General features: G+C 67.7%; 40 protein-coding genes and 1 pseudogene. 14 read left to right on the forward strand and 27 right to left on the reverse strand.

The window, feature by feature from the left end:
- Nucleotides 1-135: 135 nt before the first annotated feature.
- Both ISS20_RS08185 and ISS20_RS08190 read right to left on the reverse strand, forming a co-directional pair.
- Nucleotides 136-360 (reverse strand): annotated as a pseudogene (locus ISS20_RS08185) (DDE-type integrase/transposase/recombinase); the annotation flags it as partial.
- Between the two features lie 86 nt (nt 361-446).
- A complete protein-coding gene (locus ISS20_RS08190) occupies nt 447-1,388 on the reverse strand; it encodes a LysR family transcriptional regulator (RefSeq protein WP_026436943.1) in 942 nt (313 codons plus the stop codon).
- A gap of 106 nt (nt 1,389-1,494) precedes the next feature.
- Here ISS20_RS08190 and ISS20_RS08195 point away from each other — a divergent pair, with 106 nt between their 5' ends.
- Genes ISS20_RS08195 through fba form a run of 12 tightly spaced genes read left to right on the forward strand, consistent with a single transcriptional unit; the run spans nt 1,495 to nt 14,139 of the window.
- A complete protein-coding gene (locus ISS20_RS08195; protein ID WP_026436944.1) occupies nt 1,495-2,964 on the forward strand; it encodes a form I ribulose bisphosphate carboxylase large subunit in 1,470 nt (489 codons plus the stop codon).
- A gap of 28 nt (nt 2,965-2,992) precedes the next feature.
- Nucleotides 2,993-3,439 carry a ribulose bisphosphate carboxylase small subunit gene (locus ISS20_RS08200; protein ID WP_026436945.1) on the forward strand — a complete coding sequence of 149 codons (447 nt, stop codon included), beginning with the start codon at nt 2,993-2,995 and terminating at the stop codon, nt 3,437-3,439.
- A 14-nt stretch (nt 3,440-3,453) separates the two neighbouring features.
- Entirely contained in the window at nt 3,454-4,440 is a 987-nt protein-coding gene (gene cbbX / locus ISS20_RS08205; RefSeq protein ID WP_081679689.1) for a CbbX protein, read from the forward strand.
- On the forward strand, nt 4,433-5,203 hold the full coding sequence (locus ISS20_RS08210; protein WP_108498030.1) for an HAD-IA family hydrolase: 771 nt from the start codon (nt 4,433-4,435) through the stop codon (nt 5,201-5,203). The genes cbbX and ISS20_RS08210 overlap by 8 nt, the downstream gene beginning before the upstream one ends.
- Nucleotides 5,204-5,245: 42 nt before the next feature.
- Nucleotides 5,246-6,007, forward strand: a complete 762-nt coding sequence (gene rpe, locus ISS20_RS08215) for a ribulose-phosphate 3-epimerase (protein ID WP_051248945.1) — start codon at nt 5,246-5,248, stop codon at nt 6,005-6,007.
- A complete protein-coding gene (locus ISS20_RS08220; protein ID WP_026436948.1) occupies nt 5,998-7,083 on the forward strand; it encodes a class 1 fructose-bisphosphatase in 1,086 nt (361 codons plus the stop codon). Before rpe ends, ISS20_RS08220 begins: the two co-directional genes overlap by 10 nt.
- A 57-nt stretch (nt 7,084-7,140) precedes the next feature.
- Entirely contained in the window at nt 7,141-8,019 is an 879-nt protein-coding gene (locus tag ISS20_RS08225) for a phosphoribulokinase (protein ID WP_026436949.1), read from the forward strand.
- The gene (tkt, locus tag ISS20_RS08230; RefSeq protein WP_273625345.1) at nt 8,016-10,094 is read left to right on the forward strand and encodes a transketolase; all 2,079 of its coding nucleotides are present in this window, start codon (nt 8,016-8,018) and stop codon (nt 10,092-10,094) included. Before ISS20_RS08225 ends, tkt begins: the two co-directional genes overlap by 4 nt.
- Nucleotides 10,091-10,771 carry an HAD-IA family hydrolase gene (locus tag ISS20_RS08235; protein ID WP_108498947.1) on the forward strand — a complete coding sequence of 227 codons (681 nt, stop codon included), beginning with the start codon at nt 10,091-10,093 and terminating at the stop codon, nt 10,769-10,771. The genes tkt and ISS20_RS08235 overlap by 4 nt, the downstream gene beginning before the upstream one ends.
- A gap of 18 nt (nt 10,772-10,789) precedes the next feature.
- Nucleotides 10,790-11,806, forward strand: coding sequence for a type I glyceraldehyde-3-phosphate dehydrogenase (gene gap / locus ISS20_RS08240; protein WP_108498946.1), 1,017 nt, complete (start codon nt 10,790-10,792; stop codon nt 11,804-11,806).
- Nucleotides 11,803-13,065: a phosphoglycerate kinase gene (locus ISS20_RS08245; protein ID WP_026436952.1), complete on the forward strand. Its 1,263-nt coding sequence runs from the start codon at nt 11,803-11,805 to the stop codon at nt 13,063-13,065. The genes gap and ISS20_RS08245 overlap by 4 nt, the downstream gene beginning before the upstream one ends.
- Nucleotides 13,066-13,101: 36 nt before the next feature.
- A complete protein-coding gene (gene fba, locus ISS20_RS08250; RefSeq protein ID WP_026436953.1) occupies nt 13,102-14,139 on the forward strand; it encodes a class II fructose-bisphosphate aldolase in 1,038 nt (345 codons plus the stop codon).
- Here fba and ISS20_RS08255 read toward each other — a convergent pair.
- The 24 genes from ISS20_RS08255 to ISS20_RS08370 all read right to left on the reverse strand — a co-directional run bounded on the left by ISS20_RS08255 (nt 14,130) and on the right by ISS20_RS08370 (nt 35,898).
- Nucleotides 14,130-15,488, reverse strand: a complete 1,359-nt coding sequence (locus tag ISS20_RS08255; RefSeq protein WP_051248948.1) for an ATP-binding protein — start codon at nt 15,486-15,488, stop codon at nt 14,130-14,132. The two genes, fba and ISS20_RS08255, sit on opposite strands and share 10 nt — an antisense overlap.
- A gap of 2 nt (nt 15,489-15,490) precedes the next feature.
- Nucleotides 15,491-16,948 carry a nickel-dependent hydrogenase large subunit gene (locus tag ISS20_RS08260; RefSeq protein WP_026436955.1) on the reverse strand — a complete coding sequence of 486 codons (1,458 nt, stop codon included), beginning with the start codon at nt 16,946-16,948 and terminating at the stop codon, nt 15,491-15,493.
- On the reverse strand, nt 16,945-18,030 hold the full coding sequence (locus ISS20_RS08265; protein WP_182119114.1) for a HupU protein: 1,086 nt from the start codon (nt 18,028-18,030) through the stop codon (nt 16,945-16,947). The genes ISS20_RS08260 and ISS20_RS08265 overlap by 4 nt, the downstream gene beginning before the upstream one ends.
- A 1-nt stretch (nt 18,031) precedes the next feature.
- Complete coding sequence (locus tag ISS20_RS08270; RefSeq protein ID WP_026436957.1) at nt 18,032-19,486, reverse strand: sigma-54 dependent transcriptional regulator; 1,455 nt, start codon at nt 19,484-19,486, stop codon at nt 18,032-18,034.
- On the reverse strand, nt 19,483-21,219 hold the full coding sequence (locus ISS20_RS08275; protein WP_273625343.1) for an enoyl-CoA hydratase-related protein: 1,737 nt from the start codon (nt 21,217-21,219) through the stop codon (nt 19,483-19,485). The genes ISS20_RS08270 and ISS20_RS08275 overlap by 4 nt, the downstream gene beginning before the upstream one ends.
- Entirely contained in the window at nt 21,216-21,695 is a 480-nt protein-coding gene (locus ISS20_RS08280) for a hypothetical protein (protein WP_291435515.1), read from the reverse strand. Before ISS20_RS08280 ends, ISS20_RS08275 begins: the two co-directional genes overlap by 4 nt.
- A 112-nt stretch (nt 21,696-21,807) precedes the next feature.
- On the reverse strand, nt 21,808-22,920 hold the full coding sequence (hypE, locus tag ISS20_RS08285; RefSeq protein WP_051248951.1) for a hydrogenase expression/formation protein HypE: 1,113 nt from the start codon (nt 22,918-22,920) through the stop codon (nt 21,808-21,810).
- A complete protein-coding gene (gene hypD, locus ISS20_RS08290) occupies nt 22,917-24,074 on the reverse strand; it encodes a hydrogenase formation protein HypD (RefSeq protein ID WP_026436961.1) in 1,158 nt (385 codons plus the stop codon). Before hypD ends, hypE begins: the two co-directional genes overlap by 4 nt.
- The gene (locus ISS20_RS08295; protein WP_026436962.1) at nt 24,071-24,319 is read right to left on the reverse strand and encodes a HypC/HybG/HupF family hydrogenase formation chaperone; all 249 of its coding nucleotides are present in this window, start codon (nt 24,317-24,319) and stop codon (nt 24,071-24,073) included. The genes hypD and ISS20_RS08295 overlap by 4 nt, the downstream gene beginning before the upstream one ends.
- Nucleotides 24,310-25,491 carry a hypothetical protein gene (locus ISS20_RS08300; RefSeq protein ID WP_026436963.1) on the reverse strand — a complete coding sequence of 394 codons (1,182 nt, stop codon included), beginning with the start codon at nt 25,489-25,491 and terminating at the stop codon, nt 24,310-24,312. The genes ISS20_RS08295 and ISS20_RS08300 overlap by 10 nt, the downstream gene beginning before the upstream one ends.
- A 10-nt stretch (nt 25,492-25,501) precedes the next feature.
- Nucleotides 25,502-26,488: a hydrogenase nickel incorporation protein HypB gene (hypB, locus tag ISS20_RS08305; RefSeq protein WP_026436964.1), complete on the reverse strand. Its 987-nt coding sequence runs from the start codon at nt 26,486-26,488 to the stop codon at nt 25,502-25,504.
- A gap of 32 nt (nt 26,489-26,520) precedes the next feature.
- On the reverse strand, nt 26,521-26,868 hold the full coding sequence (locus tag ISS20_RS08310) for a hydrogenase maturation nickel metallochaperone HypA (protein ID WP_026436965.1): 348 nt from the start codon (nt 26,866-26,868) through the stop codon (nt 26,521-26,523).
- Nucleotides 26,861-28,009, reverse strand: a complete 1,149-nt coding sequence (locus ISS20_RS08315; RefSeq protein ID WP_291435521.1) for a hypothetical protein — start codon at nt 28,007-28,009, stop codon at nt 26,861-26,863. The genes ISS20_RS08310 and ISS20_RS08315 overlap by 8 nt, the downstream gene beginning before the upstream one ends.
- Before the next feature lie 11 nt (nt 28,010-28,020).
- A complete protein-coding gene (gene hybE, locus ISS20_RS08320; RefSeq protein WP_051248958.1) occupies nt 28,021-28,512 on the reverse strand; it encodes a [NiFe]-hydrogenase assembly chaperone HybE in 492 nt (163 codons plus the stop codon).
- A complete protein-coding gene (locus tag ISS20_RS08325; RefSeq protein WP_108497740.1) occupies nt 28,509-28,736 on the reverse strand; it encodes a rubredoxin in 228 nt (75 codons plus the stop codon). The genes hybE and ISS20_RS08325 overlap by 4 nt, the downstream gene beginning before the upstream one ends.
- Nucleotides 28,733-29,620, reverse strand: a complete 888-nt coding sequence (locus ISS20_RS08330) for a hydrogenase expression/formation protein (protein ID WP_026436968.1) — start codon at nt 29,618-29,620, stop codon at nt 28,733-28,735. Before ISS20_RS08330 ends, ISS20_RS08325 begins: the two co-directional genes overlap by 4 nt.
- Before the next feature lie 37 nt (nt 29,621-29,657).
- A complete protein-coding gene (locus ISS20_RS08335) occupies nt 29,658-30,155 on the reverse strand; it encodes a hydrogenase (RefSeq protein WP_026436969.1) in 498 nt (165 codons plus the stop codon).
- A 16-nt stretch (nt 30,156-30,171) separates the two neighbouring features.
- Nucleotides 30,172-30,474: a HypC/HybG/HupF family hydrogenase formation chaperone gene (locus ISS20_RS08340; protein ID WP_026436970.1), complete on the reverse strand. Its 303-nt coding sequence runs from the start codon at nt 30,472-30,474 to the stop codon at nt 30,172-30,174.
- A gap of 1 nt (nt 30,475) precedes the next feature.
- A complete protein-coding gene (locus ISS20_RS08345) occupies nt 30,476-31,144 on the reverse strand; it encodes a HyaD/HybD family hydrogenase maturation endopeptidase (protein ID WP_108497741.1) in 669 nt (222 codons plus the stop codon).
- 19 nt (nt 31,145-31,163) lie between these two features.
- Nucleotides 31,164-31,505 carry a HigA family addiction module antitoxin gene (locus tag ISS20_RS08350; RefSeq protein ID WP_233250309.1) on the reverse strand — a complete coding sequence of 114 codons (342 nt, stop codon included), beginning with the start codon at nt 31,503-31,505 and terminating at the stop codon, nt 31,164-31,166.
- 1 nt (nt 31,506) lies between these two features.
- Nucleotides 31,507-32,244: a Ni/Fe-hydrogenase, b-type cytochrome subunit gene (gene cybH / locus ISS20_RS08355; protein WP_026436973.1), complete on the reverse strand. Its 738-nt coding sequence runs from the start codon at nt 32,242-32,244 to the stop codon at nt 31,507-31,509.
- Between the two features lie 27 nt (nt 32,245-32,271).
- Nucleotides 32,272-32,877: a HupE/UreJ family protein gene (locus ISS20_RS08360; protein ID WP_108497742.1), complete on the reverse strand. Its 606-nt coding sequence runs from the start codon at nt 32,875-32,877 to the stop codon at nt 32,272-32,274.
- 31 nt (nt 32,878-32,908) lie between these two features.
- Nucleotides 32,909-34,768 carry a nickel-dependent hydrogenase large subunit gene (locus ISS20_RS08365; protein ID WP_026436975.1) on the reverse strand — a complete coding sequence of 620 codons (1,860 nt, stop codon included), beginning with the start codon at nt 34,766-34,768 and terminating at the stop codon, nt 32,909-32,911.
- A gap of 29 nt (nt 34,769-34,797) precedes the next feature.
- Nucleotides 34,798-35,898, reverse strand: coding sequence for a hydrogenase small subunit (locus tag ISS20_RS08370; RefSeq protein ID WP_026436976.1), 1,101 nt, complete (start codon nt 35,896-35,898; stop codon nt 34,798-34,800).
- A gap of 309 nt (nt 35,899-36,207) precedes the next feature.
- Here ISS20_RS08370 and ISS20_RS08375 point away from each other — a divergent pair, with 309 nt between their 5' ends.
- Both ISS20_RS08375 and ISS20_RS08380 read left to right on the forward strand, forming a co-directional pair.
- A complete protein-coding gene (locus ISS20_RS08375) occupies nt 36,208-36,678 on the forward strand; it encodes an MBL fold metallo-hydrolase RNA specificity domain-containing protein (protein ID WP_366827863.1) in 471 nt (156 codons plus the stop codon).
- Nucleotides 36,679-37,198: 520 nt separating this feature from the next.
- Nucleotides 37,199-40,441, forward strand: a complete 3,243-nt coding sequence (locus ISS20_RS08380; protein WP_108497432.1) for an adenylate/guanylate cyclase domain-containing protein — start codon at nt 37,199-37,201, stop codon at nt 40,439-40,441.
- 21 nt (nt 40,442-40,462) lie between these two features.
- On the opposite strand, the gene ISS20_RS08385 is transcribed toward ISS20_RS08380, so the two are convergent.
- The gene (locus tag ISS20_RS08385) at nt 40,463-41,065 is read right to left on the reverse strand and encodes a Crp/Fnr family transcriptional regulator (protein WP_108497433.1); all 603 of its coding nucleotides are present in this window, start codon (nt 41,063-41,065) and stop codon (nt 40,463-40,465) included.
- Nucleotides 41,066-41,281: the final 216 nt, after the last annotated feature.

The following is a 41,281-nucleotide window of genomic DNA, read 5'->3' on the forward strand; positions in this document are numbered from 1 at the left end:
AAAAGTGGGAGGCCACCATACCCGTTTACAAAGCGAACAGGAAAGTCAATGAAATCAACGGTCTACCCAGACCACCCCCGCGCCAGTGCTAGCTTTGCGTACCGTCACTTATTGCACTGAAAACGAGGAGACCCCGATCCTCGATAGCCAGCCAGGCCAACGATAGTGGGCTCCACGATCAGAATGGACGACTGGCCGGTCGTTGGTATCGACCACCGTTTCAATGGCTGCATCGAGCATCGTGTTGACGAGTTCAGCGTCAGGGCGCGTCCCGATGGTCCAGCTGACGACCAAGCCATCGAAGCAGTCGATGATGGGCGACAGGTACACCTTGCCGGCCGGGATCTGGAACTCGGTGATGACGCGACTGCAGCGTTCGGCGAATCACCGATGACCTGATCACGGCTTGGGAGCTCTATCTGTTCTGCAGTGCGGTCGACGACGTTTCAGCCCGCATTCATCCCAGAGAACGATGCAGGGAAGTTCTCTGCCAGGTAGCTCTCACCCCGCTCCAACACGAAGTAGCGAAAGGCCTCGGCAGCTGGAGACAGCAGCTTGGACAAGGTGTGCACTACGTTCCAGGCGCGCACCACCGGAGCACCTTCCACGTCCAGCACCGTCAGCAGCCGGCTGTTCAGCTCCAGCCCCACGGTATGCAGCGACAAGAAGCTCAGACCCATGCCGGCCATCACGGCCTGTTTGATGGTCTCGTTGCTGGCCATTTCCATGATCACGCGCAACTCGACGTGCTCGCTGAGCAAAAACTTCTCCAGCGCGGCGCGTGTGCCGGAACCCTGCTCACGCACGATGAAGTCGTATTCCTTGAGCAGAGCTGCGGGCATCTGGGCCGCCAGCGCCAGCGGGTGATCGACCGGTGCCACGAACACGTGCGGGTGCGCAGCAAACGGCTCGGCGCGCGTGGCCAGTTCCTTGGGCGGGCGGCCCATGATGGCGATGTCCACCTCGTTGGCGTGCAGCATCTTCACCAGTTGTTCGCGGTTGCTCACTGCCAGACGCAGGTCGATGTTGCCGTGCTCGCGCCGGAACTCAGCCAAGAGATGCGGCAGAAAGTATTTCGCCGTGCTCACCATGCCGATCACCAGAGTGCCGGTCTCCAGTTTCTGTAGTCGGGCCGCGGCGTCTTCTGCATCCTTGAGCGTGGCCAGCATCTTGCGCGCATAAACCAGCATGTACTCGCCCACGGTGGTCAGCGCCACCTTGCGGCCGTTGCGCTCGAACAGGGGCATGCCCACGTGCCCTTCCAGCTCCTTGATCTGCATCGTCACCGCCGGCGGGGTGAGGTGCAGCACCTGCGCCGCCCGCGCAAAGCTGAGGTGGCGCGCCACCTCGCTGAACACGCGCAATTGCCGGAAGGTGGCGTTCTTCATTAAGTAAAACCTTAATCGAAATTCAAGAAATCGTGAATTTACTTTATTTACACCCAAATTTAAAGTCCGCTCCACCCCAGACAAACCTCACTTTTTGGAGCAACACATGAGCAACGCCCCCGTAGGTTCCACCGAGATCAAGGACGCCAAAAAGCGCTACAGCGCAGGCGTGCTCAAGTACAAGCAAATGGGCTACTGGATGCCCGATTACGTGCCCAAGGACACGGACACGTTGTGCCTGTTCCGCATCACCCCGCAGGACGGGGTGGACCCCGAAGAAGCCGCCGCCGCTGTGGCCGGCGAATCGAGCACCGCCACCTGGACGGTGGTGTGGACCGACCGACTGACCGCCTGCGACAGCTACCGCGCCAAGGCCTACAAGGTGCAGCCGGTGCCCAACCGCCCGGGCGAGTACTTTGCCTGGGTGGCCTACGACCTGATCCTGTTCGAAGAAGGCTCCATCGCCAACATGACGGCGAGCCTGATTGGCAACGTGTTCAGCTTCAAGCCGCTGAAGGCCGCCCGCCTGGAAGACATCCGCATCCCGGTGGCTTACGTGAAAACCTTCAAAGGCCCGCCGACCGGCCTGGTGGTCGAGCGCGAACGGCTGGACAAGTTCGGCCGCCCGCTGCTGGGCGCCACCACCAAGCCCAAGCTGGGCCTCTCGGGCCGCAACTACGGCCGCGTGGTGTACGAAGGCCTCAAGGGCGGGCTCGATTTCATGAAGGACGACGAGAACATCAACTCGCAGCCTTTCATGCATTGGCGCGACCGCTTCCTCTTCGTGATGGACGCGGTGAACAAGGCCAGCGCCGAGACCGGTGAAGTGAAAGGCAGCTACCTGAACGTAACCGCCGCCACGATGGAAGACATGTACGAGCGCGCCGAGTTCGCGAAAGAACTGGGCTCGGTCATCGTGATGGTGGATCTGGTCATTGGCTACACCGCCATCCAGAGCATGGCGAACTGGTGCCGCAAGCACGACATGATTATGCACATGCACCGTGCGGGCCATGGCACCTACACGCGGCAGAAGAACCACGGCGTGAGTTTCCGCGTGATCGCCAAGTGGCTGCGCCTGGCGGGCTGCGACCACCTGCACACCGGCACCGCGGTCGGCAAGCTCGAAGGCGACCCGCTCACGGTGCAGGGCTACTACAACGTCTGTCGCGACAGCTACACCAAGACCGATCTGCCACGTGGCCTCTATTTCGACCAGGACTGGGCCGACCTGAAGAAGGTCATGCCCGTGGCTTCGGGCGGCATCCACGCCGGCCAGATGCACCAGCTGATCGACCTCTTCGGCGACGACGTGGTGCTGCAGTTTGGCGGCGGCACCATCGGCCACCCCATGGGCATCCAGGCCGGCGCGGTGGCCAACCGCGTCGCGCTGGAATGCATGGTGAAAGCGCGCAACGAGGGCCGCAACCTGCTGGAGGAAGGCCCGACCATCCTGAAGCAGGCCGCGCAGCACTGCAGCCCGCTCAAGGCCGCGCTCGATACCTGGGGCGAGATCAGCTTCAACTACCAGAGCACCGATTCCAGTGACTACGTGGCTACGCCCGCGATGGCCTGACCCGCTCCAACACAGAGGACCGCACACCATGATGACCAACCCCACCGGCCGCCTCACACAAGGCCAGTTCAGTTTCCTGCCCGAGCTCACCGACGCGGAGATCACCGCGCAGATCGAGTACGGCCTCAAGCGTGGCTACGCCTGGAGCGTGGAATACACCGACGACCCGCATCCGCGCAACACCTACTGGGCCATGTACGGCCACCCGATGTTCGACCTGCAGGACGCTGCCGGCGTGCTGCAGGAAGTGCAGGCTTGCCGCAAAGCATTCCCGCGCCACTACATCCGCATGATGGCCTTCGACTCGACGCGCAACGTCGAGACCATCGTGATGAGTTTCATCGTCAACCGACCCCCCACCGAACCCGGCTTCATGCTGGAGCGACAGGAAGTGAACGGCCGCAGCCTGCGCTACACCACGCGCGGCTACGGCGCGGTGCGCCCTGAAGGCGAGCGTTACCAAGACGCAACCTGAAAGCACGGGCCGCCATGTCGTACCTCATTCCTGGCAGCACGCCGCCACCACTCGATGCCGCCGTGACCACCGCGGCCGCATCGGTGGAGGGCCCGGCACCGGCCCACACCCCGGCAAAGGCACCGCGCTCGGTGGGCGCGGTGCTGGCCAGCACGCAGGTGGAGGCCGTGCTGCAGGAACTGGACGATGAGCTTGTGGGCCTGGCGCCAGTAAAGGCCCGGGTGCGCGACATCGCGGCGCTGCTGGTCATTGACAAACTCCGCACCGGCCTGGGTCTGCCTTCGCAGCCGCCCAGCCTGCACATGTGCTTCTCGGGCAACCCCGGCACCGGCAAAACCACGGTGGCACTGCGCATGGCGCAGATCCTTCACCGGCTGGGCTATGTGCGCAAGGGCCACATGGTGGCCGTGACGCGCGACGATCTGGTGGGCCAGTACATCGGCCACACCGCGCCGAAGACGCGCGAGGTTTTGAAGAAGGCCATGGGCGGCGTGCTCTTCATCGACGAGGCGTACTACCTCTACCGCCCCGAGAACGAACGCGACTACGGGCAGGAGGCGATCGAGATCCTGCTGCAGGTGATGGAGAACCACCGCGACGACCTCGTGGTGATCCTGGCCGGCTACGAGGACAGGATGAACACCTTCTTTCAGTCCAACCCCGGCATGCGCTCGCGCATTGCGCACCACCTCACCTTTCCCGACTACAGCGCCGGCGAGCTGATGCAGATCTCGCGCAGGATGCTCGCCGAGCAGAATCACCGCTTCAGCCCGGAAGCCGCCGAGGCCTTCGGACGTTACCTCGGCCTGCGGCTGGAGCAACCCCATTTCGCCAATGCGCGCAGCGTGCGCAACGCGCTCGACCGTGCACGCCTGAGACAGGCCAGCCGTCTGTTTTCGCAGCCTGACCACGAGCTCAGCGCGGAAGAACTCACCACGCTGCAGGCGAGCGACATCCTTGGCAGCCGCCTCTTCGGCGCCGAAGGAGCAACCCATGCTTGAGGCCCTCATCTTCGACGTCGACGGCACCCTGGCCGACACCGAAGAAGCCCACCGCACCGCCTTCAACGACGCCTTTGCCGAAGTGCGCCTGGACTGGCATTGGGACGAGACCACCTACATCCGCCTGTTGCAGGTCTCTGGCGGCAAGGAACGCATCGCACACCACTGGCACATGGTCGAACCCGAGATCGCCAGCGGCGCCGCGGCGCGAACCACCATCGACCGCGTGCATGCCATCAAGACGCGCCTCTACGAAAGCCGCGTGAGCGGCGGCCAGCTGCCGCTGCGCCCAGGCGTGTTGCGCCTCATGCGCGAGGCGCTCGCTGCCGGCCTTCGCCTGGCCATCGCCACCACCACCACACCAGCCAACATCGATGCCTTGCTGCGCACCCCACTCGGGCCGGATTGGCGGCGCCACTTCGCGGCCATCGGTGATGCGGCCACCGCCGCACGCAAGAAGCCCGACCCGCTGGTGTACCAGCAGGTCTTGTCCACCCTGGGCCTGCCGGCGCAGGCCTGCCTGGCCTTCGAGGACTCGGCCAACGGCCTGCGCGCGGCCACCGCCGCCAGCCTTCAGACCCTGGTCACACCCACCGTGCACACCACCGGCCAGCGTTTTGACGACGCCCTGCTGGTGTTGCCGCACCTGGGCGATCTCGCACAACCCTTGCCCCAGGGTGTCGCTGGCATGGACCAGCGCTGGGTCACGGTGGACGCCCTGCGCCGCTGGCACGCCGGCAGCACCCTGTTCGAGTCGGCCTGATCGGTCGCGTCCATTTCCCCCACACAACAGAGTCGCCCCACGATGTCCCGAGCGAACCCGCCCCTCCTGCCACCCTCCCCCGTTCGGCTGGCACCCTCCATCCTGTCAGCCGACTTCGCCCGCCTGGGCGAAGAAGTGCGCGCCATCGAAGCGGCGGGCGCGGACTTCGTGCACTTCGACGTGATGGACAACCACTACGTGCCCAACCTCACCATCGGCCCGCTGGTGTGCGAGGCGATCCGCCCGCATGTGCAGATTCCGATCGACGTGCACCTGATGGTGGAGCCCGTGGACGCGCTGGTGCCGCTGTTCGCCAAGGCGGGTGCGAGCTGCATCACCTTCCACCCCGATGCCTCGCGCCACGTGGACCGCACGCTGCAACTGATCCGCTCGCACGGCTGCAAGGCAGGGCTGGTGTTCAATCCCGCCACGCCGCTGGCCTGGATGGACCACGTGATGGACAAGCTGGACATGGTGCTGCTCATGAGCGTGAACCCGGGCTTCGGCGGCCAGGCGTTCATACCTGCCACGCTGCACAAGCTGCGCGAGGCGCGCCGCCGCATCGACGCGCACACCACCGCCGGTGGCCAGCCCATCTGGCTGGAGGTGGACGGTGGCGTGAAGCTGGACAACATCGGCCAGATCGTGCAGGCCGGCGCCGACATCTGCGTGGCCGGCAGCGCGGTCTTCGGCGCGCCCGACGCGGGCGGCGGCTACTACGGCGTCATGGGCGCGCTGCGCAAAGCCGCAGATTCAACCGATCGTCATTCCAGCAACCCCACGCGGAGCACACCATGCCATTGACCGGCCGCAAGACCCTCACCCAGTACCTGATCGAAGAACGCCGCCGCTTCCCCCAAGCCAGCGGCGACTTCAACGCGCTCATTCTTGACGTGGCCATGGCCTGCAAGGCCATCGCGCGCGCGGTGGCATTCGGCGCGCTGGGCGACGTGCTGGGCAACCACGCGGCCGAGACCGGGGGCTCGGTCAACGTGCAGGGTGAAACACAGAAGAAGCTGGACGTGCTGAGCAACGAGTACTTTTTGCGCATCACCGAATGGGGCGGCCACCTAGCGGGTATGGCGTCGGAAGAGATGGACGCGCCGTACCAGATTCCCCGGACCTACCCGCGCGGCAAGTACCTCCTGGTGTTCGACCCGCTCGACGGCTCCAGCAACATCGACGTGAATGTGTCGGTGGGCAGCATCTTCTCGGTGCTGCGCGCGCCGGCAGCCGAAGACCGCGAGGTGACCGAGTCCGACTTCCTGCAACCCGGCACGCAGCAGGTGGCCGCCGGCTACGCACTCTACGGCCCCACCACCATGCTGGTGATCACGGTGGGCAATGGCGTGGCCGGCTTCACGCTCGACCCCAACCTGGGCGAATTCATCCTCACCCATCCCGATCTCACCGTACCCGCCGACACGCAGGAATTCGCGATCAACGCGTCCAACAGCCGCTTCTGGGAAGCGCCGGTGAAGCGGTACGTGGACGAATGCCTGGCCGGCAAGACCGGCCCGCGCGCCAAGGACTTCAACATGCGCTGGATCGCCAGCATGGTGGCCGAGGCGCATCGCATTCTCATGCGCGGCGGCGTGTTCCTCTACCCGCGCGACACGAAGGACGCATCGAAGCCCGGCCGCCTGCGCCTGTTGTACGAGGCCAACCCCATCGGTTTCATCATGGAACAGGCCGGCGGGCGCGCCAGCACCGGGCGCGTTCCCATGCTCGGTGTGCAGCCCGAGGGCCTGCACCAGCGCATCGGCCTGGTGTTCGGTTCGAAGGACGAGGTGGAGCGCATCGAGCGCTACCACGCCGAACCCGTCCGCAAAGACCTGGACAACCCCCTGTTCCACGAACGCAGCCTGTTCCGCGTCTGAGCGGTCGGCCTCCACGCTTGCATTCGCACCGATTCTTCAACTTCACGGGACGTCACCATGTCTGAGCGCCACCCCATCATCGCCATCACCGGCTCGTCGGGCGCGGGAACCACTTCGGTCACCCGCACCTTCGAGAACATCTTCCGCCGCGAAGGCGTCAGCGCCGCCATCATCGAAGGCGACAGCTTCCACCGCCACGACCGCAAGGAGATGAAGCAGCGCCAGGCAGAGGCCGAGCGCGCCGGCAACGGCCACTTCAGCCACTTCGGCCCGGAGAACAACCTCTTCCCCGAACTCGAAGCGCTGTTCGCCGCCTATGGCCGCAGCGGCACCGGCATGTCGCGCAAGTACCTGCACGATCCCGACGAGGCCGCCCCCTACCGGCAGGAGCCCGGCACCTTCACCCCATGGGAAGAACTGCCTACCGGCACAGACCTGCTGTTCTACGAAGGTCTGCACGGCGCAGTGATCACGCCCGACGTGAACATCGCCCAACACCCCGACCTGCTCATCGGCGTCGTGCCGGTGATTAACCTGGAGTGGATCCAGAAGCTCTGGCGCGACAAGTCCAAGCGCGGCTACAGCACCGAGGCGGTGACCGACACCATCCTGCGCCGCATGCCCGACTACGTGAACTACATCTGCCCGCAGTTCGCGCACACGCACGTCAACTTCCAGCGCGTACCGTGCGTGGACACGTCCAACCCCTTCATTGCGCGCGAGATTCCCGCGCCGGACGAAAGCTTCGTCGTGATCCGCTTCGCCAAACCCAAGGGCATCGATTTCCAGTACCTGCTGAGCATGGTGCACGACTCGTTCATGTCGCGCGCCAACACCATCGTGGTGCCCGGCGGCAAGATGGAGCTGGCGATGCAGCTCATTTTTACGCCCTTCATCTGGCGGATGATGGAGCGCAAGCAGAGGGCCTTCGCATGAGCACCGCCCGCAAACCACCCAATCTCGATCTTGCGCGCCGCATGGCGAACGCCATCCGCATGCTGGCGGTGGACGCGGTAGAGGCCGCGAACTCGGGCCACCCGGGCGCACCCATGGGCATGGCCGACATCGCCGAGGTGCTGTGGAACCGCCACCTGCGCCACAACCCCGCCAACCCCGCCTGGCACGACCGAGACCGCTTCGTGCTCTCCAACGGCCACGGTTCCATGCTGCTGTACGCGCTGCTGCACCTCACGGGCTACGACCTGTCGATGGACGACCTGCGCCAGTTCCGCCGCCTGCACAGCAAGACCGCCGGCCACCCTGAAGTGGGCGTGACACCGGGTGTGGAAACGACCACCGGACCGCTGGGCCAGGGCCTGGCCAACGCGGTCGGCATGGCGCTGGCCGAGAAGCTGCTCGCGCACCAGTTCAACCGCCCCGGCCACGACATCGTGGACCACCACACCTACGTGTTCCTGGGTGACGGCTGTCTCATGGAAGGCATTAGCCACGAGGTGTGTTCGCTCGCAGGAACGCTCCGCCTGTCCAAGTTGATCGCGCTGTACGACGACAACGGAATTTCCATCGATGGCCATGTGCAGGGCTGGTTCACCGACGACACACCGCGCCGCTTCGCTGCCTACGGCTGGCACGTGGTCACAGTGGACGGTCACGACCCCAGCCTGATCCACGCCGCGCTGCAGCGCGCACGCAGCGCGGCCGCGCAGGCCGAGGGAAAGCCCACGCTGATCTGCTGCAAGACCGTGATCGGCAAGGGCGCGCCCAACAAGCAGGGCAGCCACGACGTGCACGGCGCCGCCCTGGGCGCCGCCGAGGTTCAGGCCACGCGCGAGGCGCTGGGCTGGAGCGCCGCGCCCTTCGAGATTCCGGCCGACATCGCTGCCGCATGGAACGCCACCGAGCGCGGGTGTGCGCTGGAAACGCAATGGCTGGCGCGTCTCGCCGCCTACCGCCAGGCCTTCCCGGTCGAAGCCGCCGAGTTCGAACGCCGCATGGCCGGCGACCTGCCCGAGGCCTTCGTGAACGAGATTCCCGCGCTGGTGGCGGCGCTCGGCCAGTGCACCGATGCGGTGGCCACCCGCAAGGCCAGCCAGCTCGCGCTCGATGCCATGGCACCGAAGCTGTCTGAAATCTTCGGCGGCAGCGCCGACCTCACCAGCTCCAACCTCACCAACTTCAAGGGCTGCGTCACCGCCGGGCCAAACAAGGCTGGCCGCTTCAGTGGTGGCAACCACCTGAGCTACGGCGTGCGCGAGTTCGGCATGGCCGCCATCATGAACGGCATGGCACTGCACGGTGGTTTCATTCCCTACGGCGGCACCTTCCTCGCGTTCAGCGACTACAGCCGCAACGCGGTGCGCATGGCCGCGCTGATGAAGCTGCAGGTGGTGCATGTGTTCACGCACGACAGCATCGGCCTGGGCGAAGACGGTCCGACCCATCAGCCGGTGGAGCATGTGCCCAGCTTGCGCATCATCCCGGGGTTGGACGTGTGGCGGCCCGCCGATGCGCTGGAAACGGCCGTGGCCTGGTCCCATGCGCTGCTGCGGCGCGACGGTCCCACCGCGCTCGCGCTCTCGCGTCAGAACCTGCCGCAGCTGGGCGATGCGTCGCGCGCAGCGGACATCCGGCGCGGGGGCTACGTGCTCTCGGACATGGACGGTGCTCAGGCGGTGATCGTCGCCACCGGTTCCGAAACGGCGCTCGCCATGCAGGCACAGACCGCGCTCGCGGCCGAAGGCATCGCCACACGCGTGGTCTCCATGCCCTGCACCAACCTGTTCGACCGGCAGGACGCCGCCTGGCAGGACGCGGTGCTGCCGCCCGCGCTGCCCGCTATCGCGGTGGAGGCCGCGCACCCCGATTTCTGGCGCAAGTACGTCGGCCGCACCGGGCGCGTGGTGGGCATGGCGAGCTTCGGCGAATCGGCACCCGCGAAAGACCTGTACGCACACTTCGGCATCACCGCCGCGCGCGTGGCCGACGAGGTGCGCGCACTGGTGCACCCACGCCCGCGTGTGCGCGCCGGCATCGAAGCGGTGACGGCATGAGCGCGAACGTCCAGGCTTTCGACTTGGCAATGTTCGACCTCGACGGCACCCTGGTCGCCACCGCCGGCGAGATTGGCGACGCCGTCAACGACACGCTGGTGCGCTTCGAGCTGCCAGCGGTCTCGCAGGTGCAGGTGGAGCGCTGGATCGGCCACGGCACGCGCGAGCTGCTGATCCAGGCACTGGCATCGGCCAGCGACACCACCGCCGAGGTGATCCGGTCCAGCAGCTCACTGAGCTTGATCGCTGCCGAATTCGATCGCCACTACCAACGCCGTTGCGGCACGCGCAGCCAGCTCTACCCCCAGGTGCGCGACACCCTGTTGGCCCTGCGCGAGCGCGGCGTCAAGCTCGCCGTCGTGACCAACAAGGAAAGCCGCTACACCGCCACCGTGCTCGATGCACACCGCCTCGCACCGCTGTTCGACCGCGTGATCAGCGGCGACACCCTGCCCACCAAGAAGCCCGACCCCGCTGGCATCCACAGTTGCCTCACGCAGTTCGGCGCGGCCGCAGAACGCGCGCTGTTCGTGGGCGACTCCTCCATCGACGTGGCCACCGCGCGCAACGCCGGCGTGCGCGTGTGGGCGCTGCCCTATGGCTACAACATGGGTGAGCCCATCACCGCCAGCCGACCCGATCGCGTCATTCCCGACATTTCTCTCCTGCTGAACTGAATTTCTTTCGAACATTCCATGACACAGAAAGCCCCCATCAAGATCGGCATCAACGGCTTCGGCCGCATCGGCCGCAACGTGCTGCGCAGCGCGATCCAGAACTTCCAGGACATCGAAGTGGTGGCCATCAACGACCTGCTGGAGCCGGAGTACCTGGCGTACATGCTGCAGTACGACAGCGTGCACGGCCGCTTCAAGGGCGACGTGAAGGTTGAAGGCAACACCCTGATCGTCAACGGCAAGAAGATCCGCCTGACGCAGGAGCGCGACCCGGCCAACCTGAAATGGGCCGACGTTGGTGCGGAGGTCGTCATCGAATCCACCGGCCTGTTCCTGGACAAGGCCACCGCGCAGAAGCATCTGGATGCGGGCGCGAAGAAGGTCATCCTGTCGGCCCCGAGCAAGGACGACACCCCGATGTTCGTCTTCGGCGTGAACGACAAGACCTACAAGGGCGAGGCCATCATCTCCAACGCCAGCTGCACCACCAACTGCCTGGCGCCCATTGCCAAGGTGCTCAACGACAAGTGGGGCATCAAGCGCGGTCTGATGACCACGGTGCACGCGGCCACGGCCACGCAGAAGACGGTGGACGGCCCGAGCAACAAGGACTGGCGCGGCGGTCGCGGCATCCTGGAAAACATCATCCCTTCCAGCACCGGTGCGGCCAAGGCCGTGGGCGTGGTGATCCCCGAGCTGAACAAGAAGCTCACGGGCATGTCCTTCCGCGTGCCGACCTCCGACGTGTCGGTGGTCGACCTGACGGTGGAACTCAACAGCGAAGCCAGCTACGACGAGATCAAGGCCGAGATGAAGGCCCAGTCCGAAGGCGCGCTCAAGGGCGTGCTGGGCTACACGGAAGACAAGGTGGTCGCCACCGATTTCCGCGGCGATACCCGCACCTCGATCTTCGACGCCGAAGCCGGCATCGCGCTGGACAAGACCTTCATCAAGGTGGTGAGCTGGTACGACAACGAGTGGGGCTACTCCAACAAGTGCCTGGAAATGGTGCGCGTCGTGGGCTACGCGAAATGAAGCCTCTGCGATTCAGCGATGTGTGTGCAACCGGCTTCGCGCGCGGCAAGCGGGTCTTCATCCGTGCCGACCTCAACGTGCCTCTATCGCCCCCCATGCTTCGCTGCCCCCCCGAGGGGGGAGCAACCGCCTTGGGGCGGCCCGGCGGCGGCTGGGACGACAGCGGCCGCATCACGGAAGACACGCGCATCCGCGCTAGCATCCCGGCCATCCAGATGGCGCTGGACGCCGGCGCGGCGGTCATGGTCACGAGCCACCTGGGCCGGCCCACCGAAGGGGCGTTCAAGCCCGAGGACTCGCTCGCCCCCGTGGCCGCACGCCTGGGCGAGCTCATGGACCGCCCGGTGCGCCTCGTGGCCAACTGGATCGACGGCGACTTCTCGGTCGCCCCCGGCGAGGTCGTGCTGCTGGAGAACTGCCGCCTCAACGTGGGCGAGAAGAAGAACAGCCCCGAACTCGCGAAGAAACTCGGCGCGCTGTGCGACATCTTCGTGCACGACGCCTTCGGCACCGCCCACCGGGCCGAAGGCACCACCTACGGCATCGCCGAGACCGCGCCCATCGCCTCCGCCGGCCCGCTGCTGGCGGCCGAGATGGACGCCATCGCCAAGGCGCTGGCCGCGCCGAAGCGCCCACTGGTCGCCATCGTGGCCGGCAGCAAGGTCAGCACCAAGCTCACCATCCTCAAGAGCCTGGCGAACAACGTGGACAACCTGATCGTCGGTGGCGGCATCGCCAACACCTTCATGCTGGCCGCCGGCCTGAAGATCGGCAAGAGCCTGGCCGAAGCCGACCTGGTGGACCAGGCCAAGGCGGTAATCGAGGCGATGAAGGCGCGTGGTGCCGAGGTACCGATCCCGACCGACGTGATGACCGCCAAGGCTTTCAGTGCCGATGCGCCGGCCACGGTCAAGAAGGCCACCGACGTGGCCGACGACGACCTGATCCTGGACATCGGCCCCGAGACCGCGGCCAAGCTGGCGGCACAGCTCAAGCAGGCCGGCACCATCGTCTGGAACGGCCCGGTGGGCGTGTTCGAGTTCGCCGCGTTCGAAGGTGGCACCAAGGCGATTGCGCAGGCTATTGCCGACAGCAGCGCCTTCAGCATCGCCGGTGGTGGCGACACGCTGGCCGCGATTGCCAAGTACGGCATCGAGAAGGACGTGGGCTACATCTCCACCGGCGGCGGCGCTTTCCTCGAAGTGCTCGAAGGCAAGACGCTGCCGGCGTTCGAAATCCTCGAACGCCGTTCGTCCTGATGCCCCCTTTTCTTTTTCAATCCACAGGAGATTCCCATGGCGCTCGTTTCCCTCCGACAGGTGCTCGATCACGCAGCCGAACATGGCTACGGCGTGCCCGCCTTCAACGTCAACAACCTTGAACAGATCCTCGCCATCATGGAAGCCGCGCAGGAGACCGACAGCCCGGTGATCCTGCAGGCCTCGGCCGGCGCGCGCAAGTACGCGGGCGAGGCCTACCTGCGCCACATGGTGCTGGCGGCGGTGGAGGCCCACCCCGACCTGCCCGTGGTGCTGCACCAGGACCACGGCGCCACGCCGGCGGTGTGCATGCAGTCGATCCGCTCCGGCTTCACCAGCGTGATGATGGACGGCTCGCTGCGCGAGGACGGCAAGACGCCGGCCACCTACGACTACAACCTCGCGGTGACACGCCGCGTCTGCGACATGGCGCATGCCGTGGGCGTGTCGGTGGAGGGTGAACTCGGTTGCCTGGGTTCGCTGGAAACCGGCGAGGCGGGTGAAGAAGACGGCGTGGGCGCGGTGGGCAAACTTACGCACGACATGATGCTGACCGATCCCGACCAGGCCGAGGACTTCGTGCGCCGCACCGGCGTGGACGCACTGGCGATCGCCATCGGCACCAGTCACGGCGCCTACAAGTTCACGCGCCAGCCCACCGGCGACATTCTCGCCATCGACCGCATTGCAGCCATCCACGCCAAGGTGCCGAACACGCATTTGGTGATGCACGGCAGCTCCAGCGTGCCGCAGGAGTGGCTGGCCATCATCCGCGAGCACGGTGGCGACATCAAGGAAACCTACGGCGTGCCGGTGGAAGAGATCCGGCGTGGCATCCAGAACGGCGTGCGCAAGGTGAACATCGACACCGATATCCGCCTGGCCATGACCGGCGCCATGCGCCAGACCTTCGCGAAGGAACGCAGCGAGTTCGATCCGCGCAAGGCGCTGCTGGCCGCCAAGAAGGCCGCGCGCGGCGTGTGCCGAGAACGCTTCGAAGCGTTTGGCAGCGCGGGACAGGCAGGAAAGATGAAACCCGTGCCGCTGGACGCAATGGCCGACAGCTACGCCTGAGGTGCCAGCGGCAGCTCCAGCACAAACTCGGCACCGCCACGCTCGGCATCGGATTCCGCGTTGCGGGCGCTCAGCCGTCCGCCGTGCTGCTCCACGATGCCGTAGCTGATCGACAGGCCCAGGCCCGTGCCCTTGCCCACCGGTTTGGTGGTGAAGAAGGGATCGAAGATGCGCAGCAGGTGCTCGGGCGGAATGCCCGGGCCGTTGTCGCGCAGCACCACGCGTGCCATGCCATCGGCCTGGTCGATGCTCACCCAGATGCGCGGTGCCGCGTGCTGGCCCACGGCGTCAAAGCCGTTCTGCAGCAGGTTCATCATCACCTGCTGCAACTGGCCGGCGCTGCCCATCACGGTGCAGGGTGCGCCGCCGGCCCATTGCACATCGATGGGCGTCGAAAGCCCCTTCTGCACCCAGTGCACGGCGCGCTCGATCACGTCCACCAGGTTGACCGGTTTGCGCTCCTCTGAATCCATCGCCGAGAAGCGTTTGAGGCCATGCACGATGTCGGCTGTGCGCTGCGCGCCTTCCAGCGTGCCCTCAATCAGCGAGGGCAGATCGGCCAGCAGGTGCTCGATTCGCAGCTTGCGTCGCATCTCATCCAGCACGGCCGGCGGCTCGTGAGCATGCATCGCAGCGAGGTAGGTGCGCAGTCGGTCGCTGTACTTGCTGAGCGCGTGCACGTTGCCCAGCACGAAGCTGATCGGGTTGTTGAGCTCGTGTGCCACGCCAGCTACCAGCTGGCCGAGCGAGGCCATCTTCTCGGAGTGCAGCAGCTGCTGCTGCGTGCGCTTCAAGGCCTCGTGCGCGGCGCGCATCTCGTGGTACGCGCGCTTGAGCTCGGCCGTCGGACGACCCACCCACACCGTGCCGACGCGACGGCCCCGCTCGCCGATGCGCGGTGTGCAGTTCGCATCCACCGAGACGGCCTGGCCTTGCCGGTCCAGCAGGTTGAGTTCGATGCCCTCGCCTGCACGCGGTGCGTCGGCCTTTTCCATCGCCGCACGCGCCAGCTCCTGGCTCTGAGCGTCGGCCAGCAGGCCGTAGAGCGGCGTGCCGCGCAGCTGCTCCTCGGGGCGCCCGGTCAGCTCGCAGAGCGCGGCGTTGGCCTGCTCGATCACGCCGCTGTCGTCGCAGACCACCAGCACGTCGGACATGGAGGTGAGCACGCTGAAGATGAACTGTTGCGACTGCTCCAGCTCGGCGTTCTTCTTCTCAAGTTCGACCTCATCGTCGATCAGCCGGGTGTAGACCTCGTCCATCTTCTGGATGACGTCCATCCAGGTGGATTCGTCCACACCATCCATCGGGCCGGTGGGAAGCGGCAGACTGGGCGGGCGCGGCTTGTTCATCGTCAGTGGACGGTGCAGACCATGCACGGGTCGAACGAGCGAACGATGTGCTGCACAGCCACCGGTGTCTTCTCGCCTTCGCGCACCGGCGCGTTCACCAGCGCCTGTTCGAGTGCGCCCGGTATGCCGGCGGCGTCTCGTGGCGAGAAGTTCCAGCTGGTGGGCGCCACGATCTGGTAGTTGGCGATGCGCCCGTTCCTCAGGACCACCCAGTGCCCCAGGCTGCCGCGCGCGGCTTCCGACAGGCCGACGCCACTGCCCTCGTCGGGCAACTCGGACGGCACGCAGAAAGGCTCTGTCGGGCGCAGAGCGCCGAGCCAGTCTTCCATCATGGGGACCACGCGCGCGAGCTCCAGAACACGCGCGAGCACGCGGGTATAGACGTTACCGCCACAGCGCACCACCGCATCGCGCACTAGGGGGTGGCCGGCGGCGAGCTGGCGCGCGATGGCACCGGTCTCGATCACTTCGCCACCAAGACGCGGCGCCTTGTTCCAGGTGTAGCCGCGCGCCTTGTCGGGGTCGGGCCGGGTCTGGCCCTGCAGCGGGTGCAACGGGCCGCTGCCGTCGGCCAGCCACGCGTGTGTGGCGTCTTCGGTGATGGCGCTGGCGTCCACCGCGTCGAGCCGCGCCATATCGGCGCGCCACACGCCACCGGGCAGAGCCCAGCCTCCATCGGGCTGGGCATAGGCGCCGTAGCTCAGGTAGCGACCCGGCCCGGGGCCGAGCGTGTGCAACTGCAGCTCCCGCACCAGCGTGAGGAAGAAACGGAGGTCGCCGCTCAGCGGAGCTTGTGCGTGCCAAGTCCACAGCGCGTCTTCGCTGTCGATGCTGTTGATGGCTTCCAGTGGCGCGGCAAACAGCTGGCGTTCCAGGAATGAGCGGAACTCGCGCACACGCGAGAGCAGCCGCACGCGCTCGGCGGCGTCGATGGGGCGCGTGCTGCCACCGGGTTCGATGGACTGCGTGTGCGGCCACTTGCCACCCAGCGTGCCCAGCAAAGTGAACCAGCGCTGGCGCGCCGCGGTGGCCGCGCGCACCTGCTCACCGCGGTTAGGCGCAAAACGGCGCACCGCCTCGGCATGCCAGCCGTGGCCGGCGTACACCGGGCGCGCAAAGTCGGGCATGAAGAACAGGTAGAAGTGCGTGAGGTGGTCGGCCAGGTTCTCGGTCGCCAGGATCACGTTGCTCGCGTGCTGCCCGTTGGCCGGCATGGCGATGCCACCCAGGTGCGCCAGCGCGCGCGCCGAAGCCACCGACTGCGACACCGAGCAGATGCCACAGATGCGTGGCACGTACACCAGCGCATCGTGCGGCGCCTTGCCCTGCAGGATCTGCTCGAAGCCGCGGTACATGGTGGCGTTGACCTGCGCCGAGGCCACGCGGTCGCCCTGCACGTCGAGCTGGACTTCCAGATCGCCTTCGACGCGGTTGAAGGGGCCAACGAGCAGACGTGTCATTTCAAGCGCGTCTTCCGCACAGCCGGCTTGACGACGAGGTGGTCGGCCACCGCGTTGTGCTTCACGCGCTTCGGCGTGGCGCTCTTGGAGAGCGACGCCAGCGCCACGAACCAGGCCTTGGGCATGTCGGTGGGCAGGCCGATGGGAATGCCGGCGAGCTTGGGCGTTTCGTGGAACGGGTGGCCGGGTTCCTGGAAGCCCGGTTCGGTACAGGCGATGCAGGCATAGCCGCCGCGGGTGCACGAGCCTTCGCCGTTCCACAGCCGCGTGTTGCAGTCGGCGTGCACCTGCGTGCCCTTGCAACCCATGTGTTCCATCATGCAGCCGAGGTCGGACGGCTTCTCTGCACTCGCCTTGAACTCGTAGTACTCGTTGCGCGTGCAGCCGTGGTGCACCAGCTGGTCGGCGTAGAAGCGCGGGCGGTTGAGCGGGTCGAGGTCGTCTGCGCCGAAGCTGTCGGCGGCCAGCGCCATCAGTGTGTCGATCACCCAGCTCGGGTGCGTCGGGCATCCGGCCACATTGATCACTGGCAGGCCACTGGCCGAGCGGAAAGCCGCGCCGAGCAGGCCACCCGCTTCGTCGTCTTCGTATTGCAGACCGCACGCGTCGGTGGGGTTGTCGCCACCGGCGGTTATGCCGCCCCAGGCCGCGCAGCTGCCCACGGCCACCACGTGTTTCGCGCGCGCGCTGAGCCGGCGCACCCAGTCGATCATCGGCAGCTGCGTGCCGGCCAGCATGTGAAAACGGCCGGTGCCGTTCGGGCCGCGCAGCAGCGAACCTTCTACGCACAGCGCGTCCAGCCGCGTGCGGCCGTCGAGCACCGCGTCGAGCAGGTCCAGCAGTTCGTCGCCGCTCTCCATCGACAGCGAGGGATGCCAGAGCAGGTGGATGCCTGCGTCGCGCAGGTGGCCCTGAAAGTCGGTCGTGTCCGCGCACAGCAGCGACATGCTGCAGCCGCCGCACCCACCGCTCTGAAGCCAAAGAACGTTCAAGCCCCCACGCTCCACCGCTGCGCGGGTCGCTGCCCCCCGAGGGGGCTGATCCGGCTTGGGGCGGCCCGGCGCCGTATCGTTCAGTGCCATGTCACTTCTCCAGTCCCAGGCGTTGCATCTTGCCGCGCAGGCCCACGCGCGAGAGGCCGAGTTCCTGCGCCACGCGGGTCTTGTTCCAGCGGTGGCGCTGCAGGGTCTCGCGCAGCACCATCGCCTCGATCACGTCCAGCCGCTCGGCCAGCGTGCCGCTGGTGGGCAGGGCGGCCTGCAGGTCTTCGCCGCCCTTGCCGTGGCCTTGCAGCACGCGCGCCGAGAACGACGCGGCTTCCAGCTCGCGCCCGTCCTGCAGCGCGAGCGCGCGCGCGATCTCGTTGCGCAGCTCGCGGATGTTGCCGGGCCAGGGGTAGGCGAGCAGGCAGGCCAGCGTGGCGTCGGGCAGCGAGGCGCCGGGGTGGCCCAGCTCGTTTGCCACGTCCTGCACCAGCTGGTGCGCGATGGGCGCGATGTCGGCCGCGCGCTCGCGCAGCGGCGGCACGGTGAGCGTGACGCCCGCCAGCCGGTAGTACAGGTCTTCGCGGAACAGGCCGTCGCGCACGCGCTGCTCCAGGTCGCGGTGGGTGGCGGCGATCACGCGCACGTCCACCGGCATCGGGCGCGCGCCGCCCACGGGCCGCACCTCGCCTTCCTGCAGCACGCGCAGCAGCTTCACCTGGAACGCGGGCGAGGTCTCGCCGATCTCGTCGAGGAACACGGTGCCGCCGTGCGCGCGCTGGAACAGGCCGGGGTGGTCTTCGTAGGCGCCGGTGAAGGCGCCGCGCTTGTGGCCGAACAGTTCGGACTCGAGCAGCGTGTCGGGAATGGCCGCGCAGTTCTCCACCACGAAGGGGCCGGTCAGGCGCGGCGAGGCGTAGTGCACCGCGCGCGCCAGCAATTCCTTGCCGGTGCCCGACTCGCCGAGCACGAGCACCGCGATGTCGTAGCGCGCCACGCGCTGCGACATCGCGCACACGGCGTCCAGCGGGCTGCCCGGCGCGCGCACGATGCGGTCGAAACCGAAGCTGGCGCGCGCGCGGTCGATCTGCGTGGCGGTGCGCTGGCGCAGCACGCCGGTGCTGGTGCGCAGCTCCAGGTCGAGCCGGCTGGTCTGGCGCTGCAGCGACTGCGCCTCCACCGCGTTGCGCACCGAGTCCAGCAGGTGGTCGGGCGCCCAGGGCTTGAGGATGTACTGGTAGATGCCGGCCTCGTTGATGCCGGCAATGATGTCCTCGCTGTCGGTGTAGCCCGAGATCACGATGCGCACCGCCTCGGGCCAGCGCTCGCGCACTTCCTTGAGGAAGGCCACGCCGGTGATGCCCGGCATGCGCTGGTCGCACAGGATCACACTCACCGGCTGGCGCTCCAGCAGGCCGCGCGCCTCGTCGGCGCTGCTGGCGGTGAACACGGTGAAGTCCTCGTCCAGCGTGCGGCGCATCGCGTCCTGCGAGCGCACCTCGTCGTCCACCACCAGCACGGTGGGCAGGGCGTCGATGGGCAATGGCGCGTTCATCGGTGCAAGGCCAGGTGGCGCGGCGTCCAGGCGTGCGGCACCTTGTGCACGAAGTGGTGGCGCGCGACGTGGTAGCTGGGATCGAAGCCGTAGAAATTGCGGTGCATGCGCGCGAGTTCCTGTTCGCGGTGGTGGGCCAGCGGGCGAAGGTTTTCATCGCGCTCGCGGGTGGCCTGGCGGGCCGCCAGCCTCTGCGGCAGATTGTAGGAGGCCGCGAGCGCCAGCGCGCGTTCCAGGCAGCGCGTTTCGAAGCCCTCGCGTGCCCCATCGTCGCAGTGGTCGATCAGGCCCATCGCCGCGGCCTCGCGCGCCAGCAGCGGCAGGCGCTGCGCCATCAGCGCCTTCGCGCCGGCCTCACTCAGGCGGCGCGGCAGCAGGTAGGTCCAGTACTCGGAGCCGTAGAGGTTGCCCATATTCTTGTAGTGCGGGTTGAGCACCACGCCACCGTGCGCCCACACCTCGTCCGCCGCCAGCGCCAGGAAGGCACCGCCCGCGCCCGCGTTGCCGCGCAGCACGCTCACGGTGAGGCGGTCCGGCGTCTCGATCACGGCGAGCGCCGCGTCGTTCATCGCCTGGATGTGGCGCCACGAGGCGTCGGCCGCGCTGTCGCCGGGCCGGTGCGCGGCCGCCTCGATGGCGTTGAGGTCGATGCCGTTGCTGAAGAAGTCTTCACCCCCCAGCAGCATGAGCACGCGCACCGGCCGCTCTCGCAGTTCGAGCAGCGCGTCGCGCAGGCGCTCGCAGCGCGCGATGGACATCGCACCGTTGTGGAAGTCGAAGCGCAGGCAACCCACGCGCGCGCCGTCGGGGCCGTGTTCGGTGTAGCGCAGCTCGCTCCACTCGTCGTCGGCGCGTTGCAGCGGCACGGGCAGGCGGGGCAGGGCGAGGGCCTCGGTGGCGAAGGCGTCGGCCGCGGCCTGCTTGAAGCCGGGTGCGCCGTCGGCCACGCGGCGCGCCTGGCCGATCCACACGCCGCCATCGCGCGTGCGGCGCAGCAGCGCGCCATCGCGCACCGCCAGCACCTCACCCGGCGCGGCGTGCGCGAAAGCCGCCATCGTGGCGGCAGAAGCGGCGTGGCCGTCGCCCAGGTGGCAGGCGTGGCCCCAGAGCGCATCGAGCACGCCGGGCTGGCCGTCGGCGCAGCGCAGCCGCGCCAGCACCTCGGCGGTGCCGTGCCGCGCCCAGTCGATGGCGCGGTCGGCCTGCCGCATCGCGGGCCGCCATTGCGCGGGTGGTGGTGCATCGCCATGGCGCTCGCCGTTCCCGAAACGCTGCACGGCGGCGAGCGTGGCCTGCAGCGCGGCCTGCGTGACCTCGCGGCGGTACAGGCTGCCCTTGCTAGCTTCGCGCATGGCAAACGCCGCGTGCGCCCACACCGGGCCGGCGTCGAAATCGGCGTTGGCCTGCAGCACCGTCACGCCCCATGTGCGCTCGCCGCGCAGCACCGCCCAGTCCAGCGCGCTCGGCCCCTGGTCGCCCGGTGGGCCGGGGTGCACCACCAGGCAGGTGAGCGCCTGCCACACGCTGGCCGGTATGCGGCGCTTGAGAAAGGGCGCGAGCAGCAGGTCGGGCCGGAACAGCGCCACGGCCTCTTCGGTCACGCGGTCGTTGATGTCGAGTTCCACGCTCACCGTGTGGCCGCGCGCGCGCAGCTCGGCGAACAGGCGCTGCGTGAGGCTGTTGAAGCTGTGGCACAGCAACAGGATGCGCAGGCCGCCGGGTGCTGCGCTCATGTGGGTGGCCGCAGGCCCTGCAGCTCGCGCGCGGCGTGCTTGCGGCCCATGTGGGCCGAGAGCCGCGTTTCGATGTGGTCCAGCGCGGTGTTGAACGAAGTCACCGTGCGCGCGGCGCGCAGGGGCTGCACCACCTCGGGCGTGTCCACGCCGAAATGCGCCGCCAGCCGCGCCAGGGCCTGGCGGCACAGCGCTTCGTGCACCGGCGCCGGCAGCTCGCGTTCCAGCTCGGTTGGGGGCGAAGGCGGCGGTGGTGACGGTGCGGCCGGCGGTGCCACCGGTTCGATCAGCCCCAGCGCCAGCAGCGCCTGCATGTGTTCGCGCACCTGCGGCACACCGCGCTCGGCCAGCGCGCGCACCGTGTCGCTGCCGTTCACCATGATCAGCACCGAGCGCATGGCGGCCGGCACGCGCTCCGAGCGCTGCACGATCTCGGCCCGTCCGCGCGCGGTTTTCTGGAACACCTGAGAAGACACCATCAACTCCTTCCGGCGCGAAGTGCTTTCATCCAGAGACAACGAGGGTCCGGCTTCGCCGGCCCAAGTTGTCGCCCCCTCGGGGGGAGGCGCCGAAGGCGACGCAGGGGGGTCAACATATCCTGGGAAGCTGTTCACCGCTGAGCCAGTCGACCACGCGCCGCCCGCCGAAACGCGTGGCCATCTGCACGAAGTGGTGCGGGTCGGTGGTGACCTCGCCGATGCGCGCGGCCTCGGCGCCCAGTGGATGGGCGCGCATGGCGGCCAGCACCGCGTCGGCCGCCTCGGGCGCACACACCGCGACCAGCTTGCCTTCGTTGGCCACGTACAGCGGGTCCAGGCCGAGCAGTTCGCAGGCCGCGTCCACCTGGGCGCGCACCGGAATGGCGGCCTCCTGCAGCAGCATGCCCACGCCGGACTGGCGCGCGATCTCGTTCAGCGTGGTGGCCAGCCCGCCGCGCGTGGGGTCGCGCAGCACGCGCACCGCGCCCGGCGCGGCGTGCAGCATGGCGGCCACCAGCGTGTGCAGCGCGGCGGTGTCGCTTTCAATGGTGGTCTCGAACGCGAGCGACTCGCGCTGCGAGAGCACCGCCACGCCGTGGTCGCCGATGGTGCCGGAGAGCAGCAGCACGTCGCCCGCGCGCGCGTTGCGCCCGGCGATGTCCACGCCCGGCGGCACCACGCCGATGCCGGTGGTGCTGATGAACACGCCGTCGCCCTTGCCCTTCTCCACCACCTTGGTGTCGCCGGTGACGATGGGCACGCCGGCGGCGCGCGCGGCCGCCGCCATGGAACGCACGATGCGCTGCAGCTCGGCCAGCGGAAAACCTTCTTCCAGGATGAAGCTCGCGCTCAGCCACAGCGGCGTGGCGCCGGACATGGCCACGTCGTTCACCGTGCCGTGCACCGACAGGCAACCCACGTCGCCGCCGGGAAAGAACAGCGGCGAGACCACGTGGCCGTCGGTGGCCATCACCAGCCGGCCCTGGCCGTTTGGGAACGCGGGCAGCGGCAGGCGCGCGCCGTCGTCGCCCTGGCGCAGGTAAGGGTTGTCGAAGGCGGCGAGGAACAGTTCCTCGATCAGCTGCGCCGCCGCCTTGCCGCCCGCGCCGTGGCCCATGTCCACGCGGCCGTGTTTGATGTCGAGCGGTCGGGTGTAGTTCTTCTTCACCGGCTTCGGCGCCGGGGCCTCGCCGCTGGCGGTCTGGTCGATGTCGGCTCTCATGGTGTGGCCTCCTCGGTGGCGGCCACGACCGGAATGTCGCGGAAGCGCCCGTAGGTGTAGTGCGCCGCGCAGGCGCCTTCGCTCGACACCATGCACGAGCCCACCGGGTTCTCGGGCGTGCACACGGTGCCGAAGATCTTGCAGTCGGTCGGCCGCTTCACGCCGCGCAGGATCGCGCCGCACTCGCAGGCCTTGTTGTCGGCCACCGGCTTGTAGTCGAGCGCAAAGCGGCGCTCGGCGTCGAAGGCCGCGTAGGCCTCGCGAATCTTCAGCGCGCTGTACGGCACCTCGCCCAGGCCGCGCCATTCGAAGCTGGGCCGCAGCTCGAACACCTCGGACACCACGGCCTGCGCCTTCAGGTTGCCTTCGGAGGTGACGGCGCGGCGGAACTGGTTCTCCACCTGCGCGCGGCCTTCGTTGACCTGGCGCACCAGCATCAGGATGGCCTGCATCACATCCAGCGGTTCGAACCCCGCGATGACGACCGGCTTGCGGTATTCCCCGGCGAAGTGTTCGTAGGGGCCGGAGCCGATCACGATGCTCACGTGCGCGGGGCCGACGAAGCCGTCGATGGGCACGGTGCCGTACTGGCGCACCTCGGGCGATTCGAGGATGTGCGTGATGGCCGAGGGCGTGAGCACGTGGCAGCACAGCACGCTGAAGTTGGTCAGGCCTTCGCGCTTCGCGAGCTGCAGCGTGAGGGCGGTGGGTGGCGTGGTGGTCTCGAAACCGATGGCGAAGAACACCACCTCGCGCTGCGGGTTCTGCCGCGCGATGGTGAGCGCGTCGGCGGCGGAATACACCATGCGGATGTCGCCGCCGCGCGCCTTCGCGCGGATCAATGAAAGGCTTTCCGAAGCCGGCACGCGCATGGTGTCGCCATAGGTGCAGACGATGGCGCCCTGCGCGAGCGCGAGGCCGATGGCCTGGTCGATGCGGCCGATGGGCAGCACGCACACCGGGCAGCCGGGGCCATGCACCATCTTCACGTTGGGCGGCAGCAGCTCCATCACGCCGTAGCGCGAGATCGCGTGCGTGTGGCCGCCGCAGAACTCCATGAAGCTGTAGGTGCGCGCCGGGTCGGCCTCGGCGGCGATGCGCGCGCCGATCTGCTGGGCGAGTTCGCCGTCGCGGAATTCGTCGATGTATTTCATTTGATCGTCTCCACCACCACGTCTTCATTCAGCTGCGCCATCTCCGCGAACATCGCGAGCGTGCGCTCGGCCTCTTCGGGGTCGATGGTGCCGATGGCGTGGCCCACGTGCACGATCACGTAGTCGCCCACCTGCACGTCGGCGACCAGGGCGATGGAGATCTCCTTGCGGATGCCACCGAGGTCGACCACGGCCTGGTCGTCGGGTCGCAGCTCCACCAGCCGCGCGGGTATGGCTAGGCACATGGTTGGGATTCCTTTTCGTGGGTGTCGTTGTGGTGTGCGGTGCCGGCTTCGAGCTGGCGCGCCGCGACCCAGGCCTGGCCGAGGGCGAGACCGGCATCGCCACAGCCGCTGGAGCCTGGCAGGTGCACCGCGAGGCCGGCGGCGCGCAGGCGTTCGCTCACGCGCTCGCGCAGCACACGGTTGAAGAAGCAGCCGCCACCCAGGCACACGGTGCGTGTGCCGTGTGCGCGCGCGGCCTGTGTGGCCCAGTGCGCCAGCGCGTCGGCCAGCGCGAGGTGAAAGCCCGCCGCCGCTTCGTCCACGCGCTCCGCGGGCACGTCGAGCAGGCGCGCGAACAGACCGCGAAGGTCCAGGCGGTGCTGGCCATCGGGCAGGGTGTCGGTGAGCAGGTCCACCAGCGCGTCGGCCAGCGGCTCGGGGCCCGCGTGGTGCGCAAGCCAGCGGCTGGCCGCCGCTTCCAGCGCGATCGCGGCCTCGGCCTCGTCGGTCTGGCGCACGCTCAGGCCCAGCGCGGCGGCGGCGGCGTCGAACCAGCGGCCGGTGCTGCTGGTGAGCGGGCTGTTCAGGCGGCGGTCCAGCATCTGCCGCACACCGCTCGCCGTGGCCTCGCCCACCGCTGGGGCGAAGCGCGGCACGATCTCGTCGCCGCGCTCCAGCGCGTGCAGCGCGCTCGCGGCCATGCGCCAGGGCTCGCGCGCAGCGCGGTCGCCGCCGGGCAGCGCGAGCGGGTGCAGGTGGCCCAGGCGCCGCAGCCGCGCGCCGTCCACCAGCAACAGTTCGCCGCCCCAGGCTTCGCCGTCGTCCCCGAGGCCCACGCCGTCCAGCGCGAGACCGATCACCGGGCCTTCGATTCCCTGTTCAGCCACCACCGCCGCGATGTGCGCGTGGTGGTGCTGCACGCCGATGACGGGCACGCCCAGCGCGTCCGCGAGTTCCACGGCGAAGCGGGTGCTGAAGAAATCGGGGTGCAGGTCGTGCGCCACCGCCTGCACCGGCTGGCCGTGCCGGCCCAGCAGCGCGCTCGCCGAGGCTTCCAGTGCGGCGCAGGCCACCGGGTCGCTCAGGTCGCCGTGCACTGGCGACCAGTGGGCCTGCCCGCGCGCGTCGAGCAGGCACGCGGCGTTCTTCAGCCAGGCGCCGCAGGCGAGCACGGAAGGGGCGGTGCGTTCCATGATGCTGGTGTCAGCCCGCGGTGGTGGCGCTCAGGGCCTCGCGTGTGCGGGCGAGTTCGGCCTCGAGCTGGCGCACGCGCTCGCGCAGCGCGGTTTCGCTGCCGTGGGTTTCGTCGTGGTGGTGATGGTGGTGGTCGTGGCCCATGCGGTGGTCCAGCCAGTGCAGCCATGCGTCCATGCCCTCACCCGTGGTGGCCGAGAGCTGGATCACCTCGATGCCCGGGTTCACGCGCCGCGCGAGTTCGATGCAGCGCGCCACGTCGAAGCGCACGTGCTGCAGCAGGTCGATCTTGTTGAGCACCATGAGCGAGGCGGCGGCGAACATGTCCGGATACTTCAGCGGCTTGTCCTCGCCCTCGGTCACCGACAGGATCGCCACCTTCGCGGCCTCGCCCAGGTCCCACACGGCGGGGCACACCAGGTTGCCCACGTTCTCGATGAACAACAGGCTGTGCGCGTGAGGGTGGTGGTGGCCGTGGTCATGACCGTGGTCGTGCGTGTGCAGGCGCGCGAAGGCCTCGGACACCATGGGCGCGTCGAGGTGGCAGCCCTTGCCGGTGTTGACCTGGATCGCCGGTGCGCCGGTGGCGCGGATGCGGTCGGCGTCGAAGCTGGTCTGCTGGTCGCCTTCGATCACCGACACCGCCAGGCCCGGCGCGTGCGCCTTCAGCGCTTCGATGGTGGCGCACAGCAGCGTGGTCTTGCCCGAGCCCGGGCTCGAGACGAGGTTGAGCGCTGTGACGCCGTGCGACTCGAAGTGCGCGCGGTTCTGCGCGGCCACGCGGTTGTTCGCGCCGAGGATGTCGGTCTCCAGCTTGATCGCGCGCGCCTGGCTCATGCCCGGCACCGACACGCGGGCCGAGCCCGCGCCGAAGTGCAGGTCGCCGTTGGCCGGGTTCACCTGCACCGGCGCTTCCGTGGCCGGGGCGTGGTGGTGCTGGTGTGAGGGGTGTGGGTGCGTGGCACCGCTGTCACTGCATCCGCATACGACGCACATGTCGAGTCTCCTGTTCTGTCTCGTGAGGCATTTCAATCATCGGCCACTTGCATGTCGAGCACGCGCAATTCGCTGCCGCCGGTCGGTTGCAGGTGGAAGCTGCCGCAGGCCGGGCAGGCGTCGCCGCGCTGCGCCAGGGCCACAGTCGTCGAGCAGCCCAGGCACCAGGCCTGGCCGGCCGGTTCGTCGATCTCGATGCGCGCGCCGTCCAGCAGCGTGCCGGGCGCCAGCGCCTCCAGCGCGAAGCGCAGCGCGCGCACGTCCACGCCCGCGAGCTGGCCGGCTTCGAGGCGCAGCGCCAGCAGGCGCGTGAAGCCTTCGCGCGCGGCGGTCTCTTCCACCAGCTGGAGCACGCCGCCGGCCAGGCTGGCTTCATGCATGGCCGGCCTCCTGTGCCTGGGCGCGGGGCAACGCGCGGTGTTCGATGGCGAACGGCACGCAGGGGTCGAACGCGGCCACCAGCAGGTTCACGCGCCGCGCGAGCGCGGCTTCGGGCAGGGCGGGGTCGAGCCGGGCCACGTGCCGGGCCACCTCGCCCTGCGGGTGGAAATTCCATTCGGTGGGCGCGACCACGCGGCAGGCCAGCACGCGCTGGGACACCGGGTCCACCTCCACCTGGTGCACCAGCAGGCCGCGCGCCATCTCCACCCAGGCCAGACCCCGGTTCGGCCCGGTGGAAAGCCCGCCCCAGTGCAGCCAGGCGTCGCCACCGTCGAGCGCAAGGCGCGACAGCTCTGCCAGGCGGCAGCCCAGCAGCGCCCAGGGTGACAGCGGTGTGTCGTCGGCCGCGCCGGCCAGGCGCGTCCACGGGCCGGTGTGGGCGCAGGCGCCGTGCCACTGCGGGCGCAGCGCGAACTGCGGCTTGAGCGCGAGCGTGGCGCCCAGCATGCGCAGGCCGGGCGGCTCGGCGTGCGGGCGCAGCGCGTGGTCGGGCGACAGCGGCGCGAAACCGTCGGCGCTGCTGCGCGCGCCGGCCACCAGCGCGGGCATCCAGTGGTGAGTGTGGCGGCGGCTCCAGGTGTGCAGCCAGTCGGGGCCGCCGGCCTGCCAGGCCGCGAGCCAGTCGGCGGCGGGCATCTGCAGCAGCGTGTGTTGCAGCCACTCGCGCAGCGGCGGCCAGGGTTCGGGCAGGGCCTGCGTGGGCGAAGGCCAGTGGCGCAGCGCGGACAGCGCGCTGGCGGCGTGTGCGCTGCGCGCGGCGCCATCGGCCAGCAGGCGCGGCCAGTCCAGGCCGATGCGGCGCACGTGCTCCATCGCGGTCTCGCGGCGCAACTGTTCGGCCACGCGCTCCTGTGGCGGCAACAGGCCGGGCGCGGCGGCGTCGATGGCGAGCTGGCTGCACAGGCGGTGCGCTTGGCTGCAGAGGTTGAACAGGCTGCCCATGAGGCCGGGCAGGCGCGCCGCCGGCACGCCATGGCCCATGCGCGCGGCCCAGTCCTGGCGTGTGCTCATCAAACCGAGTGGCGGCGGCGCACCGGGGGTGATGCGCAGCGCGCCCGCGAGCTGCTGCAGGCCGGGCATGGCCGCTGCGCTCATGCGCGCACCCCCGCACCCCGACCGAGAAAGAACGCCCGGCGCGCCGGCACGGGTTCAACCGGCACCGGCGTGGCCACCGGCGCGGGTCGGGCCAACGCCAGCGCTTCCTGCGCGGTCTCGCGCGCCAGCGCCTGGGTGGTGAATTCGCCCATGGGTGAGAACAGCGCGCAGGTCTCGTGGTAGCCGATGGCGGGGTCGTGCGCGCCGATGAAATCGAAACGCTCGCTGCCGAAGTTGCGCACGAAGCTGCGGCCCACCTGGTTGCCGTGCGGCAGCGGTGGCGCGGGCAGGCGCACCAGGCTCATGAACCACGGCGTGATCAGCACGCCCTCGGCCACCGGCTCTTCGGCGTCCGCGCCCCATTCGAAGCCCACCGCTTCCACGCACAGCGCCGCGTTCAGCAAGGGAATGCCCTGCATGCGCTCGACCTGCACCCGGCGGTAGAAATCCACCAGGGTCTGCACGCGGGTTTGCAAGGCGGCGTTCATAGAAGCAACAGAAACTGATCGGGTTCGCAATCGCAGTTCGGGCAGCGCCAGTGCGAGGGCAGATCGGCGAAGGGCGTGCCGGCGGGAATCTGCCATTGCGGGTCGCCCGTGGCGGGGTCGTACACCCACCAGCAGATCTTGCATTCCAGGCGCGAGTCCGGCCGCAGCACCTCGCGGTTGCCGAGGTAGGAGCCCTCGAAGCCTTCGAAGTGTTCCACGCTCAACTCCCTTCCAGCCAGGCCATCACCTCGCGCAGCCGGTCGTGCGAGTCGCGCAGGTCTTCGGGTGCGGCCATCGCCACCTCGGGCATGTCCACCACCTCCACCGTGTTGAGGATGACCTTGTCCATGGAGTTGTAGTACACCACGCGCCAGCAGTTCGGCAAGCGCGTGTTGGAGATGCGGCAGTTGCCGTAACCGCGCGACAGCATCAGCACGCGGCCGGTGCCGAGCTGGTGGTCCAGAAAGCCGATGTCTTCCGGCGACACCGGCAGCAGCGTGAGGTTGACCACGTGCGGCACCTGGCCGGGCCGCCACTGCGCCACCTGGTCGCGGATCTCGTCCACCAGCAGTGGCGCGTTCTGCACGTTGGGCGGCAGCTCGCCGCGCCACACGGGCTGTTCGGCCCACACATCCTCGGCGGCGATGGCGGCGAACAGCGAAGGCACCGGGCCGACCTCGATCGCGTCGTCCACCGGCACCAGCACGGGTTCGTCTGCGCCCTCGCCGCGCCGCCAGGTCATGAGCCGCCAGACGCCGGCGAATACCGATTCCTGCACGCGCACTTCCAGATTGCCTGCGCTCAGCTGCACGATGGCACTGGCCTCGCCCTCGCCCATCACCTGGTTGATGACCTGGAAGTCGCGCGGGGCCAGCCGGCCCAGCGGCACCATGCCCGGCGCGCCGCCATTGGCGCCGCGCTCGAGCAGCGCCAGCACCTGCTGCAGCGCGTTGCGCGCCTGGTCCAGGCCCGCGAGTTCCTCGGGCTCGGGCAGCATCGGCGGGCGGTAGGTGTCCATGTCTTTCGGCATGGGCATGTAGTCGAGCGAATCGTCCTCGGTGTGCGTGCCGGGGCCCAGGGCCACGAGGGGAATGGGGAATTCTTTCATGGGGTGTGTCCTTGCAAGGTGCGGGAAGGCGTGGCGTTCAGTGGCAACCGCCGGCGTCGCTGGAAGAAGCGGTCTTGCTCACCACCGGAATGCCGATGGTGGGCGGGCGTGAGGGCGGCATGCGCAGCGCGGCGTCCACGCCCTGCAGGTACACGTCCCAGTCCTGCATGCCGGCGATGGCGGTCACGTACTGGCCGCCGCGGAAGAAGAGGAGCGAAGGCCAGCGCTGCGAGCCGTAGCGGCGCGCCACCGCGTCTTCGCTGTCGCGCGGCACGGCGGCCACTTCGAAGCGCTGGGGGAACACCTTCATCAGCTCGGGCAGCACGGCGGCCACGTCCTGCCCTTCGGGGAAGCGCACCGCGTCGCCTGCGAGCAGCAGCACGCGGTCGCCGGGCAGCGCGGCCCAGTCGGCCACGCTGGTTTCGTCCACCAGCGCGGCGCCGAAGTCGCGCACCAGGCGCATCACCAGCGGCGCGGCGGGGTCGGTGCTGGGCGGGGTGACGGCCAGCGGGCGGAAAGCGGTTTCGATGGTCATGAAGGTCTCCAGAAAATCAAGGGCCAGCAAGCTGGCGGAGTTGTTCGGCGCTCATGCGCGAAGGCAGCTCGAAGCCGGCATCGCCACTCAATACATCGCCCTGCATGGCGCCCAGCACCAGATCCAGCGTGGCGTTGACTTCGCTGGCGCGAGCGGCGTCGATGCACTCGCGCGCGTCACTCAGAAACACCAGCAGCCAGTCGCCCGGCGCCACGTCACCCACCAGTGCGGTGTTGACGCGGCGGCGTTCACCGCGCCCTTCGCACACCGCATGGCCCGGCTCGACAGCGGTCACTTGCATGGGAATGCCGATGCACATGTCAGGCCGCCTCTTTGGGGAAGAAGCGATCATCGCCTTCGCGGCAGGCCGCTTCCGGCGCGGGGCGCTGCGTTTCGTAGGCCGCGAGCGCAAGCTCGTCCATGGTTACGGTCTCGCGGCTGCTCAACGGCGCCAAGCGCGGCGCGGGCTGGCCGCCCCAGCGCGCGATCTCGGCCACGCCGAGCAACAGCGCTTCTTCCATCGCGGCCTTCACCACCGGGCGCAGGCTGCCGCCGTAGTCTTCCAGCTCCTGCGGCTGGCAACCGATCAGCAGCACGCGCGACGGGTACTTGCCCGTGAGCTGCGCGAGCGACAGCACTTCCTGGAAGCCGGTCTGGTGCAGGCTCATCTTCTTCGCGCCCATGAAGCGCGGCACCGCGTCGTCGCGCACCAGCTTCAGCGTGCCGGGCGCCAGGCCGTAGTCGATGGCGTCGAAGATCAGCAGCGCGTCCGCTTCCTGCACGTGCTGGATCAGGTACAGGCCCTGCGTGCCACCGTCCACCAGCGACACATGCGGCGCGAACGCGTGGCGCTGCTGCAGCGCTTCCACGCAGCGCACGCCAAAGCCCTCGTCGGCCCACAGCAGGTTGCCGATGCCGAGCACGCAGATGGAAGTGGGCAGCGTGTCACCACCGGGGTGACAGGTCGTTTGGGGCGAGGTGGGGCGCATGGCTGGGCTCACTGGGAGATCAGAAGGATGAGGAAGGGGAAGAGGCGGAACGCAGCCGCTTCCAGGCGTGGAAGCTGTCCCAGGCGGCCTGCTGCGTCAGCCAGAACGCGGCGTCGACGCGGAACACGCGCGCGCAGCGGATGGCGGTGTCGGGCGACATGGCACGCTGGCCGTGCACCAGCTCGTGGAGCCGGCGGCGCGACATGCCGAGCAGCCGCGCGGCTTCGCTCTGGTTCAGCGAGAGCGGCAACAGGCAGGTGCGCGCCAGCAAGCGGCCTGGGTGCGTGGGCACGCGCAGCGGCACTCCCACCGGTGGTTGCACCGGTGCCGCCCTGAACCTGGAGCGGGCTGCGCGGCTCACGTCATTCCTTGAACGTGCGGTGGCCGGAAATCATCGTGCTCACAATGCTCTGCCGGCCCATGATGTCTTCGCGGATGGCGGCGTAGATGTGCAGGATGACGAACAACACCACGCCCCACATGCCCATGCGGTGCCAGGTGTGCACGTCCTGACTCTGACCAAACAGCGGGATCACCCATCCAAACATCCGCTCCTGCCACGAGCCCATCTGCGAGCCCTCGCCGTACAACGCGAAGCCGGTCACGACCATGAAGATCGACAGCATCAGGTAGAAGAAGAACATGGCAAAGCGCGCCAGCGGGTTGTGGCCCACGTACTGGTTCGGCTTCGGGATGAGAAACAGGTACCAGCGCAACATGTTGAACACCTCGAGCCAGTACGCCTTCTGGAACACCGGCACCCAGAACAGTTCCTTGGCGTGGTGGTTGCCCACGAGCGCCCAGTAGGCGCGCCCCACCAGCCCCACGGCCATGATGTAGCCAGCCGCAAAGTGCGCGAAGCGGATGTAGCCCATGAGGTAGTTCGCGCTGGCCTCGCCCGGCATGGTAGGCAGCGGCACACCGATGAAATAGCCGGTGACGCACAGCACCGTGATGGCGAGCGCATTGATCCAGTGCCAGAGGCGCACCGGCACTTCGTACACATAGACCGAGCGGATCGTCTGGCCCTGCTGCAGTTCCAGCGCATCGCGCTCGGCACCCGTGGCGTGGTGAGGCGTGTGTTGGTGTGTGGCGGACATGGTGATGACCTCCTGGAATGAGTGGACTCAGGCCGCAAGCTGCCCGAAGAGATACAGGCCCGCCGCGCTCAGCAGCGCGCCCAGCCCACCGAGCACCACGCCGCTGCGCTCGGCCAGCCAGCGCTTGATACCCATGCCCATGCCCACGCCACCCCCATGCAGCAGCGCCGTGGTGATCAGGAAGCCCGCCGCGTAGCCGGCAAAGCCGCTCTCGGGCGTTTCGGAACCGTGCGCCAGGCCATGCAGCGAAGCGGCCGCTGCGATCAGCCCGAGGCCAATGGCAGGCGTCACGGTGGCGCGGCGCGCGAGCAGCAGCATTGCGCCGAACATCACCACCGAGAGCGACACGCCGTGCTCCAGGTAGGGCACGGTGAAGCCGAGCATGCCCAGCGTGGCGCTGGCGATGAGCACGAGCAGGAACACAACCGGGCCCTGCCAGGCTTTACCAGCCGGCAGCGCCGAGACCGACCACACGCCCACGGCCACCATGGCCAGAAGATGGTCTGCGCCGAAGGGATGCACCAGGCCCTCATAAAGACTGCTGGTGCCATGGCCGGTGTGGGCCTGCGAGGTGCTGGCCAGGCCGGCGAGCAGTGCGGCGGCGATCAGGCCGCGCGTTGTTTTTGCGTTCATGGGAGTCTCCTCGTTGTTCTGGGGTGGATGTTCACCGCACCGTGACGCGGCTCATTTCTTGCCCGTCTTCGCTCATCACGTGCGTGGAGCAGGCCAGGCAGGGGTCGAAACTGTGCAGCGTGCGCAGAATTTCCAGCGGCTGCTCAGGGTTGACCATTGGCGTATTCATCAACGAGGCCTCGAAGGCACCGATCTGCCCCTTGTGATCGCGCGGCGAGCCGTTCCAGGTGGTGGGCACCACGCACTGGTAGTTTTCGATCTTGCCGTCCTTGATGCGGATCCAGTGGCCCAGCATGCCGCGCGGTGCAGCCACCGTGCCCACGCCCTTGGCCTCCTTCGGCCAGGTCTTCGGGTCCCACTTCTCGATGTTGGCGGTGCTACTGTCGCCGCCCTTGATGTTGTCGACCATCTGCTTGAAGTCGTCCATCATCATTTCAGCGGCGTACTGGCTTTCCAGTGCGCGCGCCAGCGTGCGGCCAATGGTGGTCGGCAGGAGCTGCTTGGCGGTGTACCTGGTCTCGGGCAGGCCCAGCGCCTTCGGAATGCCGCTATTGATGGCCGCCGCCGCCTCGTCCACCTGCTGCTTCACGCGCTGGCAATACTTGTTGCCTTGCGTGGCGTGCGCATAACCCAGGATGTAGCGCGACAGCGGGCCCACTTCCACCGCGTGGCCGCGCCAGCGAGGCGACTTGATCCACGAGTATTTGGCCGATTCGTCGAGCTGCTCGATCTTCGTGCGCGTGCCCTTGAAGTTCGGCCCCTCGGGGTTGTAGTTTGCCTCGGTCACGCCGTCCCATGGGTGCAGACCCTTGGTCTCGTCGCCGTACTTGTACCAACTGTGCGTCACGAACTCCTGCACCTGCTCGGGATCGCGCGGGTCGATCTCGTGAATCTTGTTCCAGTCGCCATCCAGAATCACGCCGCCCGGCAACTGGTGCGTGCTGTGGTCGTAAGGCACCTTCTCGTACGTACCGTAATCGGCCACGTTGGTGGCCGACAGGCCGCCACCGTACAGCCAGCCCGCCTGCTTGTAGATGGTGCCGATGGCCAGCACGTCTGGCACGTAGACGTTGTTGTTGAAGTCGATCATTTCCTGGATGCGGGCCTGCACGAAATTCAGCCGCTCCATGTTGATCGGGGCCCCCGCAGCGCCGTCGCCGTCGATGTTGATCGCGCACGGCACGCCGCCCACCAGGTAGTTGGGGTGTGGGTTCTTGCCGCCGAAGATGGTGTGCACCTTCACCCATTCCTTCTGCAGGTCCAGTGCCTCCAGGTAGTGTGTCACCGCCATCAGGTTCGCCTCGGGCGGCAAAACATACGCCTTTGAACCCCAGTAGCCATTGGCGAACGGGCCGAGCTGGCCGCTCTCCACGAACTTCTTCAAACGGTTCTGCACATCACGGAAATAGCCGGGCGACGACATCGGATGCGACGGCGACACCATGTGCTGCAGGTCGCTCGTCTTCTTCGGGTCCGCCTTCAGGCACGAGATCACGTCCACCCAGTCGAGTGCGTGCAGGTGGTAGAAGTGCACCGCGTGGTCGTGCACCTGCAGCGTCTTGGCCATCATCTCGCGGATGAGGTGGGCGTTCAGCGGAATGCGGATGTCCAGCGCGTCTTCCACCGCGCGCACCGACGCGAGCGCGTGGCAACCGGTGCAGACACCACAGATGCGCTCGACGAACGCCCAGGCGTCGCGCGGGTCGCGGCCTTTCAAAATCACCTCCAGACCGCGCCACATGGTGCCGGTGGAGACCGCATTGCGGATCACGTTGTTGCTGTCGAGGTTCACCTCGCAGCGCATGTGGCCTTCGATCCGCGTCACCGGGTCGACGACGATGCGCCGACCGGTGTTGTCCATGCGGAAGCCTTGAGTTTCGTAAGCACCCATTTTTTTCCTCGTTCTCGTCGTGGGGTCAGTCAGTGGTCGGCGGGTGTGCGCTTGTCTTCCGGCTTGCTGGCGTTGTTGTTGTCGCGCACGCGCTTGGCCACCGAAATCGCCGCATGCGCGGCCACTGCCGCACCAACCACACCGGCCGCCGTGCCACCGATCTGGTCGGCGTTGGCCTCGATGCCGAAGGCATGGATGTCGGTCAGGCGGTCGTAGAACGAGCCCTTGTCCCAGAAGCCGTCTTCCGAACAGCCGATGCAGCCGTGACCGGCCTTGATCGGGAAGCTCGTTCCCTCGTTCCACTGCACAGTGGAGCAGGCGTTGTAGGTGGTGGGTCCCTTGCAACCGACCTTGTAGAGGCAATAACCCTTGCGCGCGGAATCGTCGTCCCAGGCCTCGACGAACTGGCCGGCATCGAAGTGCGGGCGGCGGTAGCACTTGTCATGGATGCGCTGGCTGTAGAACATCTTCGGGCGACCCTGGCGGTCGAGCTCGGGCACGCGGTCGAAGGTGAGCATGTAGGTGATCACGCCCGTCATCACCTCGGGAATGGGCGGGCAGCCCGGCACCTTGATGATGGGCTTGTCGGTGATGACCTTGTGGATGGGCGTGGCCTGCGTCGGATTGGGCTTCGCCGCCTGCACGCAACCCCAGGACGCGCAAGAGCCCCAGGCGATGATGGCCTTGGCGTCCTTAGCGACGTGCTTGAGCTTCTCCACGAAGGGCTTGCCGGACTGGATGCAGAACATGCCGTCTTCGTTGAGCGGCGGGTTGCCTTCCACGGCCAGGATGTACTGGCCCTTGTACTTGGTCATGATCTCTTCGAGGATCGCCTCGGCCTGGTGGCCTGCGGCGGCCATCAGTGTGTCGTCGTAATCAAGCGAGATCATGGACAGCACAACGTCCTTGGCCAGCGGATGGGCGCTGCGGATGAAGCTCTCGGTGCAGCAGGTGCATTCCAGGCCATGCAACCAAAGCACCGGTGTGCGCGGCTTGTTCTCCATGGCGTGCGCGATCTGCGGTACGAAGGACGGCGCCAAGCCCAGCGAAGTGGCCGTGAGCGAGCAGTATTTGAGAAAGCTGCGGCGCGAAATGCCTTTGCGGCGCATGACCTCGTAGAAGGTTTCCATGGCGAATGTCTCCAGGTACTTGTGGTGAGCACCACGCTGTCCTGTCCGCATCGGGATGGAGAGACAACGCGGCACGCTTATGGGCGGGGGCGAGTCTTCATTGCAAATCGCGCGCCAGTGCATGCGCCTCGCGGGAATACCCTGGGAGGCCCACGTAAGTCCTTGTTTTATTTGGCCTTCAACTACGCCCAATGCGAGTCTTTAGATCGTCTCGGCTTTCGACTGAGAGATAAAATTCCACAGCCGCCATCAAAGTGAAATGTTACCTTCCAGAACTGGGCCAACTGCATCGAGCGCTACCGATACCTCGTGACACTATTCAAGAAGCTTCCATTGGCGCAGAACGTCAACGACTACGAGGCTCCCGACGCCATCCAACCCTTTCCCAAGGTGATCGTCTCCGCAAGTGGCATGGCCACTGGCGGACGAGTGCTCCATCACATCGCCGCCTTTGGGCCAGTTCACCGCAACACCATCCTGTTCTCTGGCTTCCAGGCGGCGGGCACGCGAGGTCGCACGTTGCTCCAAGGCGCGCGCGAGGTGAAGATTCACGGTCAATGGGTCTCGGTGCGGGCAGAGGTTGCGGAGCTGCCCATGCTGTCTGCGCATGCCGATAGCAATGAATTGCTGCGTTGGCTCGGCGGTTTTCGGCGCGCGCCTCGGCGTATCTTCATAGTGCATGGAGTGCCGGACGCCGCAGACGCGCTGCGCGTGCGCATTAAACGGGGAGTGGGCTGGGATGCGGTGGTGTCCCGACAAGATCAAGTGTTCAGTTTGTAATGGATGGCTTAGAGCGCAAAAGCCAGACCTTGCTAAGAAACTCTTTGGCGAGGGCCCAGACAAAGCGAGGAACCTGACGTCCTTACTGACCGTACGGGACCGGATGCGTTTCAGGCCCTTGAGGGCACGACCCAGGCTGCCGGCCTCAACGTGTCTGCGACGCGGGAGGGGTCGTCATCAGCATGTAGCACCGTTTTTTTCTAGATACTCTAATCGCCGGATGCTCAAGAAGCTTTTTTTGAACTACTCACTCAGGGCAGAAAAGCCGTAGATGAGACGTGGTGGTATTTTTGGTGGTATCTTCGAAAAACAAATCAAGAAAATCGAGAATCCACGCGGCCTACAGCCCGTCATGTGAACGACGCCCTCCCGCCAATTGACAGCCGTCGAGGTCAGCCGACAGCAGCCGACACAGCAAAGCCCTTGAATCCCAAGGGCTTTTTTGTTGGTGCCCTTGCCAGTCTCAGGGCGCTTTACGAACCCCGCCCACGACCATAGACTGGTCCGCCGGAGGTGGCCCATGTCACTCGATGTCTCGTCCTGGTTGCAGTCGCTCGGGCTGGGCGAATACGCGCAGGCTTTCGCCAGCAACCACATCGACGAGTCGGTGCTGCCCGATCTGACCGATGCCGATCTCAAAGAGCTGGGGGTGGCCGCGCTGGGCCATCGCAAGAAGATTCTCGGCGCCATTGCGCAGGGGCCGCGCCAGCCACCGCCCACCGCCGGTCTGTCCGCGCAGCGGCGGCAGGCGGCGGTGCTGTTTGCCGACATTTGTGGCTTCACCGAACTGTGCACCCGGCTCGACCCCGAAGACGTGCAGCGCCTGTGCGAGCGCTTCTACGCGCTGTGCGACCCCGCCATCACCGAAGCCGGCGGGCTGGTGGACAAACACCTGGGCGACGGTGTGATGGCGATTTTTGGTGCCCCGATTGCACACGGCGACGACACGCTGCGGGCACTGCGTGCGGCACAGGCGTTACACCAGGTGGCGGCCGTGCTCACCTCAGAGTTTGGCGTGGCGTTCGGGCAGAGCGTGCAGCTGCACATCGGCGTGTCGTTGGGCGAGGTGGTGGCCGGCGGGCTGACCCACGGCGGCTACACGGTGTTGGGCGATGCGGTCAACCTGGCTTCGCGCCTGGTGGGCCAGGCCGGTTCGAATGAGACCGTGGTGTCCGAAGCGGTGGTGCGCACGGTGGGAGACGGCGCCCGCTTTGAGGCCATGGGCCCGCATGCGCTCAAGGGCATCGACTTGCCGCAGCCACTGTGGCGGCTGCAGTCCATCGCGCCGGCGGAGGGTATGGCGGCGTCGCCGCTGATGGGCCGTGATGCCGAGCGGGCCGCTTTGCACCAGATCATTGATCTGGCATGCCGCGCGGGCGCCGGCCATGTGGCGCTGCTGCGCGGCGAGCCGGGCATTGGCAAGACGCGGCTGGTGGAAGCTGTGCGGGCCCATGCGCTGGCGCAAGGCTGTGTGGTGGTCGGCGCGCAGGCGCTGGACTTCGGCGGCGGGCGCAGCGGCGGCCTGCTGGCTCAGTGGGCGGCGGGGCTGCTGCCGCAGCGCGTGGGCGAGGTGGCCCTGGCGCTGGAGGGTGACGCGCCGCTGCTTTGGCAGGCCGCGCTGGCCGACCTGGTGCAAGGCGCCATGACCAGCGACGGCCGCACCGCCTGGCAGGCCGCGGGCGCCATGGCCCGGCGCGCCGCCGTGCATGAACTGCTGACGCACCTGGCCAGCCGCAGCAGCGCGCGCCAGCCCACGCTGCTGGTGGCGGAAGACCTGCACTGGGCCGACGCCGATACCCTGGAAGGCATGGCGCGCCTGGCGCAGCTGGCCCGCACACAAGCGCTGGTGTTGCTGGCCACCAGCCGGGGCGATGGCGACCCGCTGGAGCGCGGCTGGCAGCAGGCACTGGGCGATGCGCCCCTGACCACCTTCAACCTGGGCCCGCTGGACAAAGAAGACGCCACCGCACTCGCACGGCACTTTGGCCCAAAGCCCGATGGCTGGCTGCGCGAGTGTGTGGAGCGCTGCGGCGGCAACCCGCTGTATCTGGACCAGCTGCTGCGCCACGCCAGCGAGGCCGGTGGCACCGCCCTGCCCGCCTCGCTGCGCAGCCTGGTGATTGCACGGGTGGACCGCCTGCCCGCAGCCGAACAGGACGTGCTGCGCACGGCCAGCGTGCTGGGCCAGCGCTTCGAGCCGCAGGCGCTGTTTGCGGTGCTCAACCACACCAACCCCGCACTGAGCGCCAGCCTGCGCACCGGCCTGCTGCGCGCCGAAGGCCACACCCTGTGTTTTGGCCACGCGCTGATTCGCGAGGGCATCTACATGTCACTGCTGCGGGAGCCACGCGCCCGGCTGCACCGCGCGGCGGCCCAGTGGTTTGTCGATCGCGACCCGGTGCTGTGCGCCGAACACCTTGAGCGGGCGGGCGACCCCGGCGCGCCTTCCGCCTATGCGCGGGCGGCCGCGGTGGAACGCGAGGCGCTGCGTGCCGCCGCCGCGCTGGCCCTGACCGATCGAGGGCTTGCCCTGCAGCCCGATACCAGCGCGCGCGGCACCCTGCTGCTGGTGCGTGGCGCCGCGCAACTGGACATGGGACAGGCCCGTGCCGCACAGGACACCTTCACCCTGGCCCTGGCCGTGCACGAAAGTGGCGCCGAACGCTGCACCGCCCTGCTGGGCCTGGCCGGCGCGCGCCGCATCTTTGACGACCTGGACGGCGCGCTGTCGGCACTTGATCAGGCCGAAGCCATCGCCACGCAGGCGGACGACTGGGCCACGCTCTCGGCCATCCAGCACCAGCGCGGCAACATTGCGTTTCCGCTCGGGCAGACCGACATCTGCCTGGCCGCGCAAACGCAGGCACTGGCGCTGGCCGACAAGGCGCGGTCGCCGCTTGCGCGGGCCATGGCGCTGGGCGGCCTGGGCGACGCCGAGTACGCACGCGGCCGCTGGCTGGTGGCCCACGATTGCTTCACCCGCTGCGTGGCCGCGTCGCGCGAAAGCGGTCAGGGGCGCACTGAAATCGCCAACGCGCCCATGGCCGCCTTTTGCCGGTTTGGCTCGCTGGATGTGCGGGCGATGCAACAGGAGGCGATTGACGCGATGCAACGCGCCCGTGCCGTCGGGCTGCCCCGGGCCGAAATGATCGCGATACACGCGGTGATACTGGCCCTGCAGGAAATGGGCCGCTTCGACGAGGTGGAGCCCCTGGCGCTGCGCGCCCAGCAGCTAGCGCAGGAGATGGGTGCGGCCCGATTCGAGCCGGAGAACCGCATATTCCTGGCCGACGCGCTGGCGTGGGCTGGACAAGTGGAGCGGGCCCGACAAGAGGCCAGTCTGGCTGTGGCGCGGCTGCGTGAAATCCACACCCCGCACTACATGGCGCCGGCAGTGCTGTCGATTGCCGCGCGCATTGAACCCGATACCGACATAGCTGACCGGCACCTGGCGCAAGCCCTGGCAATGATCGAAAAAGGCGGGCTGGCACACAACCACGTCTGGGTGCACCGCAACGGCATAGAGATCGGCTGGCTGCGCCGTGACGCGGTATTGATCGGGCACCATGCGCAGCAACTGGAACGGCGCTTTGCCTTCGCACCCATGCCACTGACCGATCTGCTGGTGCAACGCGCAAGCGTGATGCGGGGACACCTGCAGGGCACCCGCACCCCAGCCTGGGCAGCCCAACTGCAAGCCTTGCGCAAAACCACCGGGATGCATGGCCTTCGGCTGCTTGGCCAAACGCTGGATGAGCTCTAAGCGATCAACACAAAGGCGCGATCACCCCACTGTTCGCGCGTAATCTCGCCGGTTGCTGTCGTAGCAACTGCACGCCCTGGTGTGCAAAGCGTCGCGGTCGAGCACCGTGAGCTTGCCCCGCCGGTATTCGATCAGGCCAAGGCGCTGCATTTCGCTGGCAGCCACAGTGACGCCCACACGGCGCACGCCCAGGATGCAGGCCAGAAAGGCATGCGTCACGTGAAAAGTGTTGCCATTGGCGCGGTCCTGGCTCATGAGCAACCAGCGGGCCAGGCGCGGTCCGATCTCGTGAAAGCGCTCGCATGCGGCGCCCAGACTGAGCTGCTCCATGCGAAAGCTCAGGTACCGCGACACGAGTCTGCGCAACAACGGGCTCTCGATCAGGGCCGCCTGAAAAACCGATGCCTTCATCCGCCACGCGGTCCCCTCATCCTGAACCACGGCGCGCCAGGGGGCCGTCGTCTGACCGAGCAGCAGTTCGGCGCCCAACATCCCTTCACTTCCGACCATGCCCACTTCCAGGCCTGGGCGATCGGCGGCTTCAATCGCAAGGGAAACAAAACCGGCGGTGGGGAAATACACGTGGCGCGTGCGTGCGTGGCGTTCACACACGACTTCCGACATCGCCCAATCGGTGGGTTCGCATTGTTCGATAAGGCGTTTGCGCTCAGTGCGCCCCAGCAATTCGAGCAGGTGGTTGTCTTGGGGTCTCCTCGTTTTCAGTGCAATAAGTGACGGTACGAAAAGCTAGCACTGGCGCGGAGGTGGTGTTGGTAGATCGTTGATTTCATTGACTTTCCTGTTCACTTTCAAATCTGCGATTCGTGGCGTCAAACCGTG

Source organism: Acidovorax sp., assembly GCF_016783915.1.
Classification (GTDB): domain Bacteria; phylum Pseudomonadota; class Gammaproteobacteria; order Burkholderiales; family Burkholderiaceae_C; genus Acidovorax.

What these genes read in the sequence shown, in the direction of transcription:
- ISS20_RS08300 (WP_026436963.1), bottom strand. Translation starts at nt 25,491, where the DNA reads ATGGAACGCACCGCCCCTTCCGTGCTCGCCTGCGGCGCCTGGCTGAAG.
- ISS20_RS08310 (WP_026436965.1), bottom strand. Translation starts at nt 26,868, where the DNA reads ATGCATGAAGCCAGCCTGGCCGGCGGCGTGCTCCAGCTGGTGGAAGAG.
- ISS20_RS08260 (WP_026436955.1), bottom strand. Translation starts at nt 16,948, where the DNA reads ATGACACGTCTGCTCGTTGGCCCCTTCAACCGCGTCGAAGGCGATCTG.
- ISS20_RS08200 (WP_026436945.1), top strand. Translation starts at nt 2,993, where the DNA reads ATGATGACCAACCCCACCGGCCGCCTCACACAAGGCCAGTTCAGTTTC.
- ISS20_RS08275 (WP_273625343.1), bottom strand. Translation starts at nt 21,219, where the DNA reads ATGAGCGCAGCACCCGGCGGCCTGCGCATCCTGTTGCTGTGCCACAGC.
- ISS20_RS08345 (WP_108497741.1), bottom strand. Translation starts at nt 31,144, where the DNA reads ATGCGCCCCACCTCGCCCCAAACGACCTGTCACCCCGGTGGTGACACG.
- ISS20_RS08190 (WP_026436943.1), bottom strand. Translation starts at nt 1,388, where the DNA reads ATGAAGAACGCCACCTTCCGGCAATTGCGCGTGTTCAGCGAGGTGGCG.
- ISS20_RS08270 (WP_026436957.1), bottom strand. Translation starts at nt 19,486, where the DNA reads ATGAACGCGCCATTGCCCATCGACGCCCTGCCCACCGTGCTGGTGGTG.
- tkt (WP_273625345.1), top strand. Translation starts at nt 8,016, where the DNA reads ATGAGCACCGCCCGCAAACCACCCAATCTCGATCTTGCGCGCCGCATG.
- hypB (WP_026436964.1), bottom strand. Translation starts at nt 26,488, where the DNA reads ATGTGCGTCGTATGCGGATGCAGTGACAGCGGTGCCACGCACCCACAC.
- rpe (WP_051248945.1), top strand. Translation starts at nt 5,246, where the DNA reads ATGTCCCGAGCGAACCCGCCCCTCCTGCCACCCTCCCCCGTTCGGCTG.
- ISS20_RS08265 (WP_182119114.1), bottom strand. Translation starts at nt 18,030, where the DNA reads ATGGCACTGAACGATACGGCGCCGGGCCGCCCCAAGCCGGATCAGCCC.
- ISS20_RS08370 (WP_026436976.1), bottom strand. Translation starts at nt 35,898, where the DNA reads ATGGAAACCTTCTACGAGGTCATGCGCCGCAAAGGCATTTCGCGCCGC.
- ISS20_RS08365 (WP_026436975.1), bottom strand. Translation starts at nt 34,768, where the DNA reads ATGGGTGCTTACGAAACTCAAGGCTTCCGCATGGACAACACCGGTCGG.
- hypD (WP_026436961.1), bottom strand. Translation starts at nt 24,074, where the DNA reads ATGAAATACATCGACGAATTCCGCGACGGCGAACTCGCCCAGCAGATC.
- ISS20_RS08360 (WP_108497742.1), bottom strand. Translation starts at nt 32,877, where the DNA reads ATGAACGCAAAAACAACGCGCGGCCTGATCGCCGCCGCACTGCTCGCC.
- gap (WP_108498946.1), top strand. Translation starts at nt 10,790, where the DNA reads ATGACACAGAAAGCCCCCATCAAGATCGGCATCAACGGCTTCGGCCGC.
- ISS20_RS08235 (WP_108498947.1), top strand. Translation starts at nt 10,091, where the DNA reads ATGAGCGCGAACGTCCAGGCTTTCGACTTGGCAATGTTCGACCTCGAC.
- ISS20_RS08330 (WP_026436968.1), bottom strand. Translation starts at nt 29,620, where the DNA reads ATGAAAGAATTCCCCATTCCCCTCGTGGCCCTGGGCCCCGGCACGCAC.
- cybH (WP_026436973.1), bottom strand. Translation starts at nt 32,244, where the DNA reads ATGTCCGCCACACACCAACACACGCCTCACCACGCCACGGGTGCCGAG.
- ISS20_RS08255 (WP_051248948.1), bottom strand. Translation starts at nt 15,488, where the DNA reads ATGAACAAGCCGCGCCCGCCCAGTCTGCCGCTTCCCACCGGCCCGATG.
- hybE (WP_051248958.1), bottom strand. Translation starts at nt 28,512, where the DNA reads ATGAACGCCGCCTTGCAAACCCGCGTGCAGACCCTGGTGGATTTCTAC.
- ISS20_RS08220 (WP_026436948.1), top strand. Translation starts at nt 5,998, where the DNA reads ATGCCATTGACCGGCCGCAAGACCCTCACCCAGTACCTGATCGAAGAA.
- ISS20_RS08195 (WP_026436944.1), top strand. Translation starts at nt 1,495, where the DNA reads ATGAGCAACGCCCCCGTAGGTTCCACCGAGATCAAGGACGCCAAAAAG.
- ISS20_RS08335 (WP_026436969.1), bottom strand. Translation starts at nt 30,155, where the DNA reads ATGACCATCGAAACCGCTTTCCGCCCGCTGGCCGTCACCCCGCCCAGC.
- ISS20_RS08315 (WP_291435521.1), bottom strand. Translation starts at nt 28,009, where the DNA reads ATGCCCGGCCTGCAGCAGCTCGCGGGCGCGCTGCGCATCACCCCCGGT.
- ISS20_RS08340 (WP_026436970.1), bottom strand. Translation starts at nt 30,474, where the DNA reads ATGTGCATCGGCATTCCCATGCAAGTGACCGCTGTCGAGCCGGGCCAT.
- cbbX (WP_081679689.1), top strand. Translation starts at nt 3,454, where the DNA reads ATGTCGTACCTCATTCCTGGCAGCACGCCGCCACCACTCGATGCCGCC.
- ISS20_RS08245 (WP_026436952.1), top strand. Translation starts at nt 11,803, where the DNA reads ATGAAGCCTCTGCGATTCAGCGATGTGTGTGCAACCGGCTTCGCGCGC.
- ISS20_RS08295 (WP_026436962.1), bottom strand. Translation starts at nt 24,319, where the DNA reads ATGTGCCTAGCCATACCCGCGCGGCTGGTGGAGCTGCGACCCGACGAC.
- ISS20_RS08210 (WP_108498030.1), top strand. Translation starts at nt 4,433, where the DNA reads ATGCTTGAGGCCCTCATCTTCGACGTCGACGGCACCCTGGCCGACACC.
- ISS20_RS08225 (WP_026436949.1), top strand. Translation starts at nt 7,141, where the DNA reads ATGTCTGAGCGCCACCCCATCATCGCCATCACCGGCTCGTCGGGCGCG.
- hypE (WP_051248951.1), bottom strand. Translation starts at nt 22,920, where the DNA reads ATGAGAGCCGACATCGACCAGACCGCCAGCGGCGAGGCCCCGGCGCCG.
- ISS20_RS08380 (WP_108497432.1), top strand. Translation starts at nt 37,199, where the DNA reads ATGTCACTCGATGTCTCGTCCTGGTTGCAGTCGCTCGGGCTGGGCGAA.
- ISS20_RS08385 (WP_108497433.1), bottom strand. Translation starts at nt 41,065, where the DNA reads ATGTCGGAAGTCGTGTGTGAACGCCACGCACGCACGCGCCACGTGTAT.
- fba (WP_026436953.1), top strand. Translation starts at nt 13,102, where the DNA reads ATGGCGCTCGTTTCCCTCCGACAGGTGCTCGATCACGCAGCCGAACAT.